General features: G+C 66.2%; 59 protein-coding genes. 36 read left to right on the top strand and 23 right to left on the bottom strand.

The window, feature by feature from the left end:
• The 3 genes from glcF to ACLV74_RS17630 all read left to right on the top strand — a co-directional run.
• Positions 1-1140: glycolate oxidase subunit GlcF (glcF, locus tag ACLV74_RS17620; RefSeq protein ID WP_411880706.1), on the top strand; the 1140-nt coding region annotated here is incomplete at its 5' end.
• A gap of 185 nt (positions 1141-1325) precedes the next feature.
• Positions 1326-1700, top strand: coding sequence for a VOC family protein (locus ACLV74_RS17625; RefSeq protein WP_411880707.1), 375 nt, complete (start codon positions 1326-1328; stop codon positions 1698-1700).
• Between the two features lie 6 nt (positions 1701-1706).
• Positions 1707-2156, top strand: coding sequence for an EVE domain-containing protein (locus ACLV74_RS17630; RefSeq protein ID WP_411880708.1), 450 nt, complete (start codon positions 1707-1709; stop codon positions 2154-2156).
• A gap of 13 nt (positions 2157-2169) precedes the next feature.
• On the opposite strand, the gene ACLV74_RS17635 is transcribed toward ACLV74_RS17630, so the two are convergent.
• A complete protein-coding gene (locus tag ACLV74_RS17635; protein WP_411880709.1) occupies positions 2170-2637 on the bottom strand; it encodes an Lrp/AsnC family transcriptional regulator in 468 nt (155 codons plus the stop codon).
• 146 nt (positions 2638-2783) lie between these two features.
• On the opposite strand from ACLV74_RS17635, the gene ACLV74_RS17640 reads away from it, so the two are divergent.
• The gene (locus ACLV74_RS17640) at positions 2784-3032 is read left to right on the top strand and encodes a DUF6356 family protein (RefSeq protein ID WP_411880710.1); all 249 of its coding nucleotides are present in this window, start codon (positions 2784-2786) and stop codon (positions 3030-3032) included.
• Positions 3033-3047: 15 nt separating this feature from the next.
• Here the strand turns inward: ACLV74_RS17640 and ACLV74_RS17645 are convergent, their stop codons facing one another.
• Genes ACLV74_RS17645 through ACLV74_RS17660 form a run of 4 tightly spaced genes read right to left on the bottom strand, consistent with a single transcriptional unit; the run spans position 3048 to position 5263 of the window.
• Positions 3048-3581, bottom strand: coding sequence for an N-acetyltransferase family protein (locus tag ACLV74_RS17645; protein WP_411880711.1), 534 nt, complete (start codon positions 3579-3581; stop codon positions 3048-3050).
• 45 nt (positions 3582-3626) lie between these two features.
• Positions 3627-4205, bottom strand: coding sequence for a GNAT family N-acetyltransferase (locus tag ACLV74_RS17650; protein WP_411880712.1), 579 nt, complete (start codon positions 4203-4205; stop codon positions 3627-3629).
• Between the two features lie 59 nt (positions 4206-4264).
• A complete protein-coding gene (locus ACLV74_RS17655) occupies positions 4265-4966 on the bottom strand; it encodes a penicillin-insensitive murein endopeptidase (RefSeq protein ID WP_411880713.1) in 702 nt (233 codons plus the stop codon).
• Positions 4967-5263, bottom strand: coding sequence for a hypothetical protein (locus ACLV74_RS17660; protein ID WP_411880714.1), 297 nt, complete (start codon positions 5261-5263; stop codon positions 4967-4969).
• A 108-nt stretch (positions 5264-5371) separates the two neighbouring features.
• Here ACLV74_RS17660 and ACLV74_RS17665 point away from each other — a divergent pair, with 108 nt between their 5' ends.
• Entirely contained in the window at positions 5372-6064 is a 693-nt protein-coding gene (locus tag ACLV74_RS17665) for a helix-turn-helix transcriptional regulator (protein ID WP_411880715.1), read from the top strand.
• Positions 6065-6077: 13 nt separating this feature from the next.
• Here the strand turns inward: ACLV74_RS17665 and ACLV74_RS17670 are convergent, their stop codons facing one another.
• Genes ACLV74_RS17670 through lplT form a run of 3 tightly spaced genes read right to left on the bottom strand, consistent with a single transcriptional unit; the run spans position 6078 to position 8813 of the window.
• Positions 6078-6572, bottom strand: coding sequence for a glutathione peroxidase (locus tag ACLV74_RS17670; RefSeq protein WP_411880716.1), 495 nt, complete (start codon positions 6570-6572; stop codon positions 6078-6080).
• A 25-nt stretch (positions 6573-6597) separates the two neighbouring features.
• Positions 6598-7533, bottom strand: a complete 936-nt coding sequence (locus tag ACLV74_RS17675) for a DMT family transporter (protein ID WP_411880717.1) — start codon at positions 7531-7533, stop codon at positions 6598-6600.
• Complete coding sequence (gene lplT, locus ACLV74_RS17680; protein ID WP_411880718.1) at positions 7533-8813, bottom strand: lysophospholipid transporter LplT; 1281 nt, start codon at positions 8811-8813, stop codon at positions 7533-7535. Before lplT ends, ACLV74_RS17675 begins: the two co-directional genes overlap by 1 nt.
• A gap of 189 nt (positions 8814-9002) precedes the next feature.
• Between lplT and alr the strand changes: the two genes are divergently transcribed.
• Genes alr through ACLV74_RS17700 form a run of 4 tightly spaced genes read left to right on the top strand, consistent with a single transcriptional unit; the run spans position 9003 to position 11872 of the window.
• Positions 9003-10097 (top strand): alanine racemase, encoded by a 1095-nt coding sequence (alr, locus tag ACLV74_RS17685; protein WP_411880719.1) that lies wholly within the window; start codon positions 9003-9005, stop codon positions 10095-10097.
• The gene (locus ACLV74_RS17690) at positions 10094-10897 is read left to right on the top strand and encodes a hypothetical protein (protein WP_411880720.1); all 804 of its coding nucleotides are present in this window, start codon (positions 10094-10096) and stop codon (positions 10895-10897) included. Before alr ends, ACLV74_RS17690 begins: the two co-directional genes overlap by 4 nt.
• 38 nt (positions 10898-10935) lie before the next feature.
• The gene (locus ACLV74_RS17695) at positions 10936-11397 is read left to right on the top strand and encodes an RDD family protein (RefSeq protein WP_411880721.1); all 462 of its coding nucleotides are present in this window, start codon (positions 10936-10938) and stop codon (positions 11395-11397) included.
• Between the two features lie 7 nt (positions 11398-11404).
• Positions 11405-11872 carry an N-acetyltransferase family protein gene (locus ACLV74_RS17700; protein ID WP_411880722.1) on the top strand — a complete coding sequence of 156 codons (468 nt, stop codon included), beginning with the start codon at positions 11405-11407 and terminating at the stop codon, positions 11870-11872.
• Positions 11873-11888: 16 nt separating this feature from the next.
• On the opposite strand, the gene ACLV74_RS17705 is transcribed toward ACLV74_RS17700, so the two are convergent.
• The 6 genes from ACLV74_RS17705 to ACLV74_RS17730 all read right to left on the bottom strand — a co-directional run bounded on the left by ACLV74_RS17705 (position 11889) and on the right by ACLV74_RS17730 (position 16310).
• Positions 11889-12782 carry an NAD(P)-dependent oxidoreductase gene (locus tag ACLV74_RS17705; RefSeq protein ID WP_411880723.1) on the bottom strand — a complete coding sequence of 298 codons (894 nt, stop codon included), beginning with the start codon at positions 12780-12782 and terminating at the stop codon, positions 11889-11891.
• 43 nt (positions 12783-12825) lie between these two features.
• On the bottom strand, positions 12826-13263 hold the full coding sequence (locus ACLV74_RS17710; RefSeq protein ID WP_411880724.1) for a type II toxin-antitoxin system VapC family toxin: 438 nt from the start codon (positions 13261-13263) through the stop codon (positions 12826-12828).
• Positions 13260-13589, bottom strand: a complete 330-nt coding sequence (locus ACLV74_RS17715; RefSeq protein ID WP_411880725.1) for a FitA-like ribbon-helix-helix domain-containing protein — start codon at positions 13587-13589, stop codon at positions 13260-13262. Before ACLV74_RS17715 ends, ACLV74_RS17710 begins: the two co-directional genes overlap by 4 nt.
• A 52-nt stretch (positions 13590-13641) precedes the next feature.
• Positions 13642-14616, bottom strand: coding sequence for a 2-dehydropantoate 2-reductase (locus ACLV74_RS17720; protein WP_411880726.1), 975 nt, complete (start codon positions 14614-14616; stop codon positions 13642-13644).
• A 226-nt stretch (positions 14617-14842) separates the two neighbouring features.
• Positions 14843-15829, bottom strand: a complete 987-nt coding sequence (locus tag ACLV74_RS17725; RefSeq protein WP_411880727.1) for a Bug family tripartite tricarboxylate transporter substrate binding protein — start codon at positions 15827-15829, stop codon at positions 14843-14845.
• 79 nt (positions 15830-15908) lie between these two features.
• Entirely contained in the window at positions 15909-16310 is a 402-nt protein-coding gene (locus ACLV74_RS17730) for a 5-carboxymethyl-2-hydroxymuconate isomerase (RefSeq protein ID WP_411880728.1), read from the bottom strand.
• 92 nt (positions 16311-16402) lie between these two features.
• On the opposite strand from ACLV74_RS17730, the gene radA reads away from it, so the two are divergent.
• From radA to waaF, 6 genes are all read left to right on the top strand, one after another.
• Positions 16403-17782 carry a DNA repair protein RadA gene (gene radA, locus ACLV74_RS17735; RefSeq protein WP_411880729.1) on the top strand — a complete coding sequence of 460 codons (1380 nt, stop codon included), beginning with the start codon at positions 16403-16405 and terminating at the stop codon, positions 17780-17782.
• Positions 17783-17813: 31 nt separating this feature from the next.
• Positions 17814-18611 (top strand): metallophosphoesterase family protein, encoded by a 798-nt coding sequence (locus ACLV74_RS17740; protein WP_411880730.1) that lies wholly within the window; start codon positions 17814-17816, stop codon positions 18609-18611.
• Between the two features lie 67 nt (positions 18612-18678).
• On the top strand, positions 18679-19092 hold the full coding sequence (locus ACLV74_RS17745) for a glycerate kinase (protein WP_411880731.1): 414 nt from the start codon (positions 18679-18681) through the stop codon (positions 19090-19092).
• Positions 19093-19182: 90 nt separating this feature from the next.
• The gene (locus ACLV74_RS17750; protein WP_411880732.1) at positions 19183-20121 is read left to right on the top strand and encodes a branched-chain amino acid transaminase; all 939 of its coding nucleotides are present in this window, start codon (positions 19183-19185) and stop codon (positions 20119-20121) included.
• 138 nt (positions 20122-20259) lie between these two features.
• A complete protein-coding gene (locus ACLV74_RS17755; RefSeq protein ID WP_411880733.1) occupies positions 20260-20469 on the top strand; it encodes a zinc-finger domain-containing protein in 210 nt (69 codons plus the stop codon).
• Entirely contained in the window at positions 20456-21472 is a 1017-nt protein-coding gene (waaF, locus tag ACLV74_RS17760) for a lipopolysaccharide heptosyltransferase II (protein WP_411880734.1), read from the top strand. Before ACLV74_RS17755 ends, waaF begins: the two co-directional genes overlap by 14 nt.
• Here the strand turns inward: waaF and ACLV74_RS17765 are convergent.
• The 4 genes from ACLV74_RS17765 to ACLV74_RS17780 all read right to left on the bottom strand — a co-directional run bounded on the left by ACLV74_RS17765 (position 21469) and on the right by ACLV74_RS17780 (position 26030).
• Positions 21469-22077 carry a carboxymuconolactone decarboxylase family protein gene (locus ACLV74_RS17765; RefSeq protein WP_411880735.1) on the bottom strand — a complete coding sequence of 203 codons (609 nt, stop codon included), beginning with the start codon at positions 22075-22077 and terminating at the stop codon, positions 21469-21471. The genes waaF and ACLV74_RS17765 overlap by 4 nt on opposite strands.
• 281 nt (positions 22078-22358) lie before the next feature.
• Positions 22359-23600: an ATP-binding protein gene (locus ACLV74_RS17770; protein ID WP_411880736.1), complete on the bottom strand. Its 1242-nt coding sequence runs from the start codon at positions 23598-23600 to the stop codon at positions 22359-22361.
• A 157-nt stretch (positions 23601-23757) separates the two neighbouring features.
• The gene (locus ACLV74_RS17775) at positions 23758-24474 is read right to left on the bottom strand and encodes a response regulator (protein WP_411880737.1); all 717 of its coding nucleotides are present in this window, start codon (positions 24472-24474) and stop codon (positions 23758-23760) included.
• 197 nt (positions 24475-24671) lie between these two features.
• Positions 24672-26030 carry an AmpG family muropeptide MFS transporter gene (locus ACLV74_RS17780; RefSeq protein WP_411880738.1) on the bottom strand — a complete coding sequence of 453 codons (1359 nt, stop codon included), beginning with the start codon at positions 26028-26030 and terminating at the stop codon, positions 24672-24674.
• Between the two features lie 31 nt (positions 26031-26061).
• Between ACLV74_RS17780 and ACLV74_RS17785 the strand changes: the two genes are divergently transcribed.
• From ACLV74_RS17785 to ACLV74_RS17805, 5 genes are all read left to right on the top strand, one after another.
• A complete protein-coding gene (locus ACLV74_RS17785; protein ID WP_411880739.1) occupies positions 26062-26904 on the top strand; it encodes a M48 family metallopeptidase in 843 nt (280 codons plus the stop codon).
• Positions 26905-27067: 163 nt separating this feature from the next.
• Positions 27068-28261, top strand: coding sequence for an HPP family protein (locus tag ACLV74_RS17790; protein WP_411880740.1), 1194 nt, complete (start codon positions 27068-27070; stop codon positions 28259-28261).
• Positions 28262-28565: 304 nt separating this feature from the next.
• Positions 28566-28907, top strand: coding sequence for an Hpt domain-containing protein (locus ACLV74_RS17795; protein WP_411880741.1), 342 nt, complete (start codon positions 28566-28568; stop codon positions 28905-28907).
• Positions 28908-28929: 22 nt separating this feature from the next.
• Positions 28930-31827 (top strand): PAS domain S-box protein, encoded by a 2898-nt coding sequence (locus ACLV74_RS17800; protein WP_411880742.1) that lies wholly within the window; start codon positions 28930-28932, stop codon positions 31825-31827.
• A 6-nt stretch (positions 31828-31833) separates the two neighbouring features.
• Positions 31834-32217 carry a response regulator gene (locus ACLV74_RS17805; protein WP_411880743.1) on the top strand — a complete coding sequence of 128 codons (384 nt, stop codon included), beginning with the start codon at positions 31834-31836 and terminating at the stop codon, positions 32215-32217.
• Positions 32218-32493: 276 nt separating this feature from the next.
• Here ACLV74_RS17805 and ACLV74_RS17810 read toward each other — a convergent pair whose 3' ends face one another.
• A complete protein-coding gene (locus ACLV74_RS17810) occupies positions 32494-33360 on the bottom strand; it encodes an exodeoxyribonuclease III (protein WP_411880744.1) in 867 nt (288 codons plus the stop codon).
• A 10-nt stretch (positions 33361-33370) separates the two neighbouring features.
• On the opposite strand from ACLV74_RS17810, the gene pyrE reads away from it, so the two are divergent.
• Both pyrE and ACLV74_RS17820 read left to right on the top strand, forming a co-directional pair.
• Positions 33371-34123, top strand: coding sequence for an orotate phosphoribosyltransferase (gene pyrE / locus ACLV74_RS17815; RefSeq protein ID WP_411880745.1), 753 nt, complete (start codon positions 33371-33373; stop codon positions 34121-34123).
• A gap of 15 nt (positions 34124-34138) precedes the next feature.
• A complete protein-coding gene (locus ACLV74_RS17820) occupies positions 34139-34792 on the top strand; it encodes a DUF4124 domain-containing protein (protein WP_411880746.1) in 654 nt (217 codons plus the stop codon).
• A gap of 27 nt (positions 34793-34819) precedes the next feature.
• Here ACLV74_RS17820 and gatB read toward each other — a convergent pair whose 3' ends face one another.
• The 3 genes from gatB to gatC are packed head-to-tail and all read right to left on the bottom strand — an operon-like array spanning position 34820 to position 38140.
• Positions 34820-36283: an Asp-tRNA(Asn)/Glu-tRNA(Gln) amidotransferase subunit GatB gene (gatB, locus tag ACLV74_RS17825; RefSeq protein WP_411880789.1), complete on the bottom strand. Its 1464-nt coding sequence runs from the start codon at positions 36281-36283 to the stop codon at positions 34820-34822.
• 49 nt (positions 36284-36332) lie between these two features.
• On the bottom strand, positions 36333-37844 hold the full coding sequence (gene gatA, locus ACLV74_RS17830; RefSeq protein WP_411880747.1) for an Asp-tRNA(Asn)/Glu-tRNA(Gln) amidotransferase subunit GatA: 1512 nt from the start codon (positions 37842-37844) through the stop codon (positions 36333-36335).
• Complete coding sequence (gene gatC, locus ACLV74_RS17835; RefSeq protein ID WP_411880748.1) at positions 37841-38140, bottom strand: Asp-tRNA(Asn)/Glu-tRNA(Gln) amidotransferase subunit GatC; 300 nt, start codon at positions 38138-38140, stop codon at positions 37841-37843. The genes gatA and gatC overlap by 4 nt, the downstream gene beginning before the upstream one ends.
• Before the next feature lie 317 nt (positions 38141-38457).
• Between gatC and ACLV74_RS17840 the strand changes: the two genes are divergently transcribed.
• The 6 genes from ACLV74_RS17840 (at position 38458) to ACLV74_RS17865 (ending at position 45741) form a co-directional block, all read left to right on the top strand.
• Complete coding sequence (locus ACLV74_RS17840) at positions 38458-39501, top strand: rod shape-determining protein (protein ID WP_007872262.1); 1044 nt, start codon at positions 38458-38460, stop codon at positions 39499-39501.
• A 62-nt stretch (positions 39502-39563) separates the two neighbouring features.
• A complete protein-coding gene (gene mreC, locus ACLV74_RS17845) occupies positions 39564-40487 on the top strand; it encodes a rod shape-determining protein MreC (RefSeq protein WP_411880749.1) in 924 nt (307 codons plus the stop codon).
• Positions 40484-41002 (top strand): rod shape-determining protein MreD, encoded by a 519-nt coding sequence (mreD, locus tag ACLV74_RS17850; protein ID WP_411880750.1) that lies wholly within the window; start codon positions 40484-40486, stop codon positions 41000-41002. The genes mreC and mreD overlap by 4 nt, the downstream gene beginning before the upstream one ends.
• Positions 41003-41272: 270 nt before the next feature.
• Positions 41273-43345, top strand: coding sequence for a penicillin-binding protein 2 (mrdA, locus tag ACLV74_RS17855; RefSeq protein ID WP_411880751.1), 2073 nt, complete (start codon positions 41273-41275; stop codon positions 43343-43345).
• A gap of 429 nt (positions 43346-43774) precedes the next feature.
• The gene (locus ACLV74_RS17860) at positions 43775-45244 is read left to right on the top strand and encodes an ammonium transporter (RefSeq protein WP_411880752.1); all 1470 of its coding nucleotides are present in this window, start codon (positions 43775-43777) and stop codon (positions 45242-45244) included.
• Positions 45245-45282: 38 nt separating this feature from the next.
• Entirely contained in the window at positions 45283-45741 is a 459-nt protein-coding gene (locus tag ACLV74_RS17865) for a hypothetical protein (protein WP_411880753.1), read from the top strand.
• 161 nt (positions 45742-45902) lie between these two features.
• On the opposite strand, the gene ACLV74_RS17870 is transcribed toward ACLV74_RS17865, so the two are convergent.
• Positions 45903-46283: a hypothetical protein gene (locus tag ACLV74_RS17870; protein ID WP_411880754.1), complete on the bottom strand. Its 381-nt coding sequence runs from the start codon at positions 46281-46283 to the stop codon at positions 45903-45905.
• Between the two features lie 123 nt (positions 46284-46406).
• Between ACLV74_RS17870 and ACLV74_RS17875 the strand changes: the two genes are divergently transcribed.
• From ACLV74_RS17875 to ACLV74_RS17910, 8 genes are all read left to right on the top strand, one after another.
• Complete coding sequence (locus ACLV74_RS17875; protein ID WP_411880755.1) at positions 46407-47249, top strand: phosphate/phosphite/phosphonate ABC transporter substrate-binding protein; 843 nt, start codon at positions 46407-46409, stop codon at positions 47247-47249.
• A gap of 249 nt (positions 47250-47498) precedes the next feature.
• Positions 47499-48278, top strand: coding sequence for a crotonase/enoyl-CoA hydratase family protein (locus tag ACLV74_RS17880; protein ID WP_411880756.1), 780 nt, complete (start codon positions 47499-47501; stop codon positions 48276-48278).
• A gap of 99 nt (positions 48279-48377) precedes the next feature.
• A complete protein-coding gene (locus ACLV74_RS17885) occupies positions 48378-50234 on the top strand; it encodes a feruloyl-CoA synthase (RefSeq protein ID WP_411880757.1) in 1857 nt (618 codons plus the stop codon).
• A gap of 19 nt (positions 50235-50253) precedes the next feature.
• Positions 50254-51504, top strand: a complete 1251-nt coding sequence (locus ACLV74_RS17890; RefSeq protein WP_411880758.1) for a thiolase family protein — start codon at positions 50254-50256, stop codon at positions 51502-51504.
• A 57-nt stretch (positions 51505-51561) separates the two neighbouring features.
• Complete coding sequence (locus ACLV74_RS17895) at positions 51562-52347, top strand: SDR family NAD(P)-dependent oxidoreductase (protein ID WP_411880759.1); 786 nt, start codon at positions 51562-51564, stop codon at positions 52345-52347.
• Positions 52348-52352: 5 nt separating this feature from the next.
• A complete protein-coding gene (locus tag ACLV74_RS17900; protein WP_411880760.1) occupies positions 52353-52772 on the top strand; it encodes an acyl-CoA thioesterase in 420 nt (139 codons plus the stop codon).
• Positions 52773-52864: 92 nt separating this feature from the next.
• Complete coding sequence (locus ACLV74_RS17905) at positions 52865-53854, top strand: Bug family tripartite tricarboxylate transporter substrate binding protein (RefSeq protein WP_411880761.1); 990 nt, start codon at positions 52865-52867, stop codon at positions 53852-53854.
• 113 nt (positions 53855-53967) lie between these two features.
• The gene (locus ACLV74_RS17910; protein ID WP_411880762.1) at positions 53968-54426 is read left to right on the top strand and encodes a MarR family winged helix-turn-helix transcriptional regulator; all 459 of its coding nucleotides are present in this window, start codon (positions 53968-53970) and stop codon (positions 54424-54426) included.
• Positions 54427-54471 lie beyond the last annotated feature (45 nt).

A 54471-nucleotide genomic window follows, 5' to 3' on the forward strand; every position in this document is an offset into this window, starting at 1 on the left:
TGCACCGCCACCTGCCCGACCTACCAGCTGCTGGGCGACGAGCTCGACGGACCGCGCGGGCGCATCTACCTGATCAAGCAGGTGCTCGAAGGCGAGGCGCCCACGCGCAAGACCCAGCTGCACCTGGACCGCTGCCTGACCTGCCGCAACTGCGAATCCACCTGCCCCAGCGGCGTCGAATACGGCCACCTGGTCGACATAGGCCGCAAGCTGGTCGACGAGCGCGTGCCGCGCCCGGCCGGTGAAACGGCGCTGCGCTGGGCGCTGAAGGAAGGCCTGCCATCGCCGCTGTTCGCCCCCGCCATGAAAGCCGGCCAGGCCGTGCGCGGCCTGTTGCCCGCGGCCCTCAAGAACAAGGTGCCGCCAAAGCAGGACGCGGGCGCCTGGCCCCAGCGCACGCACGCGCGCAAGATGCTGATGCTCGAAGGCTGTGTGCAGCCCGCCATGATGCCCAACATCAATGCCGCGACGGCGCGCGTGCTCGATGCGGCCGGCATCCAGACGCTGGTTGCGCCCAAGGCCGGCTGCTGCGGCGCCGTCAAGTTCCACCTCAACGACCAGGAAGGCGGCAAGGCCGAGATGCGGCGCAACATCGACGCCTGGTGGCCGCATGTGGCAGGCGAGGGTGGCGTGGAAGCCATCGTCATGAACGCCTCGGGCTGCGGCGTCACCGTCAAGGAATACGGCCACATACTCAAGGACGACCCGGCCTACGCCGCCAAGGCGGCCCGCATCAGCGAACTCACGCGCGACCTCAGCGAGCTGATGCCCGAGCTGGTCGGCGAGCTGCAGGGCAAGGTCGGCGCCAAGGCCGGCGCGCTGGTGTTCCACCCGCCCTGCACGCTGCAGCACGGCCAGCAGCTGCGCGGCGGGGTCGAGACACTGATGCATGCGCTGGGTTTCAAGGTGACGCTGGCCGGCGCCGAATCCCATTTGTGCTGCGGCTCGGCCGGAACCTATTCGGTGCTGCAGCCTGACATCGCCTACCAGCTGCGCGACCGCAAGCTGGGCAACCTGCAAGCCTCTGCGCCCGACACCATCATCTCGGCCAATATCGGCTGCATCACACATTTGCAAAGCGGCACGGCGACGCCGGTGCGGCATTGGGTGGAAGTGCTGGATGAAGCACTGACGCCCTGAAAGGAGGGAGCATCCCAGGCAAGCCGGGGCCGCGGAACCGGCTTTGCCGGGCCGCAGGCGCAGCGCCCCCTCGGGGGGCAGCGCATTACACGAAGTGAAAAGCGTGGGGGCCGACATCCTGCTGACATGACGTTGTCAGTAGCAGGTCTGCATCATCAAGGCTTCTTTCACACAAGGAGCCTTTCATGAAAAACGCCATCAGCTGGTTTGAAATCCCCAGCACCCAACTGGACAAAGCCCAGGCCTTTTACGAAACCGTGCTCGGCTGCAAGATGCGCCGCGAGGCCATGGGCCCGTCCGAAGGCGCGGTGTTTCCCTATGAAGCAGAGGAGGGCGTCGGTGGCGCGATCCTGGCTGGCCCCACAGCGCCGGCCCCGGCATCGGGTGGCACGCTGATCTATCTCGACGCCTCGCCTTCGCTCGACGCCGCCCTGGCACGCGCCCTCAAGGCCGGCGGCAAGGTCGCGTTGCCGCGCCAGGCGCTGCCGCCCGGCATGGGATTTTTTGCGCACATCACCGACCTGGACGGCAACCGCGTCGGCCTGCACGCACTGGCCTGAACCGCAATGGGCCGCAAGAACTGGATTGCCGTTGCCAGCGCAGAGCATGCGCGGCGTGGGTGTGAGAATCCGGCCACGGGTTACATGCAGGTGTGCCACGGCAAATGCGCGCCGCTCAAGCGCGTGTTGGCCGGGGACCGCGTGGCTTATTACTCATCCACGCTGGCCATGGGCGGCAAGGACAAACTCCAGCGCTTTGTCTCCATCGGCGTGGTGCAGCCCGGCGAGCCCTATGCCGTCGACATGGGCGGCGGTTTTGTGCCTTTCCGCCGCGACGTGGCTTATGTGGCCGCGCAGGAAGCGTCCATCCTGCCGCTGCTCGATGACTTCGAGTTTGTGGAGAACCGCCAGCGCTGGGGCTACAAGTTCCGTTTCGGCCTGTTTGAGATCAGCGACCATGACATGCGGCTGATCGCGCAAGCCATGCGGGCTGACGGCGCGCTGCTGGGGTTTTGAAGCGCCCGGCCCCTCAAGCCTGGAGCGCGTAATCCAGGGGCAGCGCGGTGGTGTGTTTGACCACCTCCATCACAAAGCCCGAACTCACGTCCTGCAGTTCGGCGACCTTGATCAGGCGCTTGTACACACTGTCATAACCGGCGATATCGGGCACCACGACCTTGAGCAGGTAGTCGATGTCGCCCGTCATGCGGTAGACCTCCACCACCTCGCGGATGGCCACGATGCCTTTGACGAAGCGCTGGGTCCACGCATCGTTGTGCGCGCTCGCGCGGATGCTCACGAAAGTGGTCAAGCCCAGATTGAGTTTGGCCGGGTCGCACAAGGTGACCTGCTGCTTGATGACGCCTTCGTCGCGCAGCTTCTGGATTCGCCGCCAGCAGGGTGTCGGCGAAAGGCTGACCGCCTGCGCCAGATCGTTCAGGCCCATCGAAGCATCGGCTTGCAACAGCTCCAGAATCAGAACGTCTTTTTTGTCCATATGGCCAGATTATTAGAAATTAATTCTAATTATGAGGGGATTCATAGCCGTATTTGCAAGTTATTTCTCGATCGGCAGGCCTATGATTCCGGCCAGGCATCAATGCAAGCGCGGCGCGCACACCCCGAAAACCTACGGATACGACCATGGAAAAAATTCTCCAGCTGTTCAAGGAACACCCTGACTCCGTGGGGGAGAGCTATTTCGAGCACATGTCCGCGTCTTTTTCATTTGCCGTGCCGCTGCTGTCGGCCGCCATCGCTGCGTTCATCCATGGCCTTTTCCCCTTTTTCTTCGTCAGGACGGGAAGCCGCATCGTCACGCGCCTGCATGAGCGCATGGTTCTTCATCGCGCCGGCAAGCAAGCCCAGCAAACCCAGCAAGCCCGGCAATAGCGGCGGACGCGCCCGTCAGGCCAGCTCGCGGCAGAACACCGTCGTGCCCACCAGCCCGCCGCGCGGCAGCAGCGCATAGCCGGGAATCACGCCCACACGTTGCCAGCCCAGACGCTGGTACAGGCGCTCGCCGCTGTCGCCGGTCACGGTGTCCAGCACCAGCAAGGTCTTGCCGCAATCGCGCGCCATGCTTTCAGCCGCGCGCATCAAGGCCTCGCCCATTCCCTGGCGGCGCACGCGGCGGTGCACCAGCATCTTGGCCAGGTCGGCTCGGTGGGGCTGGTTCTCGGGCTGGGCCAGCACCAGCTGCACCGTGCCGCAAATGCCCTGCGCGTCTTCGGCGACCAGCAGCGCGCGTTCACCCGCCGCAACGCCCTGGGCCACGCCGTGCCAGAACGCTTCGGCGTGCTCCCGTGAAAGCGGGTGCATAAAACTGACCGAGGCGTCGCCTTCGACGCAGTCGATGAGCACGCCGGCGAGTTCGGCGATCTGTGCATCGGTCACGGGTTGCAGGCGCCGCAGCGACCAGGGTGGGGTGTGTGTCGTCATGGTATTCAGGCGGGTTTGAAGAAAAAGTAGCAGGCCGTTGAATGCTCAAACCGGCTTGAGCCGCACAACAGGCCGCTGCGGCTTGCGTCGCGCCACCTCTTCAAAGCCGGCGTTGTCGTACATGGACTTGGCGCCGAACCACATGAAGTCGTCATGCGAGCGTCCGGGCTTGTCCACGGGGTAGGCCTCCAGCAGCGTCGCGCCCTGCTTTTTGGCATAGGCGATGGCCCCGTCCAGCAGCGCCCGCGCGACACCCTGGCCGCGATATTCCGAGGGCACGACAAAACAGATGATGGACCAGACGGGCAACTCGTCGACCGGCTTCATCACCGGTGAGCGTTTGAGTTTGGCGTAATCCTCACGCGGACCCAGCGACACCCAGCCGACCGGCACCTTGCCGCGATAGCCGATCAGGCCGGGCGGCGTATCACCATGGGTGAGTTTCTTGAGGTCGGCGCGATTGGCCTGCGCTGCCGTGGTGCCCGCGGGCAACGGCCCGCGCTCACCGCTTCGCCGGTAAAACATGCACCAGCAGCCGCGCGCGACCGAGCAGCCCTTGGCGTTGAACAGCGCTTCAAGATCGGGCCAGCGCTCGGGCGTGAGGGGGCGGACGGTGAGCTTCATGGGGGTGGGGGGGCGAACCGGTGTTGGCACTATAGCCAAAGCGCCGCTGCCCGCAAACACTAAGCTGCATTGGCTTTGCACGGGATGGCAAAGTCCACATGGTAGTGCTCGTCATGGCGAACCCAGGGCTTGCCCTTCATGAAGTTCAGGTTCTCTTTCAAGTAAGCACCGCGCGGCGTGGCGAACAGCCTGGGCAGGAAGGGCGCGTCAAAGATGACCAGGGCGATGCCGACACCGCGCGCTTTCGCGGCCACATGCAACTGGTACAGGTGTTCGGCAATGGCGGGGAAGTCGATGGCGTACTCGCCGTGCTTGGCGTCGGCGTTGAACTCAAGGTCGTAGCCGAAGCGGTTGCTGATGCTGCCCGGCAGCGCTGCGGACTTTCCCTGCGCATTGCGGACTGGCACAAAGAAGTCAACGGACAGGCCGTTCTGGTGCGTGCGATGCGGCCGGAAACGCCCGCCCGAAGGCCAGCCTGTCTCTCCGTACACATAGGTGGTGGAGGCGCTGGCGGTATACAGCGCCGCATAGGATGCGGCCATGATTTCCGCGACTTTGGCGTGCACATGCGTGCGGCCCGCCGTGGCCGCCAGGCTGCTGTAAGCCGAGAAGTTGGGGCCGCTGGTGGGCAGCTTGACGCTGCCTTCGATATGCCCCTTGCTGACCGTGCCGAAGCATTGGCTGTCGGCGACCGCGGTTTGCGCCGGCAGCGCCGCCAGTGCCGCCAGCGCAACGGCGATCAGTGAAACAAGCTTTTTCATCTATGGATTGCCAATTCCCAGCACCGCGTACATGACGCCAATGAACAGCATGGAGCACAGCGCCCAGAAAAGGCTGGACAAGAAAAGCCTTCGATGGACGTTGCCTTGTTCAGTAAAGAACTGTGGCGCAAAGGGCACCAGAAAGGCGAAAAAATTCGCTGCGAATTGGTGACGGCCACTGCGGTAGTGGCCGAGCATCGCAACGAAGTGATACATGCCACGGAGAAAGAAAAAGATGGCGGGCACGAACGCCGCGATGGCGAGGATTCCGCCCGAAATCATCAGATAGCGCTCCACCGGACCCTCCCATCGCTAATTGCTGCTTGCACTATAGCCGGGCATCCAGACGTTTGACTGACCCGCATGCGGTCTTCACCATCCATTGCCCCCTATCATTCACCCACCATGCGCCGCGCCGACCGCCTCTTCCATCTCGTCCAGCTGATACGCGGCCGGCGCCTGAGTACGGCGGAATTTCTCGCCAAGCGGCTCGGGGTATCCGAGCGCACGATTTACCGCGACGTGGCCGACCTGCAGCACCAGGGCGTGCCGATTGAGGGCGAGGCCGGCGTGGGTTACCGGCTGGGTGCGGGCTTTGACTTGCCGCCGCTGATGTTCACGCAAAAGGAAGCCAATGCGCTGGCGGCTTCGGTACGGCTGGCGCAGGCCTGGCTGGACCCGGCCATGGCCGGTGATGCGGAGGCGGCCTGGAGCAAGATTGTGTCGGTGCTGCCGCCGGCCGCGCGTGCGGCGGCAGAGGGCGTGCCTTTGTATGCGGTGGTGATCAATCCCGATGAGGCCACGCAGCGCAGCCTGCAGCTGCTGCGCGAGGCCGTGCATGCGCGTTGCAAGGTGGATGTGCGCTACCTCGATGGGGCGGGGCGCGAAAGCCGGCGCGTGCTCTGGCCGCTGGGTTGTTTTTACTGGGGCAGCGTGTGGACGCTGGGCGCCTGGTGTGAAGCCCGGCAGGACTTCCGCAGCTTTCGGGTGGACCGTATGGCCGAAGTGCAGGTGCTGGATGAGCGTGTGGGGCATGAGGCCGGCCGCACTTTGGCCGACTATTTGCGCTCGGTGAAGTCCCAGCCCAAGCCGGCCTGAGCCGCAATCAAGCTCAGGCGGCGAGCGCGGCTTCGATGTCTTTGCCAAGGTCAGCGGGCTTGTCGGAAGGCGCATAACGCCGGATGACTTTCCCGTCCTTGCCGACCAGGAACTTGGTGAAGTTCCATTTGATGGATTTGATGCCGAGCAGGCCGGGCGCTTCGGCCGACAGCCACTGGTACAGGGGGTGCGCGGCGGGACCGTTGACGTCGATCTTGGACATCATGGGAAAACTCACGCCGTAATTGACCTGGCAGAACTCGGCGATCTGGTCGTCGCTGCCGGGATCCTGCGAGAGGAACTGGTTGCTGGGGAAACCTACCACTGCAAGGCCCTTGCCGGCGTACTGCTTGTACAGCTCTTCGAGTCCGGCGAACTGCGGCGTGAAGCCGCATTTGCTGGCGGTGTTGACGATCAGCATGACCTTGCCCTTGAAGGCGTCCAGCGCGACGTCTTTGCCGGTGATGTCCTTGGCCTGGAAGTCGTAAACGGTTTTGCCTGCGCCCATGTGTGTCTCCTGGTTGAATGCTGTTTCAGTGCGATTCTGCGCCATTCGTTGCGCTTTGTGGCGACGCCGAGGGCGCCATGGCCGCCAGCACCGCGGCCAGCACAATCAGGGCCCCGCCCAACAGCACGCGCGGTGTCAGCTCGGCGGCGCCCAGCGCGGCCGAGGACAGGCTGGCGAACAAAATTTCGGTCAGCATCACGATGGCCGTGGTGGCGGAGGCCAGGCGCGCGGCGCCGTACTGAAGGCCGGCGTTGCTGGCCATAAAGGCCACCGCGAGCCCCAGCACGATGGGAATGCCTGCTGCAGCCAGCGCCGGCGCGGGCACGATGGCCTGCGACATGCCGGCCAGCGCGGCGCAGGCCGCCATCAGCCCGCTGCCGCCGAACATCGCGAGCATGCGCGATTCGCTGGGTGTGTGTTTGTATTTGCGCAGCACGCCATTGGTCACCGCGAAGCTGAAGCCGCCCATGATGGCCAGCCAGTCGGCGCCGCTTTGCGGCACGGGCCAGGGCGAGTCGGGCGACTTGAGGACCACCAGCACGCCGGCCATGGCCAGCAGCAGGCGCAGCAGCGAAGCCGCCGTGGGTTTTTCACCCAGCATGACCCAGGCCACCAGCACAGCCCAGGCGGGCATCAGGTAGAACAGCAGCACCACGCGCACCACGTCGCCCACGGTCACGGCCCAGTTGAAGCCGACGTTGGTGAGGCCCGAGGCCGCCGCCAGGAACCACAGCTGCGGATGCGCCAGGAAACCGCGCCAGGCTTGCGGGCGCAGGGTCAGCAGGCCGGCGACCACGACCGCATAGACCAGCGCCGTGGTCCACAGCGGGTGCAGGCCGTGGCCTTGCAGCTGGCGCAGCGGCCACCAGGACACGCCCCAGATAAAGGCATTCAGGGTCAAGGCGAGAACGGCTTTGGACGTGCCGCTGCGTGCGGCGGTCCCGGGAGCTTCGGCCAACATCAGTGCGAGTTATCGCTGCGGGCGATGCTCAGCAGGTGGTCGACCTGCTCTTTGTGTTTGACAAGGTTGCTTTTGTGCCAGCGCTGGATCAGCCACATGAAGCCGGCCACGACGATGCCGAAGGCGGTGATGGCGCCGAAGGCCGACAGCCCCATGCCGGTGGACAGGCTGTAGAAAGCGCCCAGGCTCAGGATGCAGGCCTGCTCGTTGAAGTTCTGCACCGCGATGGAGCGGCCGGCGCCCATGAGGTTGTGGCCGCGGTGCTGCAGCAGCGCGTTCATGGGCACCACCAGGAAGCCGCCCAGGCCGCCCAGCAAAATCAGGAAAGGCGCGGCCACCCAGACGTTGCCGATGAAGTTCATCAAAATCACCAGCACGCCCATGGCGATGCCCAGCGGCATCACGCTGGTGGCCTGGTCCAGGCGCATGCGCATGGAGGCCAGCACGGCGCCCACGGCCGTGCCGATGGCGACCACACCGACCAGCGAAGAGGCTTGCGTGGTGCTGTAGCCCAGCGCGGCGGCGCTCCAGGCCAGCACGATGTAGCGCAGGTTGCCCGACACGCCCCAGAACAGGGTGGTGGTGGACAGCGAAATCTGGCCCAGCTTGTCGCGCCACAAGGCCGAGTTGCAGTTCCAGAAGTCGGGCAGCAGTTCGAGCTTGTTGCGCGGCATGGGCCGCATCTCGACGCCGGTGTCGGGGATGCGGGTGTTGAACCAGGCGGCGATGATGTAGAGCAGGATCAGCACGGCAATCGCCGCTTCGGGCGCGCTGTCGATGCCGGTCTCGAAAACCGGGAAGTCGAAGGACAGCAGCAGGTTGGACACCGTGTGGCCGACCAGCTGGCCGCCCAGCAGCACACCCAGGATGATGGAGGAGATGGTCAGGCCTTCAATCCAGCCGTTGGCCTTGACCAGTTGCGAGGCCGGCAGCAGTTCGGTCAGGATGCCGTACTTGGCGGGAGAGTAGGCGGCGGCGCCCAGGCCGACGATGGCATAGGCCAGCAGCGGGTGCGAGCCGAACAGCATCATCAGGCAGCCTATCACCTTGATGGCGTTGCTCACGAACATGACGTTGCCCTTGGGCCGCGCATCGGCGAAAGCCCCCACAAAAGGCGCCAGCACGACGTAGAACAGCGCAAACATGGGCACCAGCGCCGCCGGCTGCCACTTGGGCGCGCCGCTGGTCTTGAGCAGCTCCACGGCGGCCACGAACAGCGCGTTATCAGCCAGCGAGCTGAAAAACTGGGCCGCCATGATGGTGTAGAAACCGCGCTTCATTAAACTGTTGTGGTCATTGCGGCACTGCATCAGCCGATCTGATGCGGCAAGATAAGGGTGAATGTCTCCGGACGATTCCGGTTTATAGCATGGGGGGCGGTGCCAGAATGCGGAAAGACCCTCGGATTGCCGCTCCAGTTCGCTGAATCCCCGCCCACCCGCCGCCACCCATCCAACCTTCAGAGCGCCATGCCACGTCCCATTCTCGCCACCATCCACAGCGCCGCGCTGGCCCACAACCTGGGCCGCGCGCGCGAGGCCGCGCCCGACGCCAAGGTCTGGGCCATCGTCAAGGCCAATGCTTACGGCCACGGCATCGAGCGTGTTTTCGACGCGCTGCGCAGCGCCGACGGCTTCGCCCTGATCGACCTGGCCGAGGCGCAGCGCCTGCGCGCGCTCGACTGGCGCGGCCCCATCCTGCTGCTCGAAGGCTGCTTCGACGCGCGCGACCTGGAGCTGTGCTCGCGCCTGGGCCTGTGGCACGCCATCCATTGCAACGAGCAGATCGACATGCTGGCCGCGCACAAGACGCAGCTGCCGCACCGCGTGTTCCTCAAGATGAACTCGGGCATGAACCGCCTGGGTTTCCAGCCCGAGCGTTTTCGCGCCGCCTGGACGCGCCTGAACGCGCTGCCGCAGGTCGAGGAGATCACGCTGATGACGCATTTCTCCGACGCCGACGGCCCCAAGGGCATCAATGCGGCGCTGCAGGCTTTCGAGGCCGTCACGCACGACCTGCCCGGCGAGCGCACCTTGAGCAACAGCGCCGCCACGCTGCGCCACGGCGCGCTGCTGGCCGGGCGCTCCGACTGGGTGCGGCCCGGCATCCTGGTCTATGGCAGCGCACCCGATTTCCCTGAAAACACGGCGGCCGGCTGGGGCTTGCAGCCGACGATGACGCTGTCGTCCAGAATCATCGGCGTGCAGGAACTCAAGGCCGGCGAGACGGTGGGCTACGGCTCCAGCTTCACGGCCGACGGCCCGCTGCGCATAGGCATCGTCGCCTGCGGTTATGCCGACGGCTACCCGCGCCACTGCAGCACCGGCACGCCCATGCTGGTGGACGGCGTGCGCACCCGCATGGTGGGCCGCGTCAGCATGGACATGATCACGGTAGACCTCACGCCCGTGCCCGGCGCCGGCATGGGCAGCGAGGTGACCTTGTGGGGCCGCTCAGCCAAGGGCGCGGAATTGCCCATCGACGAGGTGGCGCAGGCCGGCGCCACGGTGGGTTATGAATTGATGTGCGCGATTGCGCAGCGCGTGCCGGTGCAGGTCGAATGAAGAACCTCTCCAACTGGCGCTCGGTCCGCGTGCTCGAGGGCCGGCTGGAGCGCGAGCTGCGCCAGCGCCACAGCCTCCGGCTGCACGGCGCCTGTATCGGTTTTTTGACTTTGGGGATGATGTGGGCGGTGTCCCACCTGCAGATGGTGATGGGCGTGGACTCGCTGGCACTGCGTTACCTCGTCACCCTGGGCGCCGGTTACTTCGCCTACTTGCTGGTCCTGCGCGTATGGGCCGCCATGCTGGTGCACCGGCGCGCGGAGCCGGATTCAACCGATGGTGCTTGGGGCGATCTTGTGCCGGGCGACCTGTCTTCCGGGGGCGTGAGGCTGCCGTCCATGCAGTCAGGCGGTGGCGGCAACTTTGGCGGTGGCGGCGCGAGCGGCGATTTCGGCGGCGCGTCTGACGCGGGCAGCGCGCTGGGCGACGTGGCCGGCGGCGCGGTTGACGCTTTGGGCAGCGCCGACGAAGGCGCCGTGGTCGTCATTCCGGTTGTGGCGGTGTTCCTGATAGGCGCGGCGATTTTCTTTGGCGCGGGTTCCTTGCTGCTGCTTTTCTTCGGTTGGGAAGTACTGCTGACGGTGGCTGTTGAACTGGCTTTCTCGTATGTGTCCGCACGCGCCGCGGTGCGTGTGGCGCGCGAAGGCTGGGCCTCGGCCGCTGTGCGCCTGACCTGGAAGCCCATGCTGGGCGCGCTGGCGTGCGCGGTGCTGCTGGGCGCCACGATAGACCATTTCATTCCTGCGGCCAATTCGTTGCCGCAGGCCGTCAAGCTGATCGGCCACCAAGCCCGGCGTTGAGCCGGGGCGATGATTTTTCAAACACAAGGAGGTTTGCCATGGTGTCGCAAGAACTGGAATACGCGGGCTTCTGGATTCGCGTCTGGGCCTCCATCATCGACACGCTGCTGATCTGCGTGCTGGCCTACCCGCTGCTGACCGCGATCTACGGCGACGCCTACTGGGACAGCACGGACTTTGTCCACGGGCCCATGGATTTCCTGATTTCCTGGGTGCTGCCCGCCGCGGCGGTGATGGTGTTCTGGCTGACGCGGCAAGCCACGCCCGGGAAGATGGCGATTGCCGCGCGCATCGTGGATGCCAAAACCGGCGGCAAGCCCACGACCGGCCAGCTGCTGATCCGCTACCTCGGCTACTTTGTTTCCTCCATCCCCTTCGGCCTGGGCCTTTTCTGGGTGGCCTTTGATTCGCGCAAGCAGGGCTGGCACGACAAGATGGCCGGCACGGTGGTGGTGCGCAAAAAGGCCGGCAGCACGCGGCCCGTGGAATTTGAGGCTTGAGCCACCCATGAGCGCCACTCCACCCATCACCGTCCGTCCCGTCATGCCATCGGACTTCAAGGCTTGGCTTCCCCTCTGGGCCGGCTACAACGCCTTCTACGGCCGCTCCGGCCCCACGGCGCTGGCGGACGGGATCACCGCCATGACCTGGTCGCGCTTTTTTGATGCGTACGAACCGGTGCATGCGCTGGTCGCCGAATCCGGCGGCGAACTCGTGGGCCTCACGCACTACCTGTTTCACCGCAGCACGACGCGCATCGTTCCTGTTTGCTACCTGCAGGATTTGTTCACCGCCGAATCAGTGCGCGGCCGCGGCGTTGGCAAGGCCTTGATCGAGGCGGTCTATGCCAAGGCCAAAGAAGCAGGTTGCGACCGCGTGTACTGGCAAACCCACGAAACCAATGCCACGGCCATGCGGCTGTATGACCAGGTGGCGGATAAATCCGGTTTTGTGGTTTACGCCAGGCCGCTGTAACGCCGCGCGTTTTACGTCACTGCGGCGCGATTTTTGCGCCCGTGAGTTTTTCCTGTGCCTTCACCAGCGCCGGCACAAACTCCTTGCCGTGGCCCAGCGCGCTGGCCGTCACCAGGCTCTGGTGCACGGCTTCGCCGACGAAGGATGGCACCTTCACCATCTCGGCCAGGTGGGTGTAGTAGCGCAGGTCCTTGCGCGCATTGTCGAGCTCGAACTTGATGCCGGCGAAGTCGCCGCCCAGGGTCTTGGCCATGGCCTGGAACAGGCCCGAGTTCACCGCGCCGGCCGACACCACGTCGACCAGCTTTTGCGGTTCAATGCCGGCCAGCGCGCCGACGGCGAAGGCTTCGGCCGTGGCCGTGCAGATGGCCTGGCCGATGAAGTTGTTGAGCAGCTTGACGACGTGGCCGGCGCTGGGGCCGCCGACGTGGAAGATGTTTTCGCAATAGGCCGCCAGCACCGGGCGGATCCTGTCGAACACCGCCTGCTCGGCGCCCACCATGGTGTTGAGCTTGCCGAGTTCGGCCTCCACCGGCGTGCGCGCCAGCGGCGCGTCGACCAGCGTGGCGCCGCGTTCGGCGCACAGGGCGGCCAGGCGGCGCGTGGATTCGGGCTCGCTGGTCGAGGTGTCGATCACGACCAGGCCGGCTTTGGCCTTGGAGAGCACGCCATTCGGGCCCAGCAGCGACTCCTCGACCTGTGGTGAGCCGGTCACGCAGATCACCACGGCATCGCAGGCGCCGAGTTCGGCGGGATTCGCCGCCTGTTTCGCGCCGGCGGCCAGCAGGTCGGCCACGCGCTCGGTGTTGCGGTGCACGGTCAGGCTGAGGTCAAAACCCTTGGCGAGGAGGTTGCGCGCGATGCCGTGGCCCATCAGGCCCGATGCGCCTATGACGCCTACGTGTTTCATGTGTGTCTCTCTCTTGGTGGTGTGCTGAGGGTGGATGGACGTATCAGGACAGGCTGGCCAGATGGGTTGTGGCGGCGGCGGCAAGCTTGCCGTCGAAAGTGGCCAGCGGGCATTTGAGTTCGGCTGCCAGCCAGAGGTAGGCGGCGTCGTAGGCCGACAGTTGATAGCGCAGCGCCAGTTCGGCCACGGCCACCGGGTCGACCGGGTGCAAATCAATGGCCATCTCGCTGGCTTCCACCAGGCCACTCAAAGCGTGGGGTTCGCCGCGCCGGCTTTTTTTGACCGCCACACTGGCAATCTCGCAATGAAAAATGTGGGGTGCGTGCAGCGTGCGGCCATCGATGCTCTGGCGAGCCTGCTCCTGCCATTCTTCCGCGAAAACAACGCCGGCCACGGTGCTGCAATCGACCACCAGCGGCGGGCGTGAAAGATAGTGCGCCGGTGGTTCGGCCACATGCAGGGTGCGCTGCGAGCCGCTCACCGGCTGTCCCTGTCCTGGCGAATGATGTCAATGCTGGAGAGCTGGCCGGCTACCGGCTCGGGAAATTTCTCTCGCATGGAAGCAACGACTTCTTCGGGCGTCTTCCAGCCTTGCCGCACGATGGGCCAGCCGCGCTGGTCATAAGCGACGATGCGCGGCCGGCCGCGTTCGCCGGGCGCTTCAGCTTGCTGAGCGGAGTCTTCGGTCACAGCTTGCTCCACCATGGCCATGAGCTCCCCCTGGAGAGACCGGTGATGGCGGGCAGCCCGCAGGCGCAAGGCTTGCGCCCAATCCTCGGGGACGTCTTTAATCGACAGATTTGGCATGTTTGGCTCCAAAGCAGAACTGGTTCCAGTTTGGCGCCGCTATGGCTCTTTGTCAATAAAGACCGCGTACTTTGGCGTGGAGCCTCGCCAAGCCCAGCAGCGCATCGGTGCCGGGCGTGGGCACGCCGGTCAGCTGGCCGAGCTCGCGCACGGCCGACACCAGTGCGTCGAGCTCCACCGCCTTGCCGGCTTCCACGTCCTGCAGCATGGAAGTCTTGAAGGCGCCCAGCTTGAGCGTGATCGCGTGGCGGTCTTCGGGGCGCTGGTCTATCGTGATGCCGATGCGCGCGCCTATCTCCTTGGCTTCGAGCATGACACTGGAGATAAAGCCGCGCACCAGATCGTCGCCCATGATGAGGTCGGTGGTGGCGCCGGTCAGCGCGCTGATGGGGTTGACCGTCATGTTGCCCCAGAGCTTGAACCAGATGTCTTTCTGGATCTGCCCGGACAGCACCGTCTCGAAGCCGGCTTTTTCGAGCAGCGCGGCGAGTTGCTGCACACGGGCCGTCTTGCCGCCCGAAGGCTCGCCGATGATGAGCTTGTTGCCGAAGTGGTGGTGCACCTGGCCGGGCTCGTCGAGCGAGCAGCTCACGTGCACCACGCAGCCGACGATGTGCTGCGCCGGGATGGCCTGGGCCAACTCACCGCTGGGGTCGACCGAACTCAGGCGCTGGCCGGCCAGCGCACCGCCGAAACCCTGCAAAAACCACCAAGGCACGCCGTTCATGGCCGTCAGCACCAGGGTGTCCGGGCCCAGCAGCGGCGCGATGTGGCGCGCGACCTCGGGCAGCGAAGGCGCCTTGACGGCCAGCACCACCACGTCCTGCACGCCGAGATCGGCCGGCACGGCGCTGGAGGCCACCGCCTGCGCCGTGACCTTGCCGCCCTGGTTTAATCTGAGGCCGTGCATCTGCAAGGCCTGCAGCGTGGCGCCGCGCGCCACCACGCTGACGCTGCAGCCGGCACGCGCCAGCCCGCTGCCTATCCATCCGCCTATGGCGCCCGCGCCGTAAATGCACACTTTCATCGTTTCATGCCTCTATGTCCAAATCCCAAAAGCGAAAAGCCAGCCGGGGCCGCGGAACCGGCTTTGCCGGGCCGCAGGCGCAGCGCCCCGAGGGGCTGAAGCCCGCGGCTCCAAGCGTGCCTGCGCAGGCTTGGACGGGCGACAGAGGCGAAGCGTCTCGCAAGCCGCGGCCTGCAAGGCCTCGCGCATTACACGCAGCCGAAGGCGAAGTGAAAAGCGTGGGGGCTCAACCCTCTGGCGTGAAGCCAACGGCCTTGACCAATGGGCCCCACAGTTCCGTGTCGGCCTTGAGCATCGCGGCCAGCTGCGCCGGCGAGGTCGGCGCGACTTCCAGGTAAGACACCGCCAGCCCGTCGATCACCTCCTGCGAGGCCAGCGCGCTGCGTATGCTGGCATTGAGCCGCTGCACCACGTCCTGCGGCGCCTTGGCGGGCAGGAAGAAGCCGAACCATTCGGTGAAGGCCATGTCCTTGAAGCCTTGCTCCACCAGCGTGGGCGTGTTGGGCGTGAAGCGGCTGCGCCTGGGACCGCTGGTCGACAGCAAACGGCATTTGCCGGCTGCCACGTGCTGGGTGAATTCGCCGGTGGGGCCGGACACGGCGGCGATCTGCCCGCCAATCATGTCCAGCACCGCGGGCTGGGTGCCGCGGAAGGCGACGTGGCGCAGGTCCACGTTGCCGGCGCGGCCCAGCAGCGCGCCTATGAAGTGCGGCGAGGAGCCGGCCGCCGGCGAGCCGAAGTTGGCCTGGCCGGGGTTGGCCTTGCACCAGGCGAGGAAGTCGGGCACGTTCTTCACGCTGGCCGGCACCATGGGGCCGACGGCAAAGCCGTAGTCAAAAATCGCCGCAGCCGAGACCGGCGTCAGGTCGGCCACCGGGTCGTAGGGCAGCTTCTTGTAGGTGTGGGGGTAGATACCCAGCATGGACATGGGCGTGAGCAGCACCGTCGCGCCGTCGGGCGCGGCGGTCTTGACGAACTGCACGGCGATCTGGCCGCCCGCGCCGGTCTTGTTTTCGACCACGGCGCTTTTGGCATAGCCGGGGTGCAGCTTGTCGGCCACGCGGCGCGAGACGATGTCGGCAGTGCCGCCGGGCGCGAAGCCGGCGATCACCTTGGTGCTGTCAAGGGCCTGGGCCCAGGCTTGCCGGCCTATGCCGGCGAGCAGGGCGGCGGCGCCGGAAGACTGGATGAGTTGGCGGCGGGAGATGTCCATGGTGTGTCCTCGAGAAGGCGATGGGGGAAGGCAAAAAGCTATTGTCTGTGCAAGCGCGTGTTTGTGCACGCCATGGTATTCAGCTGAGGTGAGCGGCCAGGGTGTTGCGCTTGCCTTCGTAGGCGGGCGCGGCCTCGTCGATGTGCAGCGTCATGCCGACGGCATGCTGCGCGAACACCGCTTCCAGGTGCGTGTTGGCGGCGGCCAGCAGGGCGTCGCCGGCGCGCTTTTTGAGCGCCTCGCTGCGGCCGGGGTTGATGAGCAGGTTCAGGTAGATAAAAGCCCGGCCGGGCTTTCCGTCGGCCACCGCGAAATGCGGCGCCGGCCAGGCCATGACGCGGGTGCCGGCGACCGGAAATAGCGGGGAGGCGCCGTCTTCGCCGCGCAGCGCCACCAGGGTCGCGGCCAGGGTGTTGCAGAGCCCGCCCATGTCGGTGAGGGCGTCGAGGTTGGAGGTGTATTGAATGTTCAGGTGCGGCATGGCAAGGTGCGGGTGTGGATGGCGGTGGAACGGCGGAGTTCGCCATCATGACGAAAACCCAAAGACTGGTTATTTGTACAGTAACATCACGCATGGCCAAAGACAAAACGATTTACACCTGCACCGAATGCGGCGGCACCAGCCCCAAATGGCTGGGCAAATGCCCGCATTGCAACGCCTGGAACACGCTGATCGAATCGGCCGCCGAAAGCAGCGCGCCGGTCAAGAACCGCTACAGCAGCCAGTTCCAGTCGCTGGCCAAGGCCTCCGACGTGACCGCGCTGGCCGACATCGAGGCCACCGACATGGAGCGCACGCCCACCGGCCATGAGGAGCTGGACCGCGTGCTGGGCGGCGGCATCGTCGAGGGCGGCGTGGTGCTGATAGGCGGCGACCCGGGCATCGGCAAATCGACGCTGCTGCTGCAGGCGCTGGATTCGCTGCAGCGCGCCGGGCTCAACACCCTTTATGTGACCGGTGAAGAGAGCGGCGCGCAGGTCGCGCTGCGCTCGCGCCGGCTGGGGCTGGACGGCTCGCAGGTCAAGGTGCTGGCCGAAATCCAGCTTGAAAAAATCCTCGCCACGCTGGAAGCCACGCAACCGGCCATCGCTGTCATCGACTCCATCCAGACGGTGTATTCCGACCAGCTGACCTCGGCCCCCGGCTCGGTTGCGCAGGTGCGCGAATGCGCGGCGCACCTGACGCGCGCGGCCAAGTCCAGCGGCGTGTGCATCGTGCTGGTGGGCCATGTGACCAAAGAGGGCGCGCTGGCCGGCCCGCGCGTGCTTGAGCACATGGTGGACACCGTGCTGTACTTTGAAGGCGACACGCATTCGAGCTTTCGCCTGGTGCGCGCCATCAAGAACCGCTTCGGCGCGGTCAACGAGATCGGCGTGTTCGCGATGACGGAAAAAGGCCTCAAGGGCGTGGCCAATCCCAGCGCCATCTTTTTGAGCCAGCACAGCGAGCCGGTGCCCGGCAGCTGCGTGCTGGTGACGCTGGAAGGCACGCGCCCCATGCTGGTCGAAATCCAGGCGCTGGTCGACAACGGCGGGCCCAGCCCGCGCCGCCTCTCGGTGGGCCTGGACCGGGACCGCCTGGCCATGCTGCTGGCCGTGCTGCACCGCCACGCCGGCGTGGCCTGCATGGACCAGGACGTGTTCGTCAACGCGGTGGGCGGCGTGCGCATCAGCGAACCGGCCGCCGACCTGGCCGTGATGCTGGCCATCACCTCGTCGCTGCGCGGCAAGCCGCTGCCCAAGGGTTTTATCGCCTTCGGCGAAGTCGGCCTGGCCGGCGAAGTGCGCCCGGCGCCGCGCGGCCAGGAGCGCCTGAAGGAAGCCGCCAAGCTGGGCTTCAGCGTGGCGGTGGTGCCCAAGGCCAACGCGCCCAAAAAGCCGATTGAAGGCCTGACCATCCACGCGGTGGAACGGGTGGAAGAGGCAATGAACGTGGTGCGCGGCCTGGGCTGATCGCTGCCAGAATACGCGTGAGGGCCATGCCATGAAACTCGCCGCCATCTCCGACATCCACGGCAACCTGCCGGCCCTTGAGGCCGTGCTGGCCGACATCGCGCGGAAAGGCGTGGACCAGGTCGTGAACCTGGGCGACATCCTGAGCGGGCCGTTGCAGCCGGCCGAAACGACGGACCTGCTGATGGTGTGCAACTTCACCACGATTCGCGGCAACCATGAGCGCCAGGTGCTGGAGCTGATCGACCAGGGCCAGTACCTCGACCCGCTGGGCTCCGACGGCTACACGGCCGCCCAGTTGACTTCCGTGCACCTGGACTGGATACGCTCGCTACCCGCCAGCCTGGCGCTGGCCGGCGGCGACGTTCTGCTGTGCCACGGCACGCCCGCCAGCGACCTGATCTATTGGCTGGAAACCACGGTTCCGGGTTTTACCGGTGGCGGCGCGGGCCACGCCACCGGCATAAGCCCGGCCACGGCCGGCGAAGTGCGGGAGCGCCTGGGCGCCACAGCGCAAGCCGGGCATTCGCTGGTTCTGTGCGGCCACACCCATGTGCCGCGCTTGGTGCAGTGCGGCGACGTGCTGGTCGTCAACCCCGGCAGCGTCGGCCTGCAGGCCTATGACGACGCGCACCCGCATCCCCACGTGGTGGAAAACGGCGCGCCGCACGCGCGCTACGCCATCCTGGAAAAGGGCGCCCAGGGCTGGCGCGTGGACCTGCGCGCCGTGCCCTACGACCACATGGCGCAATCACGGGTGGCGGCGGGCCGCGGGCGTGCCGACTGGGCGCATGCGCTCGCCACGGGCTGGGCGGCACGGGCGGCCTGAGCCGGCCTGAACCGGCCTACGCACTCCCCGCAGTCCGGCCGGCCGCCGGGCCTGCGAAAATAGCGCCATGAACTTCCAGAAAATCCTCGTTCCCCTGGCCGGCATCGCCATCGTCGTGCTGGCCTATCGCGCCTACGGCTGGGCCGGCGTCGCCGCGGTCGCCACCGGCCTGGTCATGTGGGTACTGCTGCATTTCACCCGCATGATGCAGGTCCTCAAACGCGCGGCCAACCGGCCTATCGGCTATGTCGACAGCGCGGTCATGCTCAATGCCAAGCTCAAGCCCGGCATGACGATGCTGCACGTGGTGGCCATGACGCGGGCCCTGGGCGAGCGCCTGTCCGACAAGGATGAGCAGCCCGAGATCTTCCGCTGGGGCGACGCCGGGCTGTCGCATGTCACCTGCACCTTTGTGGGCGGCAAACTGACCCACCATGAGCTTTTCAGGCCCGCGCAGGACGCGGCGCCGCCCGCCCCGTAAAATCCATCATTCAGGTTTTCCGGGCGGCGCCCCGCGCCGCGCCCATGACCTGCTTACCCGCATCACCCCACTCAGAACAAGGATCCCATCATGTCCCCAGTAGCACCCTCCATGGCAGACCGCGACGGCAAAATCTGGATGGACGGCCAGATGGTCGACTGGCGCGACGCCAAGATCCACGTGCTGAGCCACACCCTGCACTACGGTTGCGGCGCCTTCGAAGGCGTGCGTGCCTACAACGCCACCGGCGGCACGGCGATTTTCCGGCTTGAAGAGCACACCGAACGCCTCTTCAACAGCGCCAAGATCCTGCGCATGAAGATTCCCTTCACCCAGGACGAAGTCAACGAAGCGACGAAAGCCGTCGTGCGCGACAACAAGCTTGAGTCCTGCTACATCCGCCCGCTGACCTGGATCGGTTCGCAGAAACTGGGCGTCAGCCCCAAGGGCAACCAGATCCACCTGATGGTCGCGGCCTGGCCGTGGGGCGCCTACCTCGGTGAAGAAGGCATGAAGCGCGGCATCCGCGTCAAGACCTCCAGCTACACGCGCCACCACGTCAACATCACCATGACGCAGGCCAAGGCGGTGAGCAACTACACCAACTCCATCCTGGCCAACATGGAAGCGCTGGACGACGGCTACGACGAGGCCCTGCTGCTCGACGCCTCGGGTTTCGTCAGCGAAGGCGCGGGCGAGAACATCTTCGTGGTCAAGGGCGGCGTGGTCTACACGCCCGACCTCTCGGCCGGCGCGCTCAACGGCATCACGCGCAACACCATCCTGCACATCTGCAAGGACCTGGGCCTGGAGCTGGTGCAAAAGCGCATCACGCGCGACGAGGTGTATATCTCCGACGAAGCCTTCTTCACCGGCACGGCGGCTGAAGTCACGCCGATTCGCGAACTCGACCGCATCGAAATCGGCGCCGGCTCGCGCGGCCCCATCACCGAAAAAATCCAGAGCGCCTTCTTTGACATCGTCAACGGCCGCAATCCGAAATACGCCCACTGGCTGGCGAAGGTATGAGGCCCCCACGCTTGTCACTGCGTGTACTGCGCTGCCCCCCGAGGGGGCGCTGCGCCTGCGGCCCGGCAAAGCCGGTTCCGCGGCCCCTGCTTGGCAGGGAGCCCTCTGCGCTCGTCTCTCTCATTGATCAAGGAACGTATGAGTAATTCTTCCAACGTTGAACTGCTGGCCTCCGACCTGAACGCGCAAGGTGGTGTTTACTGTCCCAGCCCCAAGGCCGACATGAAAATCTGGAACAGCCACCCCAAGGTCTACCTGGACGTGGCGCGCACCGGCCACGCCAAGTGCCCATATTGCGGCGCCGTTTACGCGCTGAAGGCCGGCGAACACTTCGGTGGAAGCCACTAAAAACGCCCTCGTCATTGCGCCGCAGTGGATAGGCGACGCAGTGATGACGGAGCCCTTGCTGCGCCGGCTGCATGGGCGCGGCGAGCGCCTCACGGTGGGCGCCTTGCCCTGGGTGGCGCCTGTCTACCGCGCCATGCCGCAGGTGGCCGAGGTCATTGAATTCCCGTTTGCGCACGGCGGCCTGCAGTTCCGCGAACGGCGCGCCATCGCCAAACGCATTGAAGGCCGTTTCGACAAGGCCTACGTCCTGCCCAATTCGCTGAAAAGCGCGCTGCTGCCCTTCCTGGCCAGCATTCCCGAACGCATAGGCTATTTCGGCGAAGCGCGCGTGGGCCTGCTCACGCACCGGCTCAAGAATCCCAAGAACAAGCCGCCCATGGTGGCGTTTTATTCAGCGCTGAGCGGGGGCACGGATCTCGACCAGGACAAGCCGCAACTACGGATGGCGGCGGCCGACATCGACCAGGCGCTGGCTGAACTGGGCCTGCAGCGCGGCGGTTACCACGTGTTCGCGCCCGGCGCCGAATACGGGCCCGCCAAGCGCTGGCCGGCGCGGCATTTCTCGGAGCTGGCCGCGGCGCTGGACCTGCCGGTGGTGCTGCTGGGTTCCGGCAAGGAAGCGGCGCTGTGTGAGGAAATCGCCGCGCCCGTGAATGCGGAGCAGCCCGGCAAATGCCTGAACTTCGCTGGCAAGACCTCGCTGGTGCAGGCGCTGTGCCTGATTGCCGCCGGCAAAAGCACCATCAGCAACGATTCGGGCCTGATGCATGTGGCCGCAGCCTTCGGCGTGCCGCAGGTCGCGATCTTCGGCTCATCCAGCCCGCTGCACACGCCGCCGCTGAGCGACAAGGCAACCGTGTTGTGGCTCAAGGCCGATGCGGACTACCAGCCGCCGCTGGACTGCGCGCCCTGCTTTGAGCGCGAATGCCCGCTGGGCCACACGCGCTGCCTCAACGACATCAGCGCCGGCCGCGTGCTGGCGGCACTGGCGCCAAGGTCTTAAGCGGGGAAGGGTGACAGGGGCGCGAAGCCCGGCTTGCCCTGCGCCGGCGTGCGTGCCACGTTCATGACCCAGCACACCATCACGAAATAGCCGACTAGGCTCACAAGCTCGACCACACCCTGCTCGCCGAAGGTTTTCAGGGCGGCGTCATAGCTGGGGTCGCTGCAGCCGTGCTGGCGCAGCACTTCAAATGCGAGGTCCAGCGCGGCGGCCTCGTCGTCGGCCATGCCGCGCGGTTGCCGGCCTTGCGCGACCGCGTCTATCGTGGACTGCGCCACGCCCGCAGCCAGCGCCAGCGGCGCGTGCATCAGCCACTCGAACTGGTTGGCGGTGTGGCGCGCGGCGGCGCAAATCGCCAGTTCACGGATGCGCGCGTCGAGCACGCTTTCAAAGCGCAGGTAAGCCCCCACGTCGCCGATGCGGCCCATGAGTTGCGGGCTGCGCAGCAAGGGGATGAAGGGGCCGAAAACGGCTTTGCGCGGGCCGGCGATCAGCGCGTCGGCGGCTTCGCGTTGCGCGGGCGACATGGCGCCCGGCGGCATCAGCGGCATGCGATCTGTGGTGGAGGGGGAAAAGCCCTGGGGAATGTCGGCGGCGGTGCTCATGGCTGATGTCCTGTGGAGGAATGGATTCGCTAGGGTATCAAAGCCGGGGCGGCCATAAAAAAAGGCCACCTCGCGGTGGCCTGTTGAAAGCTCTCCCGGAAGGGAGAGCGTCGTTGGGAGATCATTTCAATGCATCACCGACGCGTTGGTTGTTTTACCTTGGTTCCCTCAAACTCTGACGTTGTGACAGCAACCCGGGAACTGTCGGTGATAAAGCGCGGCTTGACCATTCTCCAAATGGAGGAGGCGGCGGCATTTCCGCGCTGATTTCGTGATTTATGTCACGGTAACGCCGGGGCCATCGCATGGGCCACGGGCAATTCCACGATGAAGGAGGCGCCGCCGCCGGGCCGGGCCTCGCAGCGCACGCTGCCGCCGTGGCGCTGGCTGATGGATTTGACCAGCGCCAGGCCCAGGCCCACGCCGCCTTCGCGCTCGCTGGCGCCGGGCAGGCGGTAAAAGGGCTCAAAAATCCGTTCGCGCTGGCCGGCCGGCACGCCCGGGCCGCGGTCATGCACCTTGACCACGGCCAGCTGCTTGCTGCCGACGCGGGTCTGCGCGAGTTCGAGGTTGATGTCGCCGGTGCTGTAGCGCCTGGCGTTTTCCAGCAGGTTGCGGATCAGCCGGCGCAGCAGGCGCGGAGAACCCTGCACGGTCAGGCTGTGGCTGGTGGCGTCCATGCCCAGCCCGGTGTCGGGTGCCTTGCCGAGTTCCGCGCTCAGCTCGGCGTTGACGCGCGCGCATTCTTCGGCCGCCAGGCCCGTGAGGTCCAGGGTTTCAAAGGGCTCGGCATCGGCCTGCTTGGCGTCCAGCCGGCTGGCCAGCAGGATTTCGTCGATCAGCTGGTCGAGTTCGGTGATGCTGCGCGAGATTTCCTGGCGCTGCGGCGAGGCGGCGTCTATGCCCATGAGTTCCAGGCCCATGCGGATGCGCGCCAGCGGCGAACGCAGCTCATGCGAGGCATTGGCCAGCAGCGACTTGTGCGACTCCATCAGGGTTTCGATGCGCTCGGCCGCGTTGTTGAAGCGTTCGGCCAGGAAGGCCACTTCGTCCTTGCCGTCGGCATTGACGCGCGCCGACAGGTCGCCGGCACCCCAGCGTTCCACGCCGCGCTGCAGGGCTTCCAGCCGCAGCGTGAGGCGGCGCATGACCGGGTAGGCGCCCAGCGCCACGGCCAGCCCGACCAGGCCCAGCATCCAGCCAAAGCCGAAACCGAAGGGCGGGCGCATCCAGGGGTTGCTGGGCGGGCGCTTGGGCCGGGGCAGCAGCAGGCTCAGGGCCTGGCCGTCCTTGGTGACGACGTCAAACTCCAGGTCGTCGCCGAGCTTGCGGTCGGGCTTGGTCTGCGCCGTGCCTATGACTTCGCCCTTGTCGTTGTGCACCAGCACTTCGCGTATCGGCAACTGCGGCGGGTCCGCGCTCAGGCGCCAGGCTGCGCCGACCAGGAAAGTCAGTATGACCACGGTGGCGACGACCGCCAGCCAGATCCGAACGTACAGATGCGAAGTAAAACGGCCCCACATATGGAACTCCTATAAATCCAATTTTCGGGCGCATGGCTTCGTTGCGCGCTGCTCGGAATCCTCATGCACCGGAGTGCATTCCGGTGTCCTGCGCTCCGGGCGCCTCGCCCTGCATCCCGACAATTGAATTTCTAGAAGTCCCATGGTCATTTCCTTGTCAGTCCTGCTGCTTGGCGAACACATAACCCACGCCGCGCACGGTGAGGATGCGTTTGGGGTCCTTGGCGTCGGCCTCGATGGCGCTGCGGATGCGGCCCATGTGCACGTCGATGGAGCGGTCGAAGGCTTCCAGTTCGCGGCCGCGCACGGCTTCCATGATCTGGTCGCGGCTGAGCACGCGGCCGGCGCGCTCGGCCAGGGCCACCAGCAGGTCGAACTGGTAGGAGGTGAGTTCGCAGGCATTGCCGGAGACGGAGACCGTGCGCGCGTCGCGGTCGATTTCCAGCGAGCCGAAGCGCATCACCTTGTGGCCGCCGTTTGCGGCGGAGGCGCCGGTTTCGCCGCCGCGGCGCAACACGGCGCGTATGCGGGCCAGCAACTCGCGCGGCTCGAAGGGCTTGGGCAGGTAGTCGTCGGCGCCGATTTCCAGGCCGACGATGCGGTCCATGGGGTCGCCCTTGGCGGTGAGCATCAGCACCGCGGTGTTGGCGGTCTCGCTGCCCTGGCCCTTGATGCGCCGGCATACTTCCAGGCCGTCCATGTCGGGCAGCATCAGGTCCAGGATGACGAGGTCGGGCGTGCTGCCCTCCAGCGCGGCCAGCCCGCTCGCGCCGTCGGCGGCGTGGGTAAAGCCGTAGCCGGACTGGCGCAGGTACTCGCCCACCATGTTGGCCAGTCGGGCGTCGTCTTCGATCATCAGGAGTTGTTGGGTCATGGGTGGGTCCTCGGTTGCAGGGTGTGTCCCCCGGGGTGGATCACAATGAACTCATGGTGCGCCGCACGCAACAATCGCACTTGAAGCCATCGTAAAGTTAAGGTAAACCGGGGCGGAAGCCCACCAGCATACTCCCGCGCGCGCGTGTCCGGCGGCTGTTTTATTGCTATCTGTTTGATAGCGAAAGGCGCCTGCCCCTATTGGGGTTTTGGGGCTTGCAGCCGTGAGGCCAGCGCCACCAGAACCAGAACCGGCAGGCCCAGCAGGGCGGTGGCGGTGAAGAAATGGGTGTAACCGAAAGCATCCACATACTTGCCCGAATAGCCGGCCAGGAACTTGGGCAGCAGCAGCATCATGGAACTGAAAAGCGCGTACTGGGTGGCCGAATAGTTGACGTTGGTCAGGCTGGAGAGGTAGGCGATGAAGGCGGCCGAGGCGATGCCGCTGGACAGGTTGTCGGCCGAGATCACGAAGATCAGCGCGTTGACGTCGTGGCCGCGCGTGCCCAGCCAGGCAAACAGCAGGTTGCTGGCCGCGCTCAGCACGGCGCCCAGCATCAGCACGCGCATGACGCCGAAGCGCATGGCCAGCGCGCCGCCCACAAAGGCGCCGACCAGCGTCATGACCACGCCGTAAATCTTGGTGACCGCCGCCACTTCGTCCTTGGTATAGCCCATGTCGACGTAAAACGGGTTGGCCATGATGCCCATGACGACGTCGCTGATGCGGTAGACCGCGATCAGCGCCAGGATCAGCAGTGCCTGCTTGCCGTAGCGGTGCAGGAAATCGGCGAAGGGGTCGACCAGCGCGGTCTTGAGCCACTCGGCGGCGTTGCGCGAAGGTGCCATCGCGCGGGCGACCGGCTCGGGCGACAGCAGCACGGTCGCCATGCCCAGCAGCATGGACGCGGCCATGGCCAGGTAGGCCACCTGCCAGGCGCCGTGCTGGTAGGTGGCGGCGTCGCCGACCTCGGCGCGCGCGGCAATCCACAGCGCGCCGGCGCCGGCCCAGATCATCGCGATGCGGTAGCCGGTCTGGTAAGCGGCTGCCAGCGCCGCCTGGCGCGGCGTGTCGGCCGATTCGATGCGAAAGGCGTCCAGCGCGATGTCCTGCGTGGCCGAGCCGAAAGCCACGGCCAGCGCGCACCACACCACGGGCTGCAGCGCCAGCTTGGGGTCGGTCAGGGCCATGCCGACCAGCGCCGCCATGATGACCCCCTGCGACAGCAGCAGCCAGCTGCGCCGGCGCCCGAGCAGGCGCGTCAGCAGCGGAATCGGCAGGCGGTCCACCAGCGGGGCCCAGACCCACTTGAAGCCGTAGGCCAGCCCGACCCAGCTCAGGTAGCCGATGGTGGTGCGGTCAATGCCGGCCTCGCGCAGCCAGAAGCTCAGTGTGCCGAACACCAGCAGCAGGGGCAGCCCGGCCGAAAAGCCCAGGAACAGCATGCGCAGGGTGGCCGCCTCGGCATACACATGCCAGACGTCGCGCCAGGAAGCTTTGGGGGTGGGAGCAGGAGGAGAAAGCGGGAGTTCTGCGGAGGGGGTTTTGTCTGACATGGGCATTTGGATTTGTGACTATTATTCACCCATGTGCTTTATATGCGACGCCAAACACCCCTCCTGGCCCGGCCGCCGGGCTTTTTTGCTGGCGGCCGCCGGCACCGCGGCCACGGCGGCCACCACGCCGCTGCTCGCGCAGGTGGACGTCGGGCCGTCCTCCCAGCTGCGCAACCTCGTGCCCGCCGACGAGATTGAAGCCGCCGCCACCCAGGAATACGCCAAGCTGCTCGCCGAGGCCCGCGCCAAGGGCGCGCTCGCGCCGCAGGGCAACCCGCAGTTGCAGCGCCTGCGCGCCATCGCCGCGAAGCTGGTGCCGCAGACCGCCCAGTGGAACGACCGCGCCAGGCAGTGGCGCTGGGAGGTGAACCTGCTGGGCAGCAAGGAAATCAACGCGTTTTGCATGCCGGGCGGCAAGATCGCCTTCTACACCGGCATCCTCGAACAGCTCAAGCTCACTGACGACGAAGCCGCGATGATCATGGGCCACGAAATGGCCCACGCGCTGCGCGAACACGCTCGCGCGCGCATCGCCAAAAGCCAGGGCACGGGCACGCTGCTGTCGCTGGGCGCGCAGCTGCTGGGCCTGGGCCAGATGGGCGACCTGGCCGCCAACATCGGCACGCAGCTGCTGACGCTGCGTTTCAGCCGCGAGGACGAAACCGACGCCGACCTGGTGGGCCTGGAACTGGCCGCGCGCGGCGGCTACAACCCGCAGGCTGCCGTCAGCCTCTGGGAAAAAATGGAAAAAGCCGGCGGCGGCGCGGGCGGCCCCAGCTTTTTGTCGACGCACCCTTCGGGGCCCGCGCGCATCCAGCAGTTGCAGGCCAACGTGCCGAAGGTACAGGGTCTCTACCAGCGCGCGCGTAGCTGATCCGCTGAGCCGCTCAAACAAGCCTCCTGGCGTTGTTGTCGTCGCCTTGCCGTGCCTTCAGCACTGTCTGCGGCGCCACGCCTAGCCAGGACCGCTTCGCTGGCTTGTGTGAGCGGCTCAGCTCCATCGCGCTTTTTTCTGACGTCCAGTTCACGGTGTGTCAATGACCTTTCCTTCCCCGCGCGACACTCTTCCTGACGGCCGCGCGCATCCCGCCGCATTCTTCTCGCGCGCCTGGTGGCGGGCCTTTCGACCCGCGCGCACCGGCATCAACACGCGTGAGCGGCTGCGCCTGGTGGCGGGGTCGCTGCTGGGAATTTTCCTGACGGGGTTGCTGTGCCACCTGGCCGGCTGGGTGGTGCCCGGCCTGCCCTGGCTGGTGGCGCCGCTGGGAGCCAGCGCGGTGCTGATCTTTGCCGTACCGGCCAGCCCGATGGCGCAACCCTGGGCGGTGGTGGGCGGCAACACCTTGTCGGCGCTGGCCGGCATCGCGGGTGTTCACGGCGTGCACCTGCTGGGCTCGCCCGAGCTGGCCGCGGCCCTGGCGGTGGCCACCGCCCTTGCGCTGATGCTGGCCTTGCGCTGCCTGCATCCGCCGGGCGGCGCCACGGCGCTCATGATGGTGCTGGGCGGCATCTCCAGCCCGGTGTTCGCCTTCTACCCGGTGATGCTCAACTCGGTGCTGCTGGTGGCCGCCGGCATCCTCTACAACAACGCGACGCGACGGCCGTATCCGCACACGCAACTGCCGTCGCGCGCGGCGCCTTCCGACCAGGACCGGCAACTCGACGCGGACCTGGACGCCGTGCTGGCGCGCTACAACCAGGTGCTGGACGTCAGCCGCGACGACCTCAAGGCGCTGCTGGCCGAAACCCGGCTGCGCGCCTACGACCGCAAGCTGGCCGAGGTGCGCTGCGAAGACGTCATGTCGCGCGAGCTGGTGACGGTGGAATTCGGCACGCCGCTTGAGGACGCCTGGGCGCTGCTGAGGGAGCGCCGCATCAAGGCCTTGCCGGTGGTGGACCGCGGCTTTCGCATCGCGGGCATCGTCACGGTCGCCGATTTCATGCGGGCCGCCGACCTGGACCTGTATGAGGGTTTTGACGCCAAGCTGAGAAAGCTGGTGCGCAGCACGCGCAGCGTGTATTCGGACAAGCCCGAGGTCGTGGGGCAGATCATGACCCGCAAGGTGCGCGTGGCGGGCCGGCAGCGCCGGCTGGTGGAACTGGTGCCGCTGTTCGGCAGCACGGGCCACCACCACATTCCCATCATCGGGGAGGGCGAGCGGCTGGTCGGCATTATGACCCAGTCGGACCTGGTTGCCGCGCTCGGGCGGGCTGCGGATCCTGCGGCTTGATGTTTATGCGGCCGGGCGATAAATATGAATTCAAAAGAATTCGATTCAAGCAAAATTTCCCGCGCATGCCACCAGAATACAAGTACATAAGTTTTAATATTCGCTCGGCATAAACGGCCGCGCCCAGCGGTACGGGGACCCGGCCACGCAGCCTTATCTCGTACTTGTCCTACGCCGTATTCCCGCACCCGCACCTTAAGATGACCCGCATGCGTCTTCATCTTTCCCCAACGCAAGCTGCCAGCTCATTTTGCGGCGGCTTGGCTGCGGTGGGCGCATCGCCGGCGCCATCGTCCCTGAGCTCATGACGCGCAACGACCCGGCCCTGCTCGCATTCATGGAGGAGCAGCGCGCCGACTACACGCGGTCCCTGCCGCTTCGCCTGGCGCAAATCGCGGCCTTGTGGCAGCAGGTTTTGAACGGCGAGGATGTGGCCCAGGCCCTGCCGACCCTGGAACGCCACGCGCACGGCATCGCGGGCTCCGCGGCCACTTTCGGCTGGGCGGAGCTCGGGCTGGCGGCGCAGGCGCTGGAGCTGGCCGTGCATCCGTATGTGGAGGCCGGCCAGGCCCCGCCGCACCAGGACCAGGCCGGGGTGAGCCTGGCCGTTGAAGAACTGCAGCGGCGCTTTCATGGCGCGGCCTGAGCGGCCTGGCGAACGAATGCCCATGTCTTCTTCCGGCGCTTTTCTGACCAAGATCAAGATCGCGGTGGCGTCCGGTTTCCTGCTGATGGCGGTTGTGGGCGCGGCCTCCTACGTCACGATTCGCCAGCTGATCGAAACGGCGCAATCCCGCGTGCGCACGGAAGACACGCTGGTGATGCTGGAGCGCGTGGCTTCCGGCGTGAGGACGGCCGAGTCCACGCTGCGGCAATACCTGCTGAGCGGCAGCCCGCAGGACCTTGAGGGCTTTGAGCGCGCCCGTGCCGATCTGCGCGCGGTCAGGACCCGCACGCGCGAAGCCAAGGTGCTGCGGGAGTCCGCTGAAATCGACGAACTGATAGGCCGGCGCGCCGTGATTGCCAACCAGGCCATCCTGGCGCGTAAGGAGCGCGGCCCGGAAGCTGCGGGAGCCGTTCTGGGCGGAGAAGCCAGCCGGCAGCTGAGGCAGCGCACCGATGAGTTGCTGGAGGGCGCGCGCAACCGCGAGGCGCAGATGTGGCGCAACGCGCAGGCCGTGGCCGAGCGCAGCGCGCAATGGGCGCAGGGCTTCATCATCGCGGGCAGCCTGCTGTTTTTCGGCATGCTGGCCTGGGTGGTGTATGTGGTCAAGCATTATGAAGACGTGCGAAAACGCGGCGAAGCCCGCTTGCGCGACAGCGAGGTCATGAGCCGCAGCATCACAGAAGGCATGGCCGAAGGCGTGATCACCGCGAACTTCGACGACGTGGTGGTCGAGGCCAATGCCGCCGCGCTGAAACTGTTCGGCTACAGCAAGGAAGAAATCATCGGGCTGGACGTCGGCCTGCTGATACCGCAGCACCTGCGCAAACAGTACAAGGATTTCGCGGCCATGCTGCGCGCGGAGTCGAAGCCGCTTGTCGTGTCCGGCCACGAGATGCGCGGCCTGCGCAAGGACGGCGTCCAGTTTGCCGTCAGCGTGTCCTTCGGCGAAGTACAGGTCGGCGGGCATCGCCTCTTTACGGCGCTGATCCGCGACATCACCGAAAGCAGGCGCATCAGCGAGGCTTTGCGCGCCAGCGAGTCCCAGCTGCGCCAGGTCACCGACACCGTGCCGGCGCTGATCGCCTACCTGGACACCGACCAGCGCTTTCGCTTCCACAACCGGGCGTATGAAGAATCTTTCGGCCTGAACTCCGAACAGATCGCGGGGCGGCCGCTGGCCGACGTGCTGGGCCCGCAGGTCTATGAAGCGGTGCGGGACAGGGTGGCCGAGGTGCTGGCCGGCCACACGGTGCGTTACGAGCGCACGCAGGTCACCCCGGAGGGCGAACGCCGGCACTACGCCATGCAGTATTTCCCCCGCTACGGTGAGGGTAACGATGCAGCCAGGGTCATCGGCTTTTTCTCGCTGGGCACGGACATCACCGAACTCCGGCGCATAGACCGCATGAAAACCGAGTTCGTCTCCACCGTCAGCCACGAGCTGCGCACGCCGCTCACCTCGATACGCGGCTCGCTGGGCCTGATCTCCGGCGGCGTGGCCGGCGAGTTGCCCGATGCCGTCAAGACCCTGGTGGCCATCGCGAAAAACAACTGCGAGCGGCTGATCCGGCTGATCAACGACATCCTGGACAGTGAAAAAATCGAGTCCGGCAAGCTTCGCCTGGACCTGCAGGTCACGGACCTGCGGCAGCTGGTGCAGCAGGCACTGGCCGCCAACGAAGGCTTTGCCACCCAGCACGGCGTGAGCCTTGTGATGCGGGCGCCGGACGAGCCCCTGCATGTGCGCATCGACGGTGACCGCATGACGCAGGTGCTGACCAACCTGCTGTCCAACGCGGTGAAGTTTTCACCGGCGGGCAGTCCGGTGGAAGTCAGGCTCTCTCGCACGGCACAGAAGGTGCGCGCCGAAGTCGTCGACGCGGGCCCGGGCATTCCGGAAGAGTTCAGCGGCCGTATCTTCCAGAAGTTCTCGCAGGCCGACTCCTCCGACACGCGGCAGAAAGGCGGCACCGGGCTGGGCCTGAACATCTCCCGCGCGCTCATTGAAAAAATGGGCGGCACCATAGGATTCAGCAGCAAGGCGGGCGTGGGCACCACCTTCTTCTTTGAAGTGCCCGAGTGGGCCAATCCGGTTCCCCTGCTGCAACCTCCACGCCTCCACGCGATGACCTCGCGACCACGCATCCTGATCTGCGAGGCCGACCCCGACGTGGCGAAACTCATCAGCATGATGCTGGGCAAGGCCGGGTTTGATTCCGACATGACTTTCAGCGCCGAGCAGGCGCTGGCCAGCCTGGCATCCAACAGTTACGACGCGGTGACGGTGGACATGAAGCTGCCCGGCCAGAACGGCGCGGCTTTCATCGGCCGGCTGCGCGCGGACGAGAAGACGCGCCACTTGCCTGTCGTGGTGATCTCGGCCATGGCCGAGCAAGGCCAGTTGCAGTTCAACCGCAAGCCGTACACCGTGTCGGACTGGCTCAAAAAGCCCATCGACGAACAGCTGCTGATTCACAGCCTGCGTCGCGCCGTCGCCGGCGTGGACTGCGGCAAGCCGCGCATCCTGCACGTGGAAGACGACCTGGACATCCAGCGCATCACCGCCGCCATCGCGCATGACTTTGCCAGCTTCGAGTTCGCCGCCACGCTGCATGAGGCCCGCGCCCGCCTGCGCGAGCAGCCCTTCGACCTGGTGCTGCTGGACCTGGCGCTGGGCAGCCAGTCGGGTTGGGACCTGTTCGAGGACATCGACGCGCTCGATCCCCGCCCGCCCGTGATCGTGTTTTCGGCCGGCGAGGTGGACCCGGCGGACGGCCTGCAGGCCGACGCGGTCCTGGTCAAGGCGCATACCTCGAACACCGAGCTGCTCAATACAATCCAGCGAGTACTGCAGATTCCCGGAGATCCGGGCCCCACCCGTCCCCAAGCCTTGAGTTGAACCACCATGACCACACCACTGAACCGCATCCTGTACGTCGAAGACGAGCCCGACATCCGTATGGTGGCGCAGATGGCGCTGCAAGCCGTGGGCGGCTTTACCGTGATCGCCTGCGCCTCCGGCCAGGAAGCCCTGAACGCCGCGCCGGGCGCGGCCGCCGACCTGTTGCTCCTGGACGTCATGATGCCCGGCATGGACGGGCCCAGCACCCTCAAGGCCCTGCGCGCGCTGCCCGCCACGGCCAACACCCCGGTGATCTTCATGACCGCCAAGGTGCAGGCCGCCGAGGTCGCGGTCTACAAGGGCCTGGGCGCGCTGGAAGTCATTCCCAAGCCCTTCGACCCGATGGAGCTGTCGGCGCAGATCCAGCGGATCTGGTCAGAACAGTAGCCCCCACGCTCTCCCACTGCGTGTGGGTCGCTGCCCCCCGAGGGGGCCGCGGAACTTGAGCCCCACGGTCGTTCGCTTCGCGTAACTCCCTGCCCCCGAGGTGCCGCCCGCCTGCGGTCTGGCAAAGCCAGTCCCGCGGCTCATGCTGGCTTGAAGATTCAGGGCGTATGCGGTGGGGTATTTCACCAGCGGGGGCCGAGGGTCCGGCTTTGCCGGCCTAAGGCGCCGCCCCCTGGAAGGGGGGAGCAGACTACACGCAGTGAGTCTGAACGGGGGTCAGAGCTTGAATTCATAGTCCACGCTCATGGGCGCGTGGTCGGAAAAGCGCTGTTCCTTGTAGATGTGTTCGCTGCGGGCCAGCGCCGCGAAGGCGGGCGTGGCCAGGTGGTAGTCCAGGCGCCAGCCCACGTTCTTCGCATAGGCCTGGCCGCGGTTGCTCCACCAGGTGTAGGCCGCGTCGGTCGTCGTGGGCTGCAGCTTGCGGTACACATCGACCATGCCGCCGCCTTTGACCGAAGGGCCGGTGCGTTCCGTCAGTTCCTCGGCAGCTTCATTGGCCAGCTCCGCGTCGCGCAGCAGCTCGGTCATCCAGGCGCGTTCTTCGGGCAGGAAGCCGCTGTTCTTCTTGTTGCCCTTGAAGTTCTTCAGGTCGATCTCCTGGTGCGCGATGTTGACGTCGCCGCACAGCACGAAGTCGCGTGTTTCCTTCAGGGCCAGCAGGCGCGGGTAGAACTCGGCCAGGAAGCGGAACTTGGCGGCCTGGCGCTCCTCGCCCGACGAGCCGCTGGGAAAGTAGCAACTGATGATGGAGAGCTTGGGGCTCAGCTTGCGCCCGGGCCTGTCAAAGCGCAGCTCGATGTAGCGCCCCTCGGCGTCGAATTCGCTCGAGCCGTAGCCGACGATCACGTCGCTGGGCTCGTGGCGCGTGTAGATGCCCACGCCGGAGTAGCCCTTTTTCTCGGCGAAATGAAAGTGGCCTTTGAGGCCGGCGATTTCCTCGAAGCGGCCGCTGATGTCGGCGGCCTGGGCCTTGAGCTCCTGCACGCAAATACAATCCGGCATGGACTGTGCAACCCAGTCCTGCAGGCCTTTGCTGGCCGCGGAGCGGATACCGTTGAGGTTGAGGCTGGTCAATTTAAACATGGGACTTCCAATGAGCACGGCAGGACAACAACAGGACAACAGGGACGGCGCAACTCCCGCGGACGGCGCGCTGGCACAGGAATTCGTGCAGTTTGCCGTGGAGTCGGGCGTGCTGCGCTTCGGGCAATTCAAGACCAAGGCCGGGCGGATGAGCCCGTATTTTTTCAACGCCGGCCTGTTCGACGACGGGGCCAAGCTCGGGCGGCTGGCGCAATTCTATGCGCGCCATTTGCTGGCCGAGGAAAAGCGCACGGGCCTGGCCTTCGACATGATTTTCGGCCCGGCCTACAAGGGCATTCCGCTGGCCGCGGCGGTGGCCGTCGAGCTCGCGCGGCTGGGGCGCAACTACCCCTTCGCCTACAACCGCAAGGAAGCCAAGGACCATGGCGAAGGCGGAACGCTGGTCGGCGCGCCCGTCAAGGGCCGCGTGCTGATCATTGACGACGTGATGTCCGCCGGCACCGCCGCGCGCGAGTCCATCGCCATCATCCAGGCCGCGGGTGCCGTTCCCCACGCCGTCGCGCTGGCGCTGGACCGCCAGGAGAAGGCCACCGAAAACGGCGTGGATGTGAGCCATAGTGCCGTGCAATATGTTACGAAACAGCTGGGCTTGCAGGTTTGCGCGATTGCGCGGCTGACCGACTTGCTGCAATATCTCTCCACCCAGAGCGACGCGCCGGAGTCCAGCGGACCCGGCACGCTGTCCCTGAAGACGCACTACCAGGCCGTGCTGGCCTACCGGGAACGCTACGGCGTGGATTAAGGAGTCGATTTGTTTTTGCGAACAGCGCTTACGGTCACCTGGCTGTCGCTGGCCTTCATGGCGAGCCATGCCCATGCCCAGGCCATTTACACCTGTGTCGACGGCAAGGGCCGCAAGATCACGGCCGACCGTCCCATTGTTGAGTGCATAGACCGCACCCAGCAGGAGCTGAACCGCTCGGGCACGGTCAAGCGCGTGGTGGGCCCCTCGCTGACCGCGCAGGAGCGCGCGGTGCAGGATGAAAAAGACAAGGCCGCCGCCGAGGCCAAGGCCCGCGAAGCCGAAGACAAGCGCCGCGACCGCGCCTTGCTGCTGCGTTATCCCAGCCGCGCCGTGCACGACCAGGAGCGCGTCACGGCGCTGGCCCAGGTCGACGAGGTCATCAAGGCCTCCAGCAAGAGGACGGCCGAACTCGCCGAGCAACGCAAGGCCATACAGGCCGAATTCGAGTTTTATGTGAAAGATCCCGGCAAGGCCCCGCCGTCGCTCAAGCGCAAGCTCGAAGAAAACGAAAACAGCTCGGCCGTGCAGAAGAAATTCATCCAGGACCAGGAGCAGGAGAAAAAGCGCGTCAACGTGCGCTTCGACGAAGAGCTGGTCAAACTCAAGCAGCTGTGGGCGATGAGGGAAGCGCCCGCGGCCCCGGCTGCCACCGCCGCCAAAAACTGAAGGACCGGGCTGCTGCCCGGTTTCGCTTCAAGCCCCCAGTTTCTTCTTCAGCAGCTCGTTGACCTGCGCCGGGTTGGCCTTGCCCTTGGTGGCTTTCATGGCCTGGCCGACCAGCGCGTTCATGGCCTTGGCGTTGCCGGCGCGTACTTCCTCGACGTTTTTGGCGTTGGCGGCCAGCACGCCGTCGATGATTTTTTCGAGCTCGCCGGTGTCGCTCATCGGCTTGAGGTCCTTGGCCTCGATGATGGCGTCGACGTCCGAGCCTTCGCCGGTCCACAGCGCATCGAACACCTGTTTCGCGGCATTGTTGGAAATCGTGCCGTCGGCGATGCGGGAGATCAGGCCCGCCAGCTGACCCGCGCTGACGGCGGAGGCCTCAATCGATTTTTCTTCGCTGTTCAGGCGCCGCGACAACTCGCCCATGACCCAGTTGCTGGCCAGCTTGGGCTGTTGGCTGGCCTCGGCGACCGCTTCAAAAAATACGGCCGTGGCCTTGCTTTGCGTGAGCTGGCCGGCGTCGTACTCGGGCAGTCCGTAGTCCTTGACGAAACGCGTCGCCATCACGCGCGGCAGTTCGGACATTTCCGAGCGTGTTTTTTCCACCCAGTCGCGCGCGATCACAAGGGGCGGCAAATCGGGGTCGGGGAAGTAGCGGTAGTCGGCCGCGTCTTCCTTGGTGCGCATGCTGCGCGTCTCGCCGGTGTCCGGGTCGAACAACACGGTGGCCTGCTGGATGGTGTGGCCGTCTTCAATTTGTGCGATCTGCCAGCGAACTTCATAGTCGATCGCCTGCTGCATGAACTTGAAGCTGTTCAGGTTCTTGATTTCGCGGCGCGTGCCCAGCGGTTCGCCCGGCTTGCGCACCGACACGTTGGCGTCGCAGCGGAAGCTGCCTTCCTGCATGTTGCCGTCGCAGATGCCTATCCAGGTGACGATCTTGTGCAGTTCCCTGGCATAGGCCACAGCCTCTGCCGAGGAGCGCATGTCGGGCTCGGTCACGATCTCCAGCAGCGGCGTGCCGGCGCGGTTCAGGTCTATGCCGCTCATGCCGATGAAGTCTTCATGCAGCGACTTGCCGGCGTCTTCTTCCAGGTGCGCGCGCACCAGGCGAACGGATTTTTTCTCACCCTCCAGGAAAAACTCGACGCTGCCGCCCTGCACCACCGGAATCTCGAACTGGCTGATCTGGTAGCCCTTTGGCAGGTCGGGGTAGAAGTAGTTCTTGCGCGCGAACACGCTGTGTTCGGCGACGTGCGCGTTGACGGCCAGGCCGAACTCGATGGCGCGTTGCACCGCGCCTTTGTTCATCACCGGCAACGCGCCGGGCAATGCAAAGTCCACCGCGGAGGCGTTGGTGTTGGGTTCGGCGCCAAACGAGGTGGACGCGCGGCTGAAAATCTTCGACTGCGTGGTGAGCTGCGTGTGGGTCTCGAAGCCGATGATGACTTCGTAGCCCTGCACCAGCGGCCCGGTGGGGCGGCCGGCTTGCATCTGGGCGAAGGGGTTGACGGTGGGTTGGGTCTGGCTCATGTCAAATCATTCAAAGGCTGGGGGGCAGGCGCAGGTGCCAGTCGGTTGCGAGCTGAAACTGGTGGGCGGCGCCCAGCAGTTGCGCTTCCTTGAAGTAGTTGCCGATCAGCTGCAGGCCCACGGGCATGCCGCCGGCGCCAAAGCCCGCCGGCACGCTCATGCCCGGCAGGCCGGCCAGGCTGGATGAGAGGGTGTAGATGTCGGCCAGGTAGCTGGCCACCGGGTCGTCGGATTTTTCGCCGATCTTCCAGGCGACGGTAGGCGAGACCGGGCCGGCAATGATGTCGCACTGCGTGAAGGCGGTCTGGAAATCCTGCGCGATCAGGCGGCGGATTTTCTGCGCCTTCAGGTAGTAGGCATCGTAGTAGCCGTGCGACAGCACATAGGTGCCGATCATGATGCGGCGCGTGGCCTCATCGCCGAAGCCTTCGCTGCGCGACTTTTTGTACATGTCGTCGAGGTCGGTGTAGTGCGCCGCGCGATGCCCGTAGCGCACGCCGTCAAAGCGGCTCAGGTTGCTGCTGGCCTCGGCCGGCGCGATGACGTAGTACACGGGGATGGACAGCTCGGTCAGCGGCAGGCTCACGTCCACGAGGGTGGCGCCCAGCTTTTCATACTCGGCCAGCGCGCCGCGCACGGCGGCCAGCACGTCGGGTGCGCAGCCTGCGCCGAAGAACTGCGTGGGCAGGCCTATGCGCAAGCCCTTGAGCGGTTTGTCGCCGGCGGCTGCGGGGCGTGCGGCGAGCAGGTCCGCCGCGTAGTCGGCGGCGGGCAGGTCCAGCGAAGTGGAGTCGCGGTCCGGGTCCGGCCCGGCCATGGTCGACAGCAACAGGGCGCAATCAAGCGCGCTGCGTGCCATCGGGCCGGCCTGGTCCAGGCTGGAGGCGAAGGCCACCATGCCGTAGCGTGAGCAGCGGCCGTAGGTGGGCTTGATGCCGGTGATGCCGGTCAGCGACGCGGGCTGGCGTATCGAGCCGCCGGTGTCGGTGCCGGTGGCGGCGGGCACCAGGCGCGCGGCCACGGCCGCAGCCGAGCCGCCCGACGAACCGCCGGGAATGCGGCTGGTGTCCCAGGGGTTTTTCACGGGCTTGTAGGCGCTGTTTTCATTACCCGAACCCATGGCGAATTCGTCGCAATTGAGCTTGCCCAGCGTGACCATGCCGGCGCCCTGCGGCCCCAGCTTGCCCACCACCGTGGCGTCGAACGGGCTGCGGTAGTTTTCCAGCATCTTCGAGCCGGCCGTCGTCGGGAAATCGAGCGTGACGAAGACGTCCTTGTGCGCCAGCGGCACGCCCAGCAGCGGCGTGCGCTCGCCGGCGGCCAGGCGCGCGTCGGCGGCCCTGGCCTGGGCCAGCGAGACTTCGGTGTCGGTGGCCAGGAAGGCGCCCAGTTTTTCCTGCTGGATGCGGGCCAGGAAATGCTGCGTCACTTCGACGCTGGAGACTTCGCGCGCTGCCAGTTTCGCGGCCAGTTGCGCGACGCCCAGGTCATGCAGGGCGGTGTTGTTTTGGGTGCCGCTCATTCGATCACCTTGGGGACGAGGAAGAGGCCGTTTTCGACGGCGGGCGCGCTCACCTGGCTGGCCTCGCGCTGGTTGGGTTCGCTGACGACGTCCTCGCGCAGGCGCAGGGCGACTTCGCCGAGCACGGCGGCCGGGTGGGCCAGCGGCTCCACGCCCTCGGTGTTGACGGCGTCCATCTGCTCCACCAGGGCGAAAAAGCCGTTGAGCTGGCTCAGGGTGCGTTCGGTTTCGTCAGGGCGCAATTCCAGCCGCGCCAGGTTGGCGACGCGGGCGATGTCGTGGGGTGTCAATGCCATGGGTAGGTGTGAAGGAAAAATACGGGGAAAACGGGAAGGAATACAGCAAGAATACGGGAGGAAATACCGGTGAAATGCGGGGCTGAAACGAGGTGTAAAGCTGAAAAAACGCCCCTGCGGGACCCATCGATCCACAGGGGATGCGTTATTATCCCGCCTTTGGTGTGAAATCAAGGCCGGATGCACTCTTTAGGCGCTTTTTAGGTGCCGGAAGCAAGGTTTCGGACGCCTCCGGCCCAACTTCCCCATAATGGCTTACTCAATAAAAAGGCGATGGAGCAGCGAAGTCTGTTCATGCCCTAACCGGACTCTTGCATATGTTTGAAGCATTCCGTCGGTATTTTTCCACCGACCTGGCCATCGACCTCGGTACCGCCAATACCCTGATTTTCGTCCGCGACCGCGGTATTGTGCTGGATGAGCCCTCGGTCGTCGCCATCCGCCACGAAGGCGGCCCCCAAGGCAAAAAAACCATCCAGGCCGTGGGCCACGAAGCCAAGGCCATGCTGGGCAAGGTCCCCGGCAACATCGAGGCCATACGCCCGATGAAAGACGGCGTGATCGCCGACTTCACCGTCACCGAGCAGATGCTCAAGCAGTTCATCAAGATGGTTCACCCGCGCAGCCTGCTCAAGCCCAGCCCGCGCATCATCATCTGCGTGCCCTGCGGCTCCACCCAGGTCGAGCGCCGCGCCATCCGTGAAAGCGCCCTGGGCGCCGGCGCCAGCGACGTCTACCTGATTGAAGAGCCCATGGCCGCAGCCATCGGCGCCGGCCTGCCGGTCTCCGAAGCCAGCGGCTCCATGGTCGTCGATATCGGCGGCGGCACCACCGAAGTCGGCGTGATCTCGCTGGGCGGCATGGTCTACAAAGGCAGCGTGCGCGTCGGCGGCGACCGTTTCGACGAAGCCATCATCAACTACATCCGCCGCAACTACGGCATGCTGATCGGCGAGCCCACCGCCGAGGCCATCAAGAAAAGCATTGGCTCGGCCTTCCCCGGCTCCGAAGTCAAGGAAATGGAAGTCAAGGGCCGCAACCTTTCCGAAGGCGTGCCGCGCAGCTTCACGATCTCCAGCAACGAAATCCTCGAAGCCCTGACCGACCCGCTCAACAACATCGTGAGCGCCGTGAAGAACGCGCTCGAGCAGACGCCGCCCGAACTCGGCGCCGACATCGCCGAGCGCGGCATGATGCTGACCGGCGGCGGTGCCCTGCTGCGCGACCTGGACCGCCTGCTGGCCGAGGAAACCGGCCTGCCGGTGCTCGTGGCTGAAGACCCGCTGACCTGCGTGGTGCGCGGTTGCGGCATCGCCCTGGAGCGCATGGATCGCCTGGGTTCCATCTTCACCTCGGAATAAGCGCAACGCCGTACTTCATGCCGCAGGCCGGGCATGAGGCGGGGCCAGCCTGACAGCGAACCATGCCCTTAGGAACCCTTGACAGATCCCCGCCGCCCTTTTTCAAGCAGGGGCCGTCGGCGCTGTCCAAGCTGATGTTTTTCAGCGCGCTGTCGCTGTTCCTGATGGTCGCCGACACCCGTTTTCGTATCACCCAGCCGGTGCGCGCCGCGCTGGCCACCGCGCTGTACCCGGTGCAATGGCTGGCGCTGCAGCCTGTGCGCGCCGTCAGGGGCGGCGGTGAATACTTCACCACCCTGAACCAGGCCAAGGTCGCCAGCGAAGAGGCCGGCAAGAAGCTGGCGCTGCAGTCGCTGCGCGCCGGCCAGGTCGAGCAGCTCCTGCAGGAGAACAACCGCCTGCGCAAGCTGCTGGGCCTGCGCGAGCAGCTCAACACGCCGGTCATGGCCGCTGAGGTGCTGTACGACGCGGCCGACCCTTACACCCGCAAGGTGATCATCGACAAAGGCATGGCGCAGGGCGTGGACCTGGGCTCGCCGGTGCTGGACGAGTCCGGCGTGCTGGGGCAGGTCACGCGCGTGCACCCGCTGGTCAGCGAGGTCACCTTGCTGGTGGACCGCGACCTGGCGATTCCCGTGCTCAATGTGCGCACCGGCGCGCGCAGCGTGGCCTTCGGCGACCCCACGGTCTCGGGCAGCGGGCTGGAGTTGCGTTTCATGGGCAGCAACTCGGACGTGCAGCAGGGCGACCTGCTGACCACCAGCGGCGTGGACGGCGTCTACCCGGCCGGCCTGCCGGTCGCCAGGATCAGCCGCATCGAGCGGCGCGCCGAGTCGGCTTTTGCGAAAATTTACTGCACGCCGCAGGCGCTGGTGACGGGGGCGCGGCACGTCATGGTGGTCAAGCCCGGCACCGGCCAGATCCCGCCGCGGCCCGAACCCGACGCGCCCGAAGCCACGCCCAAAAAGAAAGGGGCCGCCAAATGATCATGCCCTCCGGCCAGCAACTGCTGCTGCCCGCCAATCCCGTATTTATCTGGAGCAGCCTCATCGTGGCGCTGCTGCTGGACATGCTGCCCCTGGGGCGCGTGCCCTGGATGCCTGACTTCCTGGCGCTGGTGCTGGTGTTCTGGAACGTGCACCAGCCGCTGCGCGTGGGCATAGGCGTGGCCTTCATGTTCGGCCTGGGCATGGACGTGCACCAGTCATCATTGCTGGGACAGCATGCGCTGTCGTACACGGCGCTGAGCTTTTTCGCCACCATGATCCATCGCCGCCTGCTCTGGTTCACGGTGCCTTCCCAGGCGCTGCAGGTGCTGCCGCTGTTCGCCCTGGCGCACGGCGTGGAGCTCGTCATACGCATGATTGGCGGCGGCATCTTCCCGGGCTGGATCATGCTGCTGGCGCCTTTGGTCGAAGCCGTGCTGTGGCCCGTCGTGAGCGTGCTGCTGCTGGTGCCGCAGCGGCGCGCGCCCGACCCTGACCAGAACAGACCTCTGTAATGCCCCCACGGTCGCTCACTGCGTGTAGCTCCCGAGGCCTTGCAGGCCGCGGCTCGCGAGACGCTTCGCCTCTGTCGCCCGTCCAAGCCTGCGCAGGCAGGCTTGGAGCCGCGGGCTCCAGCCCCTTGGGGGCCGCTGCGCCTGCGGTGTGGCAAAGCCAGTCCCGCAGCCCCTGCTGGCCTGGGCGGCTCGCTTCGCATCGCCTTTGCTTTTTCGGGGGTAATCACGCGCCTTGCCGGCACTTTGCGGCGGTTGTAGAGTCGCACCACCATGACTGAGTTGCGCAACGTTGAAGCTGACCTGTCGCGCTTTCGCGCGCGGGTGCTGGTGGCCAGCCTGGTGGTGTTGTGCGCGTTTGCCTTGCTGGCGGCGCGGCTGGTGTATCTGCAGGTGTACCGCCATGCCGACCTGAACGAGCAGGCGGAAAGCAACCGCACGGCCATCGTGCCCATCGTGCCGAACCGCGGCCTGATCCTGGACCGCAACGGCATCGTGCTGGCGACCAACTATTCGGCCTACACGCTGGAGATCACGCCGTCCAAGGTCGAGAACCTCGAGGAAACCATTGCCGCGCTGGAAAAAATCATCGACATCCAGCTGCGCGACAAGCGGCGCTTCAAGCGCCTGCGCGAGGAGTCGAAAAATTTCGAGTCGCTGCCCATACGCACGCGCCTGACCGACGAGGAAGTGGCGCGTTTCGCGGCGCAGCGCTTTCGCTTCCCGGGTGTCGACATCAAGGCCCGGCTGTTTCGCAGCTATCCGTATGGAGAGCTGGGCAGCCACGTGGTGGGCTACATAGGCCGCATCAACCAGGCTGAAAAAGAAAGCATCGAGGACAGCGACGACGAGGGCAACTACCGCGGCACCGACTACATCGGCAAGCTCGGCGTAGAGCAAAGCTTCGAGCAGCAACTGCATGGCACCACCGGCGTCGAGCAGGTGGAGACCTCGGCGGGCGGGCGCGCCGTGCGCAAGCTGGCCAGCAACCCGGCCACGCCCGGCAACACCGTGATGCTGTCGCTGGACATCCGCCTGCAAAAACTCGTGGAAGACATGTTCGGCGACCGGCGCGGCGCGCTGGTGGCCATGGACCCGAAAACCGGCGACGTGCTGGCCTTCGTCAGCAAGCCCACCTTCGACCCCAACCTGTTCGTCGACGGCATAGACACCGAAAGCTGGCAGGCGCTCAACGAGTCCATCGACAAGCCGCTGCTCAACCGCGCGCTGCGCGGCACCTACCCGCCGGGCTCGACCTACAAACCCTTCATGGCCATGGCGGCCCTGCAGACCGGCAAGCGCTCGCCGAGCTTCATCATCAACGACAACGCCTCCTGGACCTTCGGCGGCCACACCTTCCGCAGCCACGGCGACATCGCGCTCGGCTCGGTCGACATGTACCGCGCCATCGTCAAGTCCAGCAACGTGTACTTCTATTCGCTGGCCAACGACCTGGGCGTCGACGCCATGCACGATTTCATGAAGCCGCTGGGCTTCGGGCAGATCACCGGCATCGACATCAACGGCGAGGTGCGCGGCGTGCTGCCCAGCCAGGAATGGAAGCGCAAGGCCTACAAGCGGCCGGAGCAGCAGAAGTGGTACCCGGGCGAAACGATTTCGCTGGGCATAGGCCAGGGCTACAACACCTTCACCATGCTGCAGCTGGCGCAGGCCACGGCGACGCTGGTCAACGGCGGCGTCAAGCACAAGCCGCGGCTGGTCATCGGCACGCAGGACCCGGTCACGCGCGTGATGCACCCGCTGCCGGCCGACCCTCCCGAGGACCTGGGCTACAAACCGGAAAACGTGGCCATCGTGCGCAAGGCGCTGGTCGGCGTGACGCAGGAAGGGACCTCGGCGCGGGTGTTTGCCGGCGCGGGTTACCTCTCGGGCGGCAAGACCGGCACGGCCCAGGCCGTGACCATAGGCCAGAAGGACAAGTACAACGGCGCCAAGATGGAAGAGCACCAGCGCGACCACGCGGTGTACATGGCCTTCGCGCCTGCGGACGACCCCAAGATCGCGCTGGCCGTGATCGTGGAAAACGCCGGCTGGGGCGCCGGGGTGGCCGCGCCTATCGCGCGCCGCGTCTTTGACTATGTGCTGCTGGGCCAGTACCCCAGCGAGGAAGACATGGTGGCGGTGCAAAAAGGCCTGGCCGCCGCGCCCATCGGCCAACCGCGCCAGGCGGCCGAGATGGCCGGTGTGATGTCGGGCAGCAACCCCGCCCCCGGGCCGACCACCGCCGCGGCGGCGGCCGCCGCCAAGGCCAAGGCGGCGGCCATCGCCGAAGCCCTCAGCAAGCTGCCGCCGCCCATGGCCGCGGCCGGCATCAATCCGGACTGAGCCGTCCGGCGCCGTACAAAGGCGGCGGGCATAAAAAAAGCGCTGGGGTTACCAGCGCTTTTTGCAACAGGGCATCTTGTGGAATGCCTTGCCGCTTGTGTACTTATTTCTAGTGGCTCTCTCGTGTCTCCTCGGCTCCTCGCGTTGCGAGCAGCAAGGCTCGTCAGCAAGTCGTCCAATGTAGCCCGCGCACTGACATAGTGCATTGGGGGTTTCCCGCCCCCGGGATTGTGCGGATAGCGCAGGTGCCCTCTGGTGCAGCACGCAAGACCATGGCGCCCGCAAGCACCGTGTGCGCGCATTTGAGCCCAAAAGTACTCAACTACCCGTTTTTCAGCCTTGGCACGACTTATGCCTCTTGAGCCTGGTTGTTACGAATTGTTTGACTGACTGCAAGAAAGGCGGGCGTGTATGCACCGGAAGAGCTTTATGGCGTGGGGCTTGGCGATCTGGGTGGGCATGGCCTGCCAGCAGGCCATGGCGCAGGCTCCGGCAGCCGCGCCGGCCCCCGCCGCGCCTGTGGCAGCCGCCAGCGCGGCGCCTGAGGCCGCCGCGGCTCCCGCAGCGCCGCCGGCCGCCCCTGCGCCGGTGGTGGCCGCGCCTGCGCCCGCGGCAGCCCCCGCCGCGCCGGCGCCCGCGCCCCTCACGCACCCCGGCCTGGTGGGCGCGGAGACCCTTAACGGCGCCGACACCGCCTGGATGATGACGTCCACCGCGCTGGTGCTGCTCATGACGCTTCCCGGCATCGCGCTCTTTTACGGCGGCATGGTGCGCCGCAAGAGCGTGCTCAACGTGATGGCCTGCGTCGTCGCCATCTGCGCCATCGTCAGCCTCTTGTGGTTCGCCGTGGGTTACTCAATCGCCTTTACGCCCGGCAGCGGCGCCTGGGGCCACTACCTGGGCGGCACGGAGCGCTTCTGGTTCACCGGGCTGGACTACGTGAAGGACGCGCAGAAGGTCGCGGTCAGCCACATCGCGCCCAACATCCCGGAATCGGTTTACGCGATGTTCCAGCTGACCTTCGCCATCATCACCGCGGCGCTGGTGGTCGGCGCTTTCGTCGAGCGCATGCGCTTTTCCGCGATGCTGATCTTCATGTCGCTCTGGACGGTCGTCGTCTACGCGCCGATTGCGCACTGGGTCTGGGAGCCCAACGGCTGGCTGGCCCGCATGGGCGCGCTGGATTTCGCCGGCGGCTCGGTGGTGCACATCAATGCCGGCATCGCCGGGCTGGTCTGCGCCTATGCGCTCGGCCCGCGCCACGGCTACGGCCGTGAACCCTTCACCCCCTTCAACCTGGGCCTGACCATGGCCGGCGCCGGCATGCTGTGGGTGGGCTGGTTCGGTTTCAACGCCGGTTCCGCGGTGGCCTCCGACGGCCGGGCGGGCCTGGCCATGGCGGTCACGCACATCGCGGCCGCGGCCGGAGCGCTGTCCTGGATGGCCGCCGAGTGGGCGGTGCGCGGGCGGCCTTCGCTGCTGGGCCTGTGCTCGGGCCTCGTGGCCGGCCTGGTTGCCATCACGCCGGCGGCCGGTTTTGTCTCGCCGCGCGCGGCGCTGGTGTTCGGCGTGGCCGCCGGGCTGGCCTGCTACTGGGGCGCCACGGGCCTCAAGCGCCTGCTCAACGCAGACGACTCGCTGGACGTGTTCGGCGTGCACGGGGTGGGCGGCATCGTGGGCTCGCTGCTCACCGGTGTGTTCGCCAGCAAGACCATCTCCGGCTCGGAAGGCAGTGTGCTGACGCAGGCCATAGGCGCGGGCGCGGTCATGATTTACAGCCTGTTCATGACGGCGCTGGCCTTGTGGGTCACCTCGCTGATCGTCAGCCTGCGCGTCAGCGAAGCCTCCGAGAGCGACGGTCTGGACATCACACAGCATGCCGAACGCCTCGGCACCTGATACGCCGGCTTTTTTTCACCTCTGAAGGACACCCCACCATGCCTTCCAACGAGAAAATCGCCATCGCGGCCCACCTCCACGTCCTGCTGCGCCGCAAGACGGGGCGGGTGACCGACACCGAGTGGATGGCCAGCAACCATGAGTACGCGGCCGAGATCGCGCGCTTTGCGCGCGAGAAAGCGGCCGAAGACGGCCACTACGACCTGGCCGTCTGGGCCGACAAGCTCGAAGAGATCATGGCCGTGCCCGATCCCAAGCCGCGCGTGCCGCTGGTGCAGATGGTGACCGAGGTGGTGAAGGAGCGCACGGCGCCCGTCGTCGCGCCACCGCCCCAGCAAGACCGCCAGAGCGCGCGCTCGGTGGACACCGAGGAAGAGGTCTACCCGGAGTCGGGCTTCATCGAATCCACCTTCGGCGCGATCTTCGGCGAAGAGGGCCACCGCGAGCGCAAGCCGCGTGACCCGAACGCGCCGCGCTACGTGAAAAGCCTGCGCTAGGAGCCTGGGCGGCAGAAGGAGCATCGGCTGCAAAGTGAGCGCAGCGGTCCATTTTTTACCGGCTTTTTGCCCCATAGCTACGGCTATGGGTCTGCAAATCCGGCAAAAACTGTCCTCGCTGGGCTCGCTTTTCGCTTCGATTCCTTCTGCCGCCCAGGCTCCTAGGGTTGCGCTTCGCGCGCGCGGTTCAGCCCGTGCGCCAGCATGTTGCGGGTGCGCGCGCGTATGTTCGCACCGGCCTCCTCCGCAAACGCGGCCACATAGGGGTGGCCCGCGTTGTCCGCCAGGATGCTGCGCTTGACCTGCTCCAGCCCGGCATCGCAGGCGGCCAACGCGGCATCGGCCAGCACAAAGACGGACTGCGCGGGATCGTCTTTCATCGGCCGCAGGGCGTCGCCCGCGCAGCGCTGGTAGTCGTTGATGGCCGCCGCCACCGGGGCGCGGGCAATCGACAGCGGATCATGGCTGGCCTTGGGTGACGAGCCGCAGGCGGACAACACCAGGAGCAGGACGGCGGCCAAGGCGAGGGGCGGATGCTTCATGCGTCGCATTGTGTCATCGCCGCATGCGGCAAGGATGTAAGGAAAACCGATTAAGGGTAATCACAACTGGCCCGCCGCAAACGCAGGCCTTAGCATGCGAATCAATAACCACGAGGGAGCCTTATGTCGCGCACTGTCATCACATCCATGGCATGGACCCTGGCCCTGGCGGCAAGCCTGCTCGGGACCGGCCCCGCGCAAGCCCAGGCCCCGGCCCAGCAACTGGTGCTGGGCATCAGCGAGGGCACCTCGGGCGGCCTGGACCATGCCCAGGTGATCACCAAATACCAGGGCCTGGCCGAAGTGATAGGCAAGGCCCTGAAAGCCAAGGTCAGCGTGGTCTTCGCGCGTGAATTCAAGCAGCTCGAAGAAGGCATGCAAACCGGCCGTTTCGACCTCGTGATGGCCCGCCCCAGCGACTACCCGGCACGCGGCATGCGCGACTACGGCTACAGCTACATCGCCAGCACCAAGCCCGACGGGCAGTGCTTCGTCATCGTGCCCAAGGGTTCCGCGCTCAAAACCATCAATGACGTGAAGGGCCAGCGCATCGCCCTGCCCGAGCAGATTGCCTACATGTCGCGCTTCTGCGCCGCGGAACTGCGCGACAAGGGCATCCTGGTGGACAGGGAAAACGTGCAGTTCGTGCGCGAGCAGGCCGCCGTCGGTTTCTACCTGGACAACAAGTTCGCCGACGTGGGCGGCGTGGCCTCTTATTCAGGCATCGCCAAGAAGTGGGAAAAAGACGGCGGGCGCATCCTGCACAAAAGCGTGGCGCAGCCTTACTTTCCGCTGGTGGCCCACAAGCGCATCAAACCCGAGCAGCTCAAGGCCATCCAGGAGGAATTGCTGGCCCTGCCCGCCAGCGAAGCCGGCAAGGACGTGCTCAAGCGCATAGGCGTAGAGCAGTTCGACACCACATCGGAGCCGCGCATGCGCGAGCTGCTGAAGTGGCTCAACATCTGACCCTTTCCTGATTCAACGCGGTCTCGCTGCACGCGGTTCCGGCGTGCCGCAGAGCCGTGCATCGACCGGCGACGACATGGCGCGGGGCTGAATCCAGGCTGCGCCGCTTGAAGCCGCAGCTGCCTGCGCGTTCCTTTTTGTGACGCCGCACCCTCTCGCGCTCCTAGGGTTTTCACTGCAAAAAAGCCGCCCGGCCTCGTTGTAATGGTTATGATTCATAATCATAATCGGCCTCACTGAAAATTCCAAATGACCCAAAAACACCTTCATCTCGATCTCGATATGCGCGGCGACATTGCCGTGATTCGCCTGTCGCGCCCCGCCAAGCGCAATGCCCTGGGCGATGCCCAGGTGCTGGCCCTGCGCGACCTGTTTGAAAACCTGCCCGCCGCCGCCAGGGCCGCCGTTCTCTACGGCGAGGGCGATCACTTCTGCGCCGGCCTTGACCTCAGCGAACTGCAGGAACGCGACGCCAGCCAGGGCCTGCACCACTCGCGCATGTGGCACGCCGCGCTGGACCGCCTGCAGTACGGGCCCGTGCCTGTGATTGCCGCCCTGCACGGCGCGGTGGTCGGCGGCGGCCTGGAACTGGCCAGCGCCTGCCACATCCGCGTCGCCGACGAAAGCGCTTTTTACGGCTTGCCCGAAGGCTCGCGCGGAATCTTCGTCGGCGGCGGCGGCGCTGTGCGCATCCCGCGCCTGATAGGCACCGCCCGCATGACGGACATGATGCTGACCGGCCGCGTCTACGACGCCCAGGAGGGCGAACGCATAGGCCTGACGCAGTACCTGGTGCCGCAAGGGCAGGCCCTCGACAAGGCGATCGAGCTGGCCGGCCGGGTGGCGAAAAACGCGCCGCTGACCAACTACGCCCTGATGCACGCCTTGCCGCGCATTGCCGAGCAGCCCGCGGACCAGGGGTTCTTCACCGAGGCCTTGATGGCGGCGGTGGCGCAAAGCGCACCCGAGGCCAAGGACCGCGTCAAGGAGTTCCTCGCCGGCAGGGCCGCCAAGGTGAAAAAACCCTGAACGCCTCCGGAAGGCGCCCGGCATGAGGGCCCGCTGAAACAGCGGCGGTGAAGACAAAAGAGACAGAAAAAATAAAGAGACAGAAGAGACAACACCATCATGAGTGCCCCCAAATTTCGCCCCCTGCGCTTTGGCGTGACCCGTGTCGTCCTGCGCGAGGGGCGGCCCGGCGTCCGCTACCTGCGCGCGGACCAGGACCTTGAGAACTACCCGGCGCGGATCACCGACCGCCTGCAGCACTGGGCGCTGACGGCACCCGGCCGCAGCTTCATGGCGCGGCGCGAAAAGCAGGCCGACGGAACGGCGGGCGCATGGCGTCACCTCAGCTACGGCCAGGCCTGGGCGGCGGCCCGCAGTATCGCGCAAGCGCTCCTTGACCGCGGCCTTGGCGCCGAGCGGCCCGTGCTGATACTTTCCGGGAACGACCTGGAGCATGCGCAACTGGCGCTGGGCTGCCTGGTGGCCGGTGTGCCCTTCGTGCCGGTGTCGCCGCAGTACTCGCTGCTCAGCCAGGATTACGACAAGCTGCGGCATGTGATCAAGACGGTGACGCCCGGCCTGGTATTTGCCGCCGACGCCGGCTATGCACGGGCCATCCAGGCCACGCTCGGCGAGGAGGTCGAAGTGGTGCTGGCCGCGGGTCGGATGGACGGGCGTCCCGGCACGCGCTTCGCGGAACTGGCGGCAACGCCGGCGACGGCCTCGGTGGACCGCGCCATGCAGGCCACCGGGCCGGACACCATTGTGAAGTTCCTGTTCACCAGCGGTTCTACCAGGCAGCCCAAGGCGGTGATCAACACCCAGCGCATGTGGTGCGCCAACCAGCAGCAGATGGCGCAGTCCATGCCGGCGTTGCAGGAGGAGCCGCTGGTGCTGGTCGACTGGCTGCCGTGGAGCCACACCTTCGGCGGCAACCACAACTTCGGCATGGTGCTGTTTCACGGGGGGACGCTTTACATCGACGACGGAAAACCCACGCCGGCGCTGATGCACGAGACCTTGAGCAACCTGCGCGAGATCGCCCCCACGGTCTACTTCAACGTCCCGACCGGCTTTGAGGCGATCGCCCAGGCCATGAAGACCGACGCGCAACTGCGGCGCACGCTGCTGTCGCGCGTCAGGATGTTTTTCTATGCCGGCGCCGCGCTGGCCCAGCCGGTATGGGACAGCCTGTATGAATCTCAGGAAAAAGAAATCGGCGAGCGCATCGCCATGGTGACCGGCCTGGGCATGACCGAGTCCGCGCCCTTCGCCATCTTTGTCACCAGCCCCGACGTGAAAGCCGGCGACCTGGGCGTGCCCGCGCCCGGCATGGAGCTGAAACTGGCCGCCGTGGACGGCAAGACCGAGGTCCGCTACAAGGGCCCCAACATATCGCCCGGGTACTGGCGGGCGCCGCAGGAGACGGCGCAAGCTTTCGACGACGAAGGATTCTTCTGCACCGGCGATGCCGTCAGGTGGATTGACGAAGGCAACATCCACCTCGGGCTCAAGTTCGACGGGCGGATAGCGGAAGACTTCAAGCTCGCCACGGGTACTTTTGTCAGCGTGGGCCCGCTGCGCGCGAAGATCGTCGCGGCGGGAGCGCCTTATGTGCAGGACGTCGTCCTGACGGGCATCAACCTCAAGGAAGTGGGTGCGCTGGTTTTCCCAACCCCCGCGGTGCGCGCGCTGGCCGGGCTTGCGCCTGAAGCGCCTCTGCGCGAGGTTCTCGAATGCGAGCAGGTCACCAGGCATTTTCAGGAGTTGCTGGACAGGCTCGCGCAGAACGCCACCGGAAGCGCGAGCTGCGTCAGCCGGCTGCTCCTGATGCACGAGCCGCCTTCCTTCGACAAGGGCGAGGTCACCGACAAGGGCTCCATCAACCAGCGCGCCGTGCTCACGCACCGGGAGGCGCTCGTTGCGGCCCTGCACGACGACACCGCGCATCCCATCGTCAAACCCGCCAGGCGCTAAACCGGACACATAAACCATCATGCAGCCCAAAGGATTCTTCAGCGCTTTTCAGGACGTCTGGATGCTGGACGGCATTCGCACGCCCATGGTCGACTATTGCGGCGCCCTCGGCCATGTGTCGCCGACGGATCTCGGCATCAAGGCCGCGCGCGCCGTGCTGCAGCGCGCCGGCGTCGGCGCCGGGGACGTCGATTCGGTGATCGCCGGCAACATGGCCCCGGGCGACTTCGAGCAATTCATGCTGCCGCGCCATATCGGCCTGTATGCCGGGGTGCCCGTCGAGGTCCCGGCCATCATGGTGCAGCGCATCTGCGGCACCGGCTTCGAGCTGTTCCGGCAGGCCGGCGAGCAGATCCAGAGCGGCGCGGCCAGCGTGGCGCTGGTCGTCGGCGCCGAAAGCATGACCCGCAACCCGATCGCTTCCTTCGAGCACCGCACCGGCTTCAAGCTGGGCGCGCCGGTCGGTTTCAAGGACTTCATGTGGGAGGCCCTCAAGGACTCGGCCGCCGGCATCGACATGATCCAGACCGCCGAAAACCTCGCCAGGAAATACGGCATCACGCGGGAAGCAGTCGATGAGTTTGCGTCCGGCTCATTCGCCAAGGCCGTGGCGGCGCGGGAGGCCGGCTTTCACGCGGGTGAAATCGTGCCGGTGGTGAGTGAAAAGTTCGAGCTTCCCGGCTATGCCACGCGCGGCATCCGCCTGCAGGGCAAGGCCGTGGAAGTCGCGCACGACACCCATGCGCGGCTGTCTCCCGTTGAAGTGCTGGCCCAACTCAGGGCGGTTCATGCCGGCGGCGTGCAAACCGGCGGCAACAGCGCGGCGCTGGTGGACGCGGCCGCCGCGGCCGTGGTCGCCTCCGGCGCCTACGTGAAAGCCCGGAGCGCCAAACCCCTGGCGCGTGTGGTGGCCGCAGCGGTGGTCGGTGTGCCGCCCGAGATCATGGGCATAGGCCCGGCCCCCGCGATCCGCCTGCTGCTGGCGCGCTGCGGCCTGACGCTGGACCAGGTCGGCCTTTTTGAAATCAACGAAGCCCAGGGCGCGCAGACGCTGGCGGTCGCCCGCGAGCTGGAGCTGGACCTGCGCAAGCTCAACGTCAACGGCGGCGCGATTGCCATGGGCCATCCCCTGGCGGTGACCGGTGTGCGCCTGACGATCACCGTCGCGCGCGAAATGCAGCGGGCAGGCGTGCGCTACGGCATTGCCTCGGCCTGTGTGGGCGGCGGCCAGGGCATTGCCCTGCTGCTTGAAAACCCGCAAGCCGCATGAGCCTGCCGTGCCAATGGCTGCCAAGAAAACATCATCAACAGATTCTGGAGAGCTGACATGGACATTCAAGGACTCGCGGCACTGGTGACGGGTGGCGGCTCGGGGCTGGGCGAAGCCACGGCCCGGGAACTCGCGCGCCTGGGCGGAAAGGTCGCCGTGCTGGACATCAACTTCGCCAATGCGGAGAAAGTCGCCGCCGCCATCCGCGCGGACCATGGCCCCGGCGCAGCGATGGCCTGCCACTGCGACATCACCGACGGCGCCAGCGTGCAAGCCGCGCTGGACCAGGCCGCCGCCGCGCACGGCCCGGCGCGTATCCTGATGAACATCGCCGGCATAGGCTCGGCCAGGCGCATCGTGGCCAAAGACGGCACGCCGGCGCCGCTGGAGGATTTTGCGAGGGTGATCACCATCAACCTGGTCGGCAGCTACAACGTGAGCCGGCTGTTCGCCGCCGCCTGCGCCAGGCTGGCGCCGCTGGAGGGCGGCCAGCGCGGCGTCATGATGTTCACCGCATCGGTCGCCGCCTTCGACGGCCAGGTCGGGCAGCAGGCCTACAGCGCCTCCAAGGCCGGGCTGGCCGGCATGACGCTGCCCATGGCGCGCGACCTTGCGCAGCACGGCATCCGCGTCTGTACGGTGGCGCCCGGCCTGTTCGCCACGCCGCTGATGGCGCAGCTGCCCGAGGCGGTCCAGGCTTCGCTGGCCGCCAGCATTCCGTTTCCGCCGCGCCTGGGCAAGCCCGAAGAGTTCGCCCAGCTGGCCGTGCACATCGTGCACAACGACCACCTGAACGGCGAAGTGATCCGCCTGGACGGGGCGCTGCGCATGGCGCCAAGGTGAGCGGCATGGAAAAAACCGTGGTCTACGAAGTGGACGTCGCTTTCGGCGACTGCGATCCCGCGGGCATCGTGTTTTTCCCCAACTTCTCGCGCTGGATGGACGCCGCGTCGCTGAATTTTTTCGCCGCATGCGGCGTGCCGCCCTGGCGCGAACTGGTCAAGACCACCGGCATCATCGGCACGCCCCTGCTGGAGATCAACACCCGCTTCAGCCAGCCCGCAACCTATGGAGAGACCTTGCAAATCCACACCAGCGTGCAGGAGTGGCGGGACAAGGTTTTTATCCAGAACCACGTGATCCGGCGCGGCGACGAGCTGATTTGCGAAGGCCGGGAAACCCGCGCTTTCTGTATTCGCCACCCCGACAACACCGGCCGCATGAAGGCCATTGCCGTGCCACCCGACATCCGCCGCCAATGCAGTTGAACGGGCGCAACTGACGCGCCGGAGTGTCCGGCTTTGGTGCCCGGCGGTTTTTTGCTTTTCGACCCGTGAACTTACCTACCAGGAGACATCTCATGCAAACACGTCGTCATTTCATGCAGACCGCCGCGGCGCTTTCAGCGGCCGCACTCGCGCCTTTCCCGGCCCTGGCGCGGGCGCTCGAGCAGGTGAAAATCCTCTACGGCTTCCCGGCCGGCAGCGCGGGCGACATCTGCGCGCGCCGCGTGGCCGACCGCTTCGGCGGCACCGCGTATTCCAGGAACAACGGCGTCATCGACACCCGGACAGGCGCGGGCGGCCGGATCGCGCTGGAGGTGCTCAAGACGGCGCCGGCGGACGGCTCCGTGCTGGCGATGACGCCATCCTCCTGCCTGTCGCTGTACCCGCACATCTACAAAAAACTGTCTTACGACCCCTTCGCGGACTTCGTCGCGGTAGGGACCGCCTCCATGATCCACCACGGCCTGGCCGTCGGGCCGCTGGTGCCGGCCTCCGTCAAGACCGTGCAGGACTTTCTCGCCTGGGCCAAGGCCAATCCCAAGGATGCCAGCTACGGCTCGCCCGCCGCCGGATCGACCCCGCACTTCATAGGCGCCTTGCTGGGCCTGAACAACCAGGTGGAACTCAAGCATGTGCCTTACCGCGGCTCGGTGCCCGGCGTGACCGACCTGGTCGGCGGCCAGCTCGCCGCGATGGTGACGCCGCACGGCGATTTCATCCCCAACTACAAGGCCGGCAGGCTGCGCATCCTGGCCACCTCCGGAAAGCTGCGCTCGCCCTTCGTGCCCGAAGTGCCCACCTTCGCCGAGCAGGGGTTCGCCGACCTGACGGCGGAAGAATGGTTTGGCTTCTACGCGCCCGCGAAAACGCCCGCCGACATGGTGGCCGCGGCCAACGCCGCCATCAATGCCGCCATCCAGGACAAATCCGTCATCGACTCGCTCACGGTGGTGGGGCTGATTCCCTACGGCGGCACCGCGGACGACATGGCGTACAGCCAGAAGCGCGAATTCGAGCGCTGGGGCCCGCTGACCAAAAAAGTCGGCTTCACCGCGGAGTCCTGACGCGCGGCGGGGGGCGGCCGGTCGGGGCGGGCGGCATTGGCATAATCGGGGCTAGCCTGGCCGCATGCCTGTGCCAGAAGCGTCGCCGGACAAAGAAAGCGCCCCGATCTCCTATGCCTGTGTCGTCCAAACCCGCTCCGGCGGTAGAGGAGGTTGATACCTCCTACCTCGAAACCCTGGTGGGCTACAACGCCACGCGTGCATCCCTCAAGGTCATCGAGTTGTTCATGAAGCGCATGGCGGTCTATGACCTCAGGCATGTGGACTTCTCGATTCTGTCCCTGATCACGCACAACCCCGGCATCACCTCGCGCCAGCTGTGCGGCGCGCTGAGTATCCTGCCGCCCAATCTCGTCGGGAAAATCGTCACGCTCGAAAAGCGCGAGCTGGTGCACCGCAAGCCGCATCCGCAGGACGGCCGTGCCGTGGGGCTTTACCTCACCGACGCGGGCGAGGCCCTGATGCGCGAGGCCGAAGGCACCGCTTTCGACCTGGAATCCGAGGCGACCCAGCGCCTGAGCGCCGCGGAGAAAAAGACGCTCATGCGCCTTCTGCAGAAAATCTACCGCTGAACCTCGCGGCCCTGGTGAAGGCGCTTCGGCGCCTGCGCAGTCCCT

Source organism: Polaromonas sp. YR568, from assembly GCF_943369415.1.
Lineage (GTDB): Bacteria > Pseudomonadota > Gammaproteobacteria > Burkholderiales > Burkholderiaceae_C > Polaromonas.

Coding starts and splice junctions, on each gene's coding strand:
- ACLV74_RS17625 (WP_411880707.1), top strand. CDS start 1,326: ATGAAAAACGCCATCAGCTGGTTTGAAATCCCCAGCACCCAACTGGAC.
- ACLV74_RS17630 (WP_411880708.1), top strand. CDS start 1,707: ATGGGCCGCAAGAACTGGATTGCCGTTGCCAGCGCAGAGCATGCGCGG.
- ACLV74_RS17635 (WP_411880709.1), bottom strand. CDS start 2,637: ATGGACAAAAAAGACGTTCTGATTCTGGAGCTGTTGCAAGCCGATGCT.
- ACLV74_RS17640 (WP_411880710.1), top strand. CDS start 2,784: ATGGAAAAAATTCTCCAGCTGTTCAAGGAACACCCTGACTCCGTGGGG.
- ACLV74_RS17645 (WP_411880711.1), bottom strand. CDS start 3,581: ATGACGACACACACCCCACCCTGGTCGCTGCGGCGCCTGCAACCCGTG.
- ACLV74_RS17650 (WP_411880712.1), bottom strand. CDS start 4,205: ATGAAGCTCACCGTCCGCCCCCTCACGCCCGAGCGCTGGCCCGATCTT.
- ACLV74_RS17655 (WP_411880713.1), bottom strand. CDS start 4,966: ATGAAAAAGCTTGTTTCACTGATCGCCGTTGCGCTGGCGGCACTGGCG.
- ACLV74_RS17665 (WP_411880715.1), top strand. CDS start 5,372: ATGCGCCGCGCCGACCGCCTCTTCCATCTCGTCCAGCTGATACGCGGC.
- ACLV74_RS17670 (WP_411880716.1), bottom strand. CDS start 6,572: ATGGGCGCAGGCAAAACCGTTTACGACTTCCAGGCCAAGGACATCACC.
- ACLV74_RS17675 (WP_411880717.1), bottom strand. CDS start 7,533: ATGTTGGCCGAAGCTCCCGGGACCGCCGCACGCAGCGGCACGTCCAAA.
- lplT (WP_411880718.1), bottom strand. CDS start 8,813: ATGAAGCGCGGTTTCTACACCATCATGGCGGCCCAGTTTTTCAGCTCG.
- alr (WP_411880719.1), top strand. CDS start 9,003: ATGCCACGTCCCATTCTCGCCACCATCCACAGCGCCGCGCTGGCCCAC.
- ACLV74_RS17690 (WP_411880720.1), top strand. CDS start 10,094: ATGAAGAACCTCTCCAACTGGCGCTCGGTCCGCGTGCTCGAGGGCCGG.
- ACLV74_RS17695 (WP_411880721.1), top strand. CDS start 10,936: ATGGTGTCGCAAGAACTGGAATACGCGGGCTTCTGGATTCGCGTCTGG.
- ACLV74_RS17700 (WP_411880722.1), top strand. CDS start 11,405: ATGAGCGCCACTCCACCCATCACCGTCCGTCCCGTCATGCCATCGGAC.
- ACLV74_RS17705 (WP_411880723.1), bottom strand. CDS start 12,782: ATGAAACACGTAGGCGTCATAGGCGCATCGGGCCTGATGGGCCACGGC.
- ACLV74_RS17715 (WP_411880725.1), bottom strand. CDS start 13,589: ATGCCAAATCTGTCGATTAAAGACGTCCCCGAGGATTGGGCGCAAGCC.
- ACLV74_RS17720 (WP_411880726.1), bottom strand. CDS start 14,616: ATGAAAGTGTGCATTTACGGCGCGGGCGCCATAGGCGGATGGATAGGC.
- ACLV74_RS17725 (WP_411880727.1), bottom strand. CDS start 15,829: ATGGACATCTCCCGCCGCCAACTCATCCAGTCTTCCGGCGCCGCCGCC.
- ACLV74_RS17730 (WP_411880728.1), bottom strand. CDS start 16,310: ATGCCGCACCTGAACATTCAATACACCTCCAACCTCGACGCCCTCACC.
- radA (WP_411880729.1), top strand. CDS start 16,403: ATGGCCAAAGACAAAACGATTTACACCTGCACCGAATGCGGCGGCACC.
- ACLV74_RS17740 (WP_411880730.1), top strand. CDS start 17,814: ATGAAACTCGCCGCCATCTCCGACATCCACGGCAACCTGCCGGCCCTT.
- ACLV74_RS17745 (WP_411880731.1), top strand. CDS start 18,679: ATGAACTTCCAGAAAATCCTCGTTCCCCTGGCCGGCATCGCCATCGTC.
- ACLV74_RS17750 (WP_411880732.1), top strand. CDS start 19,183: ATGTCCCCAGTAGCACCCTCCATGGCAGACCGCGACGGCAAAATCTGG.
- ACLV74_RS17755 (WP_411880733.1), top strand. CDS start 20,260: ATGAGTAATTCTTCCAACGTTGAACTGCTGGCCTCCGACCTGAACGCG.
- ACLV74_RS17765 (WP_411880735.1), bottom strand. CDS start 22,077: ATGAGCACCGCCGCCGACATTCCCCAGGGCTTTTCCCCCTCCACCACA.
- ACLV74_RS17770 (WP_411880736.1), bottom strand. CDS start 23,600: ATGTGGGGCCGTTTTACTTCGCATCTGTACGTTCGGATCTGGCTGGCG.
- ACLV74_RS17775 (WP_411880737.1), bottom strand. CDS start 24,474: ATGACCCAACAACTCCTGATGATCGAAGACGACGCCCGACTGGCCAAC.
- ACLV74_RS17780 (WP_411880738.1), bottom strand. CDS start 26,030: ATGTCAGACAAAACCCCCTCCGCAGAACTCCCGCTTTCTCCTCCTGCT.
- ACLV74_RS17785 (WP_411880739.1), top strand. CDS start 26,062: ATGTGCTTTATATGCGACGCCAAACACCCCTCCTGGCCCGGCCGCCGG.
- ACLV74_RS17790 (WP_411880740.1), top strand. CDS start 27,068: ATGACCTTTCCTTCCCCGCGCGACACTCTTCCTGACGGCCGCGCGCAT.
- ACLV74_RS17795 (WP_411880741.1), top strand. CDS start 28,566: ATGACGCGCAACGACCCGGCCCTGCTCGCATTCATGGAGGAGCAGCGC.
- ACLV74_RS17800 (WP_411880742.1), top strand. CDS start 28,930: ATGTCTTCTTCCGGCGCTTTTCTGACCAAGATCAAGATCGCGGTGGCG.
- ACLV74_RS17805 (WP_411880743.1), top strand. CDS start 31,834: ATGACCACACCACTGAACCGCATCCTGTACGTCGAAGACGAGCCCGAC.
- ACLV74_RS17810 (WP_411880744.1), bottom strand. CDS start 33,360: ATGTTTAAATTGACCAGCCTCAACCTCAACGGTATCCGCTCCGCGGCC.
- pyrE (WP_411880745.1), top strand. CDS start 33,371: ATGAGCACGGCAGGACAACAACAGGACAACAGGGACGGCGCAACTCCC.
- gatB (WP_411880789.1), bottom strand. CDS start 36,283: ATGCAAGCCGGCCGCCCCACCGGGCCGCTGGTGCAGGGCTACGAAGTC.
- gatA (WP_411880747.1), bottom strand. CDS start 37,844: ATGAGCGGCACCCAAAACAACACCGCCCTGCATGACCTGGGCGTCGCG.
- gatC (WP_411880748.1), bottom strand. CDS start 38,140: ATGGCATTGACACCCCACGACATCGCCCGCGTCGCCAACCTGGCGCGG.
- ACLV74_RS17840 (WP_007872262.1), top strand. CDS start 38,458: ATGTTTGAAGCATTCCGTCGGTATTTTTCCACCGACCTGGCCATCGAC.
- mreC (WP_411880749.1), top strand. CDS start 39,564: ATGCCCTTAGGAACCCTTGACAGATCCCCGCCGCCCTTTTTCAAGCAG.
- mreD (WP_411880750.1), top strand. CDS start 40,484: ATGATCATGCCCTCCGGCCAGCAACTGCTGCTGCCCGCCAATCCCGTA.
- mrdA (WP_411880751.1), top strand. CDS start 41,273: ATGACTGAGTTGCGCAACGTTGAAGCTGACCTGTCGCGCTTTCGCGCG.
- ACLV74_RS17860 (WP_411880752.1), top strand. CDS start 43,775: ATGGCGTGGGGCTTGGCGATCTGGGTGGGCATGGCCTGCCAGCAGGCC.
- ACLV74_RS17865 (WP_411880753.1), top strand. CDS start 45,283: ATGCCTTCCAACGAGAAAATCGCCATCGCGGCCCACCTCCACGTCCTG.
- ACLV74_RS17870 (WP_411880754.1), bottom strand. CDS start 46,283: ATGAAGCATCCGCCCCTCGCCTTGGCCGCCGTCCTGCTCCTGGTGTTG.
- ACLV74_RS17875 (WP_411880755.1), top strand. CDS start 46,407: ATGTCGCGCACTGTCATCACATCCATGGCATGGACCCTGGCCCTGGCG.
- ACLV74_RS17880 (WP_411880756.1), top strand. CDS start 47,499: ATGACCCAAAAACACCTTCATCTCGATCTCGATATGCGCGGCGACATT.
- ACLV74_RS17885 (WP_411880757.1), top strand. CDS start 48,378: ATGAGTGCCCCCAAATTTCGCCCCCTGCGCTTTGGCGTGACCCGTGTC.
- ACLV74_RS17890 (WP_411880758.1), top strand. CDS start 50,254: ATGCAGCCCAAAGGATTCTTCAGCGCTTTTCAGGACGTCTGGATGCTG.
- ACLV74_RS17895 (WP_411880759.1), top strand. CDS start 51,562: ATGGACATTCAAGGACTCGCGGCACTGGTGACGGGTGGCGGCTCGGGG.
- ACLV74_RS17900 (WP_411880760.1), top strand. CDS start 52,353: ATGGAAAAAACCGTGGTCTACGAAGTGGACGTCGCTTTCGGCGACTGC.
- ACLV74_RS17905 (WP_411880761.1), top strand. CDS start 52,865: ATGCAAACACGTCGTCATTTCATGCAGACCGCCGCGGCGCTTTCAGCG.
- ACLV74_RS17910 (WP_411880762.1), top strand. CDS start 53,968: ATGCCTGTGTCGTCCAAACCCGCTCCGGCGGTAGAGGAGGTTGATACC.